This is a genomic window from Nonomuraea sp. NPDC004702, assembly GCF_053601695.1.
Window position 1 is genome coordinate 112,163 of sequence record NZ_JBSGCE010000019.1, and the last position, 53,138, is coordinate 165,300.

The following is a 53,138-nucleotide window of genomic DNA, read 5'->3' on the forward strand; positions in this document are numbered from 1 at the left end:
CGACGCGCTGCTCCAGCAGCGTGCGCACGTAGTGGTCCTGCTGGTCGGCGCGCTCGTCGGCGTTGCCCATGACGACCGTGAAGCCCTCGCGCCTGGCCTCGTCCTCGACGCTCCTGGCCAGCTCGGTGAAGAACGGGTTCAGGACGTCGCCGATGATCAGGCCGATCGTCCTGGTCGCGGTGGTGCGCAGGGAGCGGGCGACGGCGTTCGGCACGTAGTTGAGCGCGCTCATCGCGTCGTAAACTCGGCGCCGGGTCTCCTCGTTGACCGAGGGGTTGTCGTTGAGCACGCGGGAGACCGTGGCGACGGAGACACCGGCCTGCGCGGCGACGTCCTTGATCCTTGCCATCGTTCCTCCGTGTAATCGATTACACGGCAGCTTATGAAATCGATTACATGATTGGCAAAGTGAAATGGCTCACACCCCCGGGGGAGAGGGTGTGAGCCGGTTTCGGTGGCTAGGGCCTTCCGGACCTGCCCGGGACCTGCCCGGACCGCGCCCGGACCGCCGGGCCCGGGCCCGTCAGACCTTGCTGATGCGGACCGCGTCGGCGATGACGAGGCCCGTGCCGGCCGTCCACCGGCTGACGCCGACGACGTTGTAGGTGCCGGCGTTCAGCGAGAAGGTGCCGATGCTGCGCCAGCCTCCGCCGCCGGAGCGCTGGTCCACGAAGACGGTCTGGTTGCCGCCCGAGGCCGCCACGATGTACGGCGCCGAGCTGTTGTAGCCCGGATCCGACGGGTACCAGACCTCGACCTTGTACGTGCCCGCGCTGGGGATCGCGGCCTGGTACCAGGCGGGGTCGCTGGCCGCGACCGGGTCGGAGAAGCGGTAGTCGGCGCCGTAACGCTGGCTGGAGTAGGCGGAGGTGCCCCAGTTGGCGCTGGCGGTGAACTGGCCGGAGGTGGCGTTGTCCACCGTGGTGGACCACGAGGGCGTGCCGCCGCCGGTCACGTAGTTCATGTACGTGGTCCAGTTCCAGTACGGCCCCGGATCGGTGTGGTCGGCCCCGGGAACCTCGTTGTGCCCGATGATGTGGGCGCGGTCCTTCGGGATGCCGTACTTGTCGCAGATGGCCTTGGTCAGGGCCGCCGACGCGCGGTACATGGCGTCGGTGAACCACGAGGACTCGCTGACGTAGCCCTCGTGCTCGATGCCGATCGACCTGGTGTTGTACGTCCAGTTGCCGGCGTGCCAGGCGATGTCCTTCTCGCGCACCATCTGGGTGATGGCGCCGTTGGACGACTTCACGACGTAGTGCGCCGACACCTGTGCGGCCGAGTTCTGGAACCAGGAGATCGTCCCGGCGTACGAGCCCTGCGTCACGTGGATGACCACGCGGTCGATCGCGTAGCTCGACGGCCGGCTGGAGGCGGTGTAGTTGCTGGAGCTGGCCGGGACCCAGGCGGCCGGCCCGTAGTCGGTGCTGAGCACGCCGACGTCGCCCTGGGCGCTCAGGTCGCGGGCCTTGGCGTAGTCGCCGCGGTCGGCGGTGACCTCCTGGGGCTTGACCGTCACGCCGCGGGCCGTGATGCCGAGGCCGAGCTGCTCGTAGACCGAGTCGGCGTACAGCCGGGCGATCTCCGGCGAGGAGGCGTTGCCGTACTTGGCGACGGCCTGGTACCAGCGGCCGGCGTCCTTGCGGCCGGCGTCGTCGAGGCCGAGCTCGTCGGCGTAGGAGCGGAGCAGGGCGGCGCCGCCGAGGATGTTGGCGGCGTTGTCGGAGCGCAGCTTCTCGACCGGCAGGCTGGTGAGCTGGGCGGCCTTCTCCAGCGCGTGGGTGGTGGGGTTGCTGACCAGGTGCATCAGGCCGTAGCCGCCACTGGCGCTGGGCTTGCCCTGGTGGTCGTCGAGGTGGGTCTCGGCGTAGGCGAGTGCGACCAGCAGATCGCGGGGTACGTCGCTGGCCGAGGCGGCCTTGGCGAACGCGGCAGGCAGCGCGGGCTCCCGGGCGGCCTGGGCGGCGGGCTGGCCCGCGGTGATCAGGGCGACGGTCAGGGCGGAGGTGGCGAGGGCAGCTAATCGCGTGCGGGCGAGAATCATGGGGGTGCTCCTCGTTGGGGGGTGACGGGTGGAACGCGGGCGCGGGTCCGCGGCCCCGCGTTTGGCCGCCGAATGCGGCCCAAGGTATGTCACCCCTGACACAATGTCGATAATTGACATTACAGACGTGTTAGGTGAAACTTTCCGCCCGCCGACCGGAGGGTGGCCGGAAAGTTGGGCCCCTGAAAACTATTGCGCTCCGCGATCAGGGGACTGAAACTTCCTTTCGTGACCGCGCTCCTGCGTACCGTCCTGGCGGCGCTCACCGCCGCCGTCGTCACCGCTGTCGTCACCGCCGTGGCTCCCGTCCCCGCCTCCGCAGCCCCCACCTCCTCTTCCGCAGCGGCCGCCTGCGCGACCGATCCCGCGACGCCCAAGCGGCAGCTCCGGGCCATGTGGATCTCCTCGGTCGCCAACATCGACTGGCCGAGCCGTACCGGGCTCAGCGTCTCCGCCCAGCAGGCCGAGTTCCGGGCCTGGCTCGACCTGGCCGTCGCCAAGCGCATGAACGCCGTGATCGTGCAGGTCAGGCCGACGGCGGACGCGTTCTGGCCGTCGCCGTACGAGCCGTGGTCGCAATGGCTGACCGGCACCCAGGGGACGAACCCCGGCTACGACCCGCTGGCGTTCATGGTCGGCGAGGCCCACGCGCGGAACCTGGAGTTCCACGCCTGGTTCAACCCGTACCGGGTCGCCAACAACGACGACCCGACCAAGCTGATCTCCACGCACCCCGCGCGGCAGCACCCCGACTGGCGCTTCGCCTACGGCGGGAAGCTCTACTACAACCCGGGCATCCCGGCGGTCCGCGACTTCATCGAGGACGCGATCATGGACGCCGTCACCCGCTACGACGTGGACGGCGTGCACCTCGACGACTACTTCTACCCCTATCCCGTCAGCGGCCAGGCCATCCCGGACTCGGCCGCCTACGCCCAGTACGGCGGCGCGTTCCCGAACATCGCCGACTGGCGGCGGGACAACGTCAACCTGCTCGTCCGCGAGCTCGGCCAGCGCATCCACACCGCCAAGTCGTGGGTGTCGTTCGGGATCAGCCCGTTCGGGATCTGGCGCAACTCCTCGACCGACCCGCTCGGCTCGCGCACCTCCGGCCTCCAGTCCTACGACGCGATCTACGCCGACAGCCGGCAGTGGGTCAAGCAGGGCTGGATCGACTACCTGGCGCCGCAGATCTACTGGCACATCGGGTTCTCGACGGCCGCCTACGAGGTGCTCACCGCGTGGTGGTCGGACGTCGTGCGCGGCACCGGCGTGCAGCTCGTCGTGGGGCAGGCCGCGTACCGGGCCGGCGCCGCGGGCCAGGAGGCCGCCTGGCAGGACCCGGCCGAGCTGAGCGACCACCTGTACGACAACAGGAAACATCCCGAGATCGCCGGTGACGTGTACTTCAGCGCCAAGGACATCAAGGCCGACCGGATCGGGGCGATCACCAAGCTGGTCGCCGACCACTACGCCAAGCCCGCCCTGCTGCCCGCCAGGGGCTCAGGGGCCGCGCCCGCCGCGCCCGCGATCACCGCGGCCACCGCGGGCTCGAACGGCGTCCAGCTCACCTGGACCGGCTCCGGCACGGCGTACGCGGTCTACCGCGTGGCCGGCACCCCGCCCTCGGCCGATCCGTGCTTCTTCGCCGACGCCCGCAACCTGATCGGCACGACCAGGCAGAAGTCCTACACCGACCCCGGCGGCGGGGCGTCCACCTACTACGTGACCGCGCTGAGCAGGACCCACCAGGAGAGCGCGCCGAGCGAGGGCCGGTCGGCGGGCGGCACGGGCGGCTTCAGCGTCGTGATCGACAACGCCGACGCCGGCTTCACGGCCTCCTCCTCCTGGGGCACCTCCAGCTACTCCACCCAGGCCAACGGCGCCGACTACCGCTTCGCCGACCCGGTCGCGGCCAGCGACCCGGCCTGGTTCCGGGCGGCGATCCCGAGCGCGGGCAGCTACCGGGTGGAGGTCTGGTACCCGGCCAACGCGGGCTACAACGGCTCCGCGCCGCACATCGTGGCGGCCTCGGGCGGCAACCAGACGGTCAACGTCGACCAGCGCACCGGCGGCGGGGCGTGGCGGGTGCTGGGGACGTACACGCTGGCGGCCGGGACGTACAACGTGGTCGGGGTGAGCCGGTGGACCTCGGCGACCGGCTACGTGATCGCCGACGCCGTGCGCATCACCAAGGTCTGACCCGTCAGGAGCGGGCCTTCGCCCAGGCGGGGCTGTCGATGAAGTGGTTGTCGAAGCGGTCCTGCGAGGCCAGCAGCTCTTCGAGCGTGGCCTCGCCGGTCTTCAGCCGGGCCAGCAGGCGGAAGTACTCGAACCGCTCGACGCCCGGCGTGATGACGATCAGCAGGTCGGCCTCGGCGCCCGGGGCCGCGGCGAAGGCGTGGGCCACGTGGGGCGGGACGACGGCGACGTCGCCCTGCTCCAGGGTGATCACCTCGTCGCCGGCCAGCACCTGCGCCCGGCCGTCGAGGACGTAGAACATTTCGGAGGCGGTGGTGTGGGTGTGCGGCACGGCGCCGTCGGCGCCCGCGCCGAGCGTGATGCGCACGGTGCTCAGGGCGCCGCCGGTGGCGCTGGAGTCGAGGAGCATGCGGCCGGTGCTGGGCGGGCCGCCGACGACCTCGGCGTCGACGGAGCGGATGACGGCGGTGCTGCGGGGGTCGATGAGCGACATGGTGCTATCCGTTCTCGGAGAGGGCGCCGCGGAGTGCTGTCTCCACGAGGCGTTCGGCGTAGGCGCGGCCGACGGGCAGGCCGGTGATCAGGACGCGGTAGTACAGGGCCCCGGCGAGCTGGTCGAACAGGGCCTCCACGTCGAGGTCGGCGCGTAGCTGGCCGCGGTCCCTGGCCCGTTCGAGCAGGGCGCGGGCCAGGGTGTTGCGGCGGGCGTACATCTGCCGCTCCAGCTCGCCGACGTCGGCGTGGCGGGCGGCGGCGGCCACGAGCTCGGCCACCGTGCCCGCCGACCCGTCGTCGTCGCCGGGCGCGCGGCCCGCCGCGCGCATCCGGTTGAGCCCGGCCGCGATCTTCTCCAGGTACGCGGGCAGATCGCGGCGGATGTCGCCGGTGTCGGTGATCTCGTCGTGGTCCTGGAGCCGGTTGACGACGGCCAGGGCCAGGTGGTCCTTGGTCGGCCAGCGGCGGTAGAGCGTGGTCTTGGCGATGCCGGCCCGCTCGGCGACCTCGTCGGGGGACAGGCCGGCGTAGCCGCGCGCGAGCAGCAGCTCGGTGGCGGCCCTGAGCACACCCTCGTCGACGTCACTCCTGCGCGGCCGTCCCACCATGCCCTGCCTCCTTTTCGCTACCTGAGTAGCGTAATCCCGGAGGGCGACATTTCGCAACCCGAGTATCGAAACTCCCCTACCGGCGCAGCAACGCCCACACGACCCGCTCCCCGGCGTCGCCTCGATGGGTGCCCCACAGTCCGCGGCTGAGCTCGTGCACCACGCGGAGCCCGCGCCCCGACTCCTCCGTGTCCGCGGGTGTGCGGGGGCGCGGAACCAGCCCGTTCAGCCCTGGATCGGTCACGGCCAGCCGCCAGAACCCGCGCTCCGGAGTGAGACGCATCCCCACCCAGTGCGCCGCCGCGTGCTGCAAGGCGTTGGCAATCAGCTCCGTGGCGACCAGTCGCAGATCGTCCAGGGCCTCGTGGTCCGGCCGTAGCCATGTCCTCAACTCGGCACGTGCCAGGCGGGGCAGCATCGCCGGATCGTCGAGCTCGTCGACCATCCACACCCTGACGCCCGCGTACGGGGGGTTCGGAGACCCGTGAGCTCTCGATGAAGGGACGGTCATTTCGCCCTCGCGTAAATGAGTGGATTGTCGCGTTGATCCGTCTTGAGAATTGTCATGAAAACCCCAGGCGTGCCACAACACTGTCGCCCTCGTGTCATGGGCTTGTTCGATGCGGAACTTTGACATTCAGTTTGCCCACGGAGATGCTTTAGTCGGAGCAGAATCCCGCTCACAATCGAGACCCAAAAGGCTCCAGAACGTGGGGCATTCTGTCAACTGTTGTCAAGTGTCCGCCGAGCCGAAGGAGTCGAGCGGGTGAGGGGCCACCATGTCGAACGACCTTGATCCACGGCTGACTCCCGTGCAGCGCTTCGGCAAGGAGCTGGCGCGAACCCGCAGAGAGCACGACCTCACGCAAGTCGTGTTAGGCAGACGCCTCGGCTGCTCCTCCTCCCTGATCGCGCACATCGAGAAGGGGGACCGTACGCCGAAGCCCGATTTCGCCGCAGGCTGTGATCAGGTGTTCGCGACCGGCGACCGCTTCGCCCGCCTGTGCCGCAGCATCACGTCTCCCTCCGGCCCTGGCTGGTACCTGAGATGGACGGACGAGATCGAGCCGGCGGCGACCGTGCTCAGAAGCTGGGATCCGCTTCTGATCCCTGGCCTGCTCCAGACCGAGGACTACGCGCGGGCGGTCTTCCGCGGCGACCTGGCGGGCACCTCCGAGCAGGACGTGGACGATGGCGTCAACGCCCGTATGCGCCGCCAGCTGATCCTTGACGCCGACACACCGCCCACTCTGTGGATCCTTCTCGACGAGATGGTCCTGCGCCGCCCTCTTGGCACCCGGCAGGTGATGGCCGCGCAGCTCGACCACCTGGTCGAAATCGCCAACCGGCCGTACGCGACTGTGCAGCTGGTGCCCTTCGAAACGCCCTGTACCGCCGGCCTGCTGTCAAGCTTCATCATCGCGGAGCTGCCCGACGCCCCCACGGCCGTCTCTGTGGATTCCGCGGGCCGAGGCGAGGTCTCAGCGAGTTACGAGGTCGTTGCGCCTATCTGGAAGAGATATGACAGGATACGGGCAGAGGCATACCGTCCCGGACAGTCGCTGGAAATGATTGAGGAAGCCCGAGACCGATGGAAACTCCAGACCTGATCCACGCGGACCTCTCGCAGGCGGTATGGAGAAAGAGTTCCCGTAGCGGTGGTAATGGCGGGAACTGTGTCGAGGTCGCGACGAATATCCCCGGAATCATCGCCGTCCGTGACAGCAAGGACAGAAGCGGCCCCGTACTCCGTTTTGCTCCTGCCGAATGGCGCGCATTTCTCGACGGAGTGAGAGACGGTGAGTTCGACCACTGAATCGTGCCATGGGAGGCCCTGTGATGAGTGACGCGAGCGGTCTCCGTACGGGCGTATGGGTCAAGGCGACGGCGTCGGGGGGAAACGGCGGGAGCTGTGTCGAGGTGATGCGGCAACCGGATGACGGCGTTCTCGTCAGGGACACCAAGGACCGGGGTGAAGGCCCGGTTCTGGCCTTCACCCGGGACGAATGGCTCGCCTTCCTCGACGGTGCCGCCAAGGGGGAGTTCGACCTGTCCTGAGCGCCGGGAGGGTGTCCAGGACGGCGTTGACCATCGGATGCCTCGGCGCCTGCGAGGTGCCACCCTCCTGGACAGCCGGCCCGATCACGCCGTGCCAGTTCAGTGTGAGCGCTTATTGTGCGATGGGAGGCCCTGTCCGGCATGGCGTATCCCGTGGACAGGAGCCGCGAGATCATCCGTGAGGTGATGGAGAGCTATGAGTGAGGCGAGCGGTCTCCGTACGGGCGAATGGACCAAGGCCACGGCGTCGGGCGACAACGGCGGGAGCTGTGTCGAGGTGATGCGGCGGGCGGATGACAGCGTTCTCGTCAGGGACACCAAGGACCGGGGTGAAGGCCCGGTTCTGGCCTTCACCCGGGACGAATGGCTTGCCTTCCTCGACGGGGCCGCCAAGGGGGAGTTCGACCTGTCCTGAGCCCGTCAGGAGGCGTACATCACCGACAGGAAGCGGAGCAGGAGGGCTTCCCTGGTCTCGGCCGGGAGGGCGTCCAGGACGGCGTTGACCACCGCCATGCCCGGCTGGCCCGCGCCCGGACGCAGGTCCACGCCCACCGAGGCGGCCAGTTCGGCGAAGGTCGCGTCGTCCAGGGCGTCCAGGTCCAGGTCGGCGATCAGCTCGACCAGGCCGTCAGGGACCACGGCGGGGCCGCGCAGCCGGGCCGCCTCCGCCGCGTCGGCGATCACCCTGAGCATCGCCTCCACGCCGTTCAGCGTCACGCCGGTGACCGTGACGTGCAGGTTCGCGGGGATCCCTGCGTAGGAGAGCTGCGGTTGCAGGAACCAGCCGCGCTCGCGGGCCGCGTCGGCCAGCACGAACACGTCGAGGTCGTCCCCGGCGAAGGCCACCAGCGACGACTCGGGCGCGCCCAGGACCCGCAGGCCGGGGATCGCGGCGATGCCCTCCCTGAGCCGGGTCGCCGCCTTGAGGGTGGCGCGGCCGAGCTCCACGTAGCCCTCCCGGCCGAGCGCCTGGAGCGTGGCCCACGCGCCGCCGAGCGGCCCGGCCGACCTGGAGCTCTGCACGGTGGCGTTGATGATCGTGTAACCCGGCCAGGCGGCCGAGGCGAAGTACGCCTTGCGCCGCGTCGCCGGGTCGGCGAACAGCACCACCGAGGCGCCCTTCGGCGCGTAGCCGAACTTGTGCAGGTCGCAGGAGAGCGAGGTGACCCCCGGCACCGACAGGTCGAACGGCGGCACGTCGGCCCCCGCCTCCCGCAGCCACGGCAGCAGCCAGCCGCCCACGCACGCGTCCACGTGGCAGGCCACGCCCGCCTCGGCCGCAACGGCGGCGACCTCCGCGACCGGGTCGATCACGCCCTGCGGGTACGACGGCGCCGAGACCACCACCAGGACCGTGTCCTCGTCGATCGCCGCCGCGACGTCCGCCACCCGCACCTTGTACGTCTCCAGGTCCACCGGCACGGCCTTGACCCGCAGGCCCAGGTAGTGGGCCGCCTTGTGGAAGGCCGGATGGGCGGTCACCGGCAGCACGAGGTTGGCGCCGGGCCGCCCGGCCGCGTCCCTGGCCGCCTTGACCGCCAGCATGATCGACTCGGTGCCGCCGCTGGTGAAGACGCCGTGGCCGCCGCCGAGCAGGTCGGCGACCGCGCCCACGACCTGCTTCTCCATCTCGACGATGCTCGGGAACGCCGTCGGGTCCAGGCAGTTGACCTCCAGCATCTCGGCGTACGCGCGGGCCGCCGCCTCGTGCACCTCGGGCCGGCCGGTGTCGTAGACGTACGCGGTCACCTGCCCGCCCCGCACCGGCAGGTCGTGCTGCTTCATCCTGGCCACCTCGGACAGCAGGTCCTCGGCGGTTCTTCCGGACAGGGGGAGGGTCACACGTTCTCCTTGGCGGGGGCGACGGCGGGGTCGAGGGCGAGCCGGCCGTAGCGGACGACGAACGGCAGGCTGATCAGCATGAGCAGGGCGGGCAGCGCGGTGAAGCCGAGCAGCAGCCCGGTCAGCGCGCCGGCCGGCTGGGCGACGGGCGACTCCACGGGCGCGGAGACGAACCCCGACAGCGCCAGGACCAGCGCGAACAGGCCGGGGCCGAGCGCGAGCCCGGCGGTCTCGCCGGCCGTCCACAGGCCGGTGAACGCGCCGGCCTGGGCGTGGCCGGTACGGGCGGCGTCGGCGTGCACGGTGTCGGGCAGCAGCGACAACGGCAGCAGTTGCAGCGCGGCGTAGCAGACCCCCGCCAGCGCGGTCAGCGCCAGCGTGGCGGCCAGGCTGCCTGCCGCGATGGCGGGGACCAGGGCGAGCGCCACGACGGCGAACCCGGCGGAGGAGGCCAGGTAGCAGCGCACGGTCCCGTACGCGCGGGCCAGCCGGGCCCAGGCCGGCACGGCGAGCATGCTCGGGCCCACCAGGCAGACGAACATCACCGAGGTCAGCCCGTAGTCGCCCAGCCGGTACGAGGCCACGTACGGGGCGCCCGCCAGCATCACCGCCACCCCGAGCGCCTGCGTGACGAACGCCGCCAGCAGCGCGAAGAACGGCCGGTTGCCCCGGGCCAGCCGGAAGGCCGCCGCCGGGCCGAGCTGCCGGGGCCCCGGACGCGACGACACCCACCGCGTGCCCAGCGTGGCGGCCACCAGGGCGGCGGCCATGACCAGGCCGATCGCGACGCCCATGACCGCGTACCCCGGCCGGCCGCCGCCCGCCAGGTCCACCACGGCGGGGGCCAGGCCGCCCGCGACCAGGATGCCGACGGTCAGGCAGACCACCCGCCACGACATGATCCTGGTCCGCTCGGCCGGGCTCGCCGACATCTCGGCCGGCAGCGCCACGTACGGCACCTGGAAACTCGCGAAGGCGGTCGCGGCCAGCAGGAACGCCACCCCGGACCACGCGGCCCCGCCGACGCCGCCCGCGACGCCGCCGGGCACGGCGAACATCAGCGCGAACGCCACCGGCAGCGTGGCCGCGCCGACCGCCAGCAGCCGCGTCCGGCGGCCGGTGCGCACGGCCTCGCGGTCGCTGGCGGCGCCGACGAGCGGGTTGAGCAGCACGTCCCAGATCTTCGGCGCGACCAGGACGGCGCCCGCGACGGCGGCGGGCACGCCGAGCATGTCGGTCAGGTAGTAGAGCAGCAGCAGGCCGGGGACGGCGGAGAACACGCCGGTGCCGACCGAGCCGACGCCGTAGCCGAGCAGCCGTCCGCGCCCGAGCCGGCCGATGTCCGCCGCGGTCATCGCGGGTCGCCGGGCAGGGGGTTTCCGGAGGCGCCAGGCAGAGGGCTGTCGGGGGTGTCGGGCAGAGGGCTTTCGGGGGTGTCGGGCAGGGCGGTTCGCGGGTCGCCTGGAAGGGTTCGCGGGTCGCCTGGAAGGGGTCGCGGGTCGCCGGGGAGGGCGAGGGTGCGGTGGAGGGTGAGGTGGAGGTGGGCGCGGAAGCGGCGCAGCGCGGCCCGGTCGCCCGCGCCCCTGCGGCGGCCGTCGGCGTCGAGCACGCCGCCCTTGGCGAAGCCGTGGATCGACCAGATGACCGTCCACATGGCGTACTCCAGGTCGACCGTGCCGTCGATCACGCCGGCCTCGACCGCCGGGCGCAGCGCGCCGGTGACGGCGGAGACCAGGGGCTGGACGTACTGGCGTTCCAGCTCGGTGATGTCGCTCGCGTCGGAGAGCCAGCGGTGCATCCACAGCGCGGGGATCTCCGGGTTGTCCGCGCAGAAGTCGAGGTAGTCGTCCACCAGGCGGTGGATGGAGGCGACCGGGTCGTCACCGGGCAGCTGGGCGAGCGCCTTGTCCAGCGCCGCCTTCTCCGCCCGGTGCGCACGTTCCATGACGGCCAGGTACAGCTCCCGCTTGCCGCCCACGTGGTAGTTGACGGTGGCGATGTTCATCCCCGCCGCGTCGGCGATCTGACGCGTCGAGGTGCCGTCGTAGCCGAGCGCGGCGAAGAGCTGGGTGGCCGCCTTGAGGATCACGGCCGGCTGTCCGCTGTCGGCAGGTCTCATACGACCGACCGTAGTTCCGTCCCGCCCCCTTGGTCAATCGCTTGATGGAGAGGGTTTACGGTCAGTCCGGAGCCCAGTACTTGACGAGGACCTTGTCCAGGTGCGCCACCACCGGCTTCCACGTGCGGGGCAGCGTGTACCGCGTGGCGTGGTGGCCCTTGTGGGTCAGCGTGTACTTGAGGAAGTCCGCGCCCTGCGGCGGGCGTTCGGACCGGCCGATCCTCAGCTCCTTCAGATAGCCGCGCAGCTGGCGGTGTTCCCTGGCCGTGAGGCATTTGGTCACCACCGGGCCGGTGCGGCGGCTGAGCCGGAAGCAGCCGTCGGTGTAGACCGTCACGCGGTTCAGCAGCCCCGCGAAGCCGCCCTCCTCGCGCAGGTCGACCAGCACCTTCCGCTGCGTGGTCACCGCCTCGGCGGGCAGCGCGGAGGCCGTGACGGCCAGCGCGAGCGCCGGCAGAAGCACGATTCGCCGAATCTTCATACCTCTATGACGTACGGGAGCCCCGAACGGCTCACTTCCCGAGCCCCGCGTCGCGGGCGCGGACGATGGCCTCGGCGCGGTCGGCGACGTGGAGCTTGGCGAAGATGTTGGAGACGTTGTTGCGCACGGTCTTCGGCGACAGGAACAGGGCCGAGGCGATCTGCGCGTTCGAGCGGCCGGCCGCCACCAGCGACAGGATCTCCCGCTCGCGCGGCGTGAGCTGCGGGAAGACCGGGTCGCCGGAGGCCGCGGCGGCCCCCTGGAAGAACTCGGCGACGCGCAGCGCCACCGCCGGGCCGAAGATCGCCTCGCCGTGCGCGACCGCGGTGATCGCTCGGACGATCTCGCCCTGGCCCGCGCCCTTGAGCAGGTAGCCGCGGGCCCCCGCGCGCATCGCGGCGAACAGCGTGGCGTCCTCCTCCGACATGGTCAGCACGACGACGGCGACGTGCGGGCTGTCGGCCACGATCCGCCTGGTGGCCTCGATGCCGTCGAGCCTCGGCATGCGGACGTCCATCACCACGACGTCCGGCTGGAGGTCGGCGGCGCGCTCGACCGCCTCGGGGCCGTCGGCGGCGGTGCCGGCCACCTCGATGCCCGGGATCGAGCCGAGCAGCAGCGCGAGCCCGTCGCGGTAGACCGGATGGTCGTCGGCCAGCAGGACCCTGATCGGCTCCTGGTCAGACATCGGCGGCCTCCACCCGCATCGGCTCCCGGCTAGACATCCGCCGCCTCCACCCGCATCGGCAGCCGGGCCAGGACCAGGGTGCCGCCGCCGGGCGGGCAGCTCACCTGGCAGTCGCCGCCCAGCTCGGCGGCGCGCTCGCGCAGCGAGAGCATGCCCACGCCCGCCGCCACGTCGGGGCCGATGCCCGAGCCGTCGTCGCGTACCGCCACCTCAAGCGCCCCCTCCCGCGCGGTGAGCGTGATGTCGCAGCGGGCCGCGCCCGCGTGCCTGGCCACGTTGGCCAGCGCTTCGGACACGATACGGTAGGCCGCCACCTCCACCGCCGCGGGCAGCGCGCCCTGCGCCCCCAGCGGGCCGTCGCCGGTGACGCGGACGTCCAGGGCGGCGGTGCGGAACCGGCCGGCCTGCTGCTCGATCGCGCGCAGCAGGCCCAGCTCGTCGAGCGCGGGCGGGCGCAGGTCGTGGACCAGCCTGCGCACGTCCGCCAGCACCCCGCCGACCTCGGCGGCCGTCTGCTCCAGGATGCGGTCGGCCTGCTCGGGCGCGCCGGCGGCCAGGTTGCGGGCCGCCTCGATGCGCAGCGCCACCGCGCCCAGGCTCGGGCCGAGCCCGTCGTGCAGGTCGCGCCGGAGCCTGCGGCGCTCCTCCTCGCGGGCCAGCACCAGCCGGGCGCGGATGCGCTGCAGGTCGGTGCTCAGCTCGACGGCCCGCGCCGCGGCGGCGGCCTGGCGGACGAGGTCGCCGAGCAGCCGCTGGTCCCGCTCGGTCAGATCGGTACGACACAGCACCAGCCGCCCCACGGTCTCGCCCCGGTAGGCCACCGGCAGCGACACCGACGGCCCGCGCGGCGACCCGTGCTCCACCACGGAACGTTCGCCGCCCGGCCGCTCGATCTCCACCCGCACGTAGGCCAGCCGGAACGCCTCCGCCAGCGTCGTGGCCACCGCGAGCAGCTGCTCGTCCGGGTCCGTGGCCAGCTCCAGCCGCTCGGCCAGCGTCGAGACCGCGGCGTACGGGTCGTCCCTGGAGCCGCGCACCAGCCGGCGCACCGCCCGCCACAGCCAGGTGCGCAGCGGGGCGTACAGGACGGCGACGATCGCGATGGCGGCCAGGGCCGAGTCCCGTTCCCCGAGGACGCTGCCCACCAGCGTGAACACCACCACGTCCATGAGCACCACGAGCGCGGCGAGCAGGCCGTAGGCCACGGTGGCCGACAGCAGCCGGTCGATGTCGTACAGGCGGTACTTGGTCACCGCCACCACCACGGCCGCGGCGGTGAACGCGATGGCCAGCGTCAGCAGCACCGCCGGGATCTGCGGGGACAACGACAGCGGCAGCAGGAGCACGATCATGTCCACCAGCGCGGCCCACATCAGCCAGCGGATCTGGGCCCGCCGCTCGGCGTCGGCGACCACGTACCTGCGCACCATCGACGCGAACGGCACCACCAGGCTCACCAGGACGGACGCGTACGCCAGCGCCAGCGCCGGCTCCCAGAACCCGTACGGCAGGTCCACGGACAGGAAGTCGAGGCCCAGCCGCGCGATCTCCGGCGGCATCGCCCGGTCGTGGTAGCGCTCCATCACCGCCGTCGGCGCGGTCACCAGCAGGGCCGTGAGCAGTCCGGTCAGCACGAGGCTCGTCACCGACAACGCCCGCCACACCCGCCCCGGCGGCAGCCGGCCGTCCGGGAACAGCAGGATCAGCAGCGGCAGCCCGAGCAGCAGCGACGCCCCGAACCGCGAGTAGGACCAGTACGCCGCCGCGGCCCCCGGCAGGCCGGGCGAGACGTAGGTGGCGTACGTCGCCCAGCTTCCGGTGAGCCCGTCCAGCAACCACAGCAGCCCGAACACCGCCAGGACCCAGGCCACCGGATGCCGCGGCAGCCGGCGCAGCAGCAGCGCGCCCGGGACGAGCTGCGCGAGCCCGGTCAGCGCGGCCGGCCACCCGGGCTCCAGCTCCGACGTCGGCGGCAACCGCACGTCCCCGGCGGCGACGTCCAGCGCCACGGTGGCGACCGCGATCCCGGCCCCGGCCACGGCCACCCCGGCGGCCCACCACCCGCGCGCCGCGGCGGGGGACGTCGCTGCCGCTGGAAGGGCGGAAGGTCCGGTTTGTGTCACGGGACGTATTACACCCGACGCCGTGTCCTCATGTCCCGGGACAGGAGTCCCGTCGGAGGCGGGACCGGCGGCTCTGCCGGCCCGGGGCGGCCCGCCGGAAGCCTGGAGGCACGACATCCCCGCAAGATCCCCGCAAGATCCCCGCAAGGAGAAAGGACCTCCCGTGGACGGCAAGATCACCACCACCCCGGCCAGGGCCCGCACCGACGTGCCCGCCACCCCGCCCTCATCCGCAGGCCCCGCCATCGCCCCGGCCGCCGTCCGCAGGCTCGGCCTCGCCCTCAGCGCCGGCACGCTCGCCTGGACCGCCAGCATCTTCGTCTACGGCACGCAGGCCCAGGGGTTCGGCGAGCGGGTCGGCGACCTGACCGGGCTGCTCTTCCAGCTCGGCCTCTTCGCCCTGCTCGCCGTGCAGATCCGGACCCGCGCGACGGGCACGTCCGGCTTCGCCAGGATGATGCTCAAGGTCGAGCTGGTGCTGCTCGGGCTGGCCGGTGTCTGGTCCCTGCTGCACGGCGTCCTGCCCGACGACCTCCAGGACGGGACGGTGATGCAGGTGCTCGACGTGTTCTGGCCGGTGTCCATGCTGGGCATGATGGCCATCGGCATCAAGATCGCCTTCGCCGGGCGCTGGCGCGGGGCGCTGCGGTGGTGGCCGCTCGTCGCCGAGAGCTGGGCCGTGGTGACGGTGCCGGCGTACATCGTGTTCGGCGAGTCGATCTCGAACTGGATCGGCGGCTTCCACCTGATCGTCGGGTACGCCACCCTCGGCGCGCTGCTCGCGCTGCGTCCGAGCCTGACCTCCTAGGCCGGCGGCGTGAGCGGCAGGACGGCGGTCACCTCGGTGCCGCCGCCCGCCCGGGGGCCGATCGCGCAGGTGCCGCCGATCTCGGCCGCCCGCTCGCGCATCGACGTCAGGCCCACGCCCGGCGACGGCTCGTCGGGCAGGCCGGTGCCGTCGTCGGCGACCGACACCCGCAGCTCCCCGGCCTCCCGCCGTAACGTGACCAGCACCGACGTGGCCTGGGCGTGGCGGCGCACGTTCGTCAGCGCCTCCTGCGCGATCCGGTACGCGGCCGTCTCCACCGCCGCCGGCAACCCGTCGAGCAGCCCTTCGGAACCGTCGGCGGACGCGGGCACGGTGACCTCGACCCGGGGGCCCGGGGCCTGGCCGAAGGCGCGCAGGGCGCCGGCCAGGCCCAGCTCGTCCAGCACCGGCGGGCGCAGGCCGTCCACCAGCTCGCGCACCGACATCAGCGTGCCGGTCATCTCCTCGCGCACCCGGACCAGCAGCTCCTCCACCGACTCGGGGTCGCGCTCCAGCCGCCGCCGAGCCTCGTCCAGGGTCATCGTCACGCTGGTCAGCGTGGGGCCGAGCCCGTCGTGCAGCTCCCTGCCCAGCCGGCGCCGCTCCTCGTCGCGGGTGGCGCTGATCCGCTCGTGGGAGTCCCGCAGGTCGGTGCTCAGCCGTACGGCGTGCGCCAGCTCGGCCAGGTGCTTGGCCATGACGTCCAGCGGCTCGCGACCCGGCCGCGCCCCGGCGATCCGCAGCCGCCCGACCGGCTCGCCGTGCCAGGTCAGCTCGACGGACCGCGATCGGGCGCCCAGCTCGCCGTCCACGAACGACAGCGCGGGCTCGCCCGGCACCTCCACGCCCACCCCCCGGGCGACCAGCGACGTGCGCACGACGGAGATCGCCTCGGCCAGCGCCCCCGCCGGGTCCCCGGCCCGCTGCACGGTACGGCTGAGCAGGTCGGCCGCCCGGTACGGGTCGCGTTCCACGTTGAACAGCCGGTCCACCGAGCGCTGGAGGCGCAGGCGCACGGGATGGAAGGCCGCGCCGGTGACCATCGCGGAGGCGAGCCCCGCCGCCGCGCCGTAGCCGTCCGCCAGGCTGTTGGACGCCCAGATGAGCGCCGAGTACGTGAGGCCGGCCCCGACCGCGAGCGTGCCGTACACCAGCGTGCGGTTGAGGATGAGCCGGATGCCGTAGAGCTGGTGGCGCAGCACGGCGGCGATGATCGCGATGGGGATGCCCGCGGCCAGGAAGACCCGTACGGCGATGATGAAGGTGTCCTGGTTGCCCGCGCTGGCGATCCAGTAGACGACGAAGATCACCATGGCGTGGAAGTACCAGGTGATCTGGCGGCGCACCTCGGGCGTCGCCGCCCGGTACCTGAAGCCCAGCGAGACCACGCCGAGCAGGCACAGCAGGATCATCGGGGGCCCGATCCACGACTCCACGACCTCGGGGACCCTGCCCAGCGCCGCCACCCCGAACGGGTTGCCCACCGGCACCCCGAGCTCGAACGACGGGTCGGGGGACAGGCCGAGCAGCAGCGAGTGCCCGGCCATGAGCACCAGGTTGCCGTAGAGCACCGGCCGCCAGCGCCTCGACGGCAGCCGTCCGTCCGGGAAGAGCAGCGGCATGATCCCTGTGAACGTGGGCACCGGCAGCAGCCACAACCAGATGGCCGGCCAGGCGACGTAGGGCAGGAGCGGGCCGGGCGCGTGGAAGTACATCCAGCCGGTCAGCGCGAACAGCAGCGAGTACGCCGACCAGACGACGCCCGTCGCCCACATGAGCCAGGGGACCAGCAGCCGGGGCCGCCGGCTGATCAGGAACGCGCCGGCGGGCGGGAACATCAGCCCGATCGGGTCGAGCCCCTGCGTCTCGGCCAGCCCGCCGAGCTGCGCCGCCAGCACCGCCGCCGTCACCACGGCCGCGAGCGAGGCCCCGGCAGCCGTCCACACCACCGCCAGCACGAGCCGCCACCGCCGCACCCGCGTGCCGCCGGGCCCGTCCGCGCCGGGACCGTCCGTGCCGGGACCGGGACCGGGACCGGGATCGTCGTGGTCGTCAGGGGTCATCGTGGCTCCTTGACCGGCAGTTCCGCGACGACCTCGGTGCCGCCGCCGGGGCGGACGTCCAGCCGGCAGACGCCGCCCACCTCCTCGGCCCGCCCGCGCATCAGGGCGGCCCCCTGGCGGCGCTGCTCGGGCAGCCCGATCCCGTCGTCGGACACCGTCAGCCGGAGCCCGTCGCGCCGCTCCACCCTGATCAGGGCGGTGGTGGCGCGGGCGTGCCGGCGCACGTTCGCCACCGCCTCATGGGCGATCTTGTACGCCGCCACCTCCACCGCGGCCGGCAGGTCGGCCAGCGAGCCCGAGACCACCACGTCCACCCTCGGGCCGGGCGCGTCGGCGAGCAGCCGTAAGGCGCCCTCCAGGCCGAGCTCGTCCAGCCCGGCGCCGTCGAGCGCGGGCGGACGCAGGCCGTACACCAGGTCGCGGACGTCCACGATGGCCTCGGTCATCTGCCTGCGTGCCATGCTGAGCAGGGGCTCGACCGAGCCAGGGTCGCTGGCCAGGCTGAGCCGGGCCTGGTCGACGCTCATCGCCAGGTTCGTCAGCGCCGGTCCGAGTCCGTCGTGCAGGTTGCGGCGGAGTTCGCGGCGTTCCTCCTCGCGGGTGACCATCATGCGCTCGCGCGAGCGTTGCAGGTCGGCGCTGAGCCGTACGGCGTGGGCCACCTCGGCGAGCTGCCTGGCCAGCATGTCCAGCAGCGCCCGGTCGCGCGGCTCGCCGCTGACCGACAGCCAGCCCATCGACTTGCCGTGCCAGACCAGGCGTTCGACCGAGGGGGCCGGGCCCATCTCGCCCGCGACGACGCTGCGCACCCGTCCGCCGGGCAGGACGACCTCCACCGCGACGCCGGGCGCCCCCAGGGCCAGCCGGACGGCGTGGGCCGCCGACGCCAGGGCCTCGGCCGGCCCCCTGGCCTCCTGCACGCTCCGGCTCACCCGGTCGGCCAGCCGGTACGGGTCGCGCTCCCACCGGAACAGCCGGTCCGCGGCGCTCTGCAGGCGCAGCCGTACGGGCTGGAACAGCGCGCCCGCGGCCAGCGCGGCGATCAGGTCGGACCACGAGCCGAGCAGGGCGTCGAGCGCGCCGACCCCGAAGTAGACGGCGCCGACCACGGCGGTCAGCGCGAGGTAGACCAGGGCGCGGTTGAGCAGGAGGAGGGTCCGCTCGCGTCCGCGCAGCCCGGACAGGACCGCTGCCTTGACGAGCAGCGGTCTGACCGCTCTGAGCAGCACCCGCCGGGCTTTTTTCGCCATATGTCGGGCACATCATAAGTGGCGGAACCGCTATCGCAGAGAGTCCACCGGCTGCATCTTCGCCGCCCGCAGCGCCGGATAGAGCCCCGCCAGCAACCCCACCACCGCCCCGGCCGCCGGCGCGGCCAGCGCGAGCCGCGCGTCGAGGAGCGGCGTCCACTCCCTGGCGGCCGAGACGGCGACCACGGCGACCACGCCGAGGCTCGTGCCGATCACGCCGCCGGCCAGCCCGACCAGCGTCGACTCCAGCAGGAACTGGGCGGCCACGTGCCGCCGCGCCGCGCCGAGCGCCCGGCGCAGCCCGATCTCGGGCACCCGTTCCAGCACCGTGACGAGCGTGACGTTGGCGATGCCGACCGCGCCCACGACGAGCGAGACCAGGCCGAGGATCAGGAACAGCGCGTTGACGTCGTCCTGGGCGGCGTCGCGGGCCCGGGTGGGGCCGGGCGGCGCGACCACCTGGAGCAGGTCCTCGTTGCCGGGGCTGAGCGCGACCGGCGTCTGGCCCGCGACCAGCGCGGTGGCGCCCAGGCCGGTGTTGACCAGCACCCTGGTGACCGTCCGCAGCCCGAACCGGGCCCCGGCGGTCGGCGGCACGAACACGGCCGCGCCCAGGTCGCGCTCCCGGCGCAGCCCGCCGAGCACGCCGATCACCGTGTACGCGTGGCTGCCGATGAAGACCGCGGGCGCCCCGTCGAGCCGGGTGATCCCGAGCAGCCTGGCCGCCTGGTCGCCGAGCACCGCCACCCGGTCGCCGCGCCGGACGTGCCCGGCGTCGTAGAACCTGCCGCGCAGCATCGTGCCGCGCAGGGCTCCGGGAAGGCCGGTGGTCGCGGCGACCACGGGCAGCGACTGCGTGGTGATGCGCGCCGGATCGACGATGTCGTTGGAGCGCACGGACAGGTTCGCGGTGTCCTCGCTCTCCGACAGCGCGGCGGCCGACTCCACGCCGCGCAGCCTGGTCAGCCGGTCGACCGCGTCCCAGGTCACCAGGGGGGCGCCCGGCATGCCGGGCACCTCGACGGTGATGGCCGTGGCCACCAGCGCGTCGAAGTGGCCCACGACCTGGTTGCCCGCGGTGGCGGCCACGCCGAGCGTCACGACGAGGGTGGTGATGCCGAGCACGGTGCCGAGCGTGGTGAGCGCCGTGCGCAGCGGCCGGGCCAGCAGGCCGGCGACGGCCTCGCCGGCCAGGTCGCGCAGGTCCATCACTCCTCCACCAGCACGCCGTCGGTGATCCGCACCCGCCGCTCGGCGCGCGCGCCGACCTCCTGCTCGTGCGTGATGACGACGATGGTCAGGCCCTGCCGCCGCAGCTCGTCGAACAGGTCGAGCACCGCCTCGGTGTTGCGGCTGTCGAGGTTGCCCGTCGGCTCGTCGCACAGCAGCAGCGACGGGGAGCCCATGAGGGCCCTGGCGATGGCCGTGCGCTGACGTTCGCCCCCGGACAGCCGGCCGGGCGCGAACCCCGTACGGTGTCCGAGGCCGACGCGGTCGAGCGCCGCCAGGGCCCGCTCCCGCCTGCCCTTGCGCGGCCGCCGGGTGTAGAGCTCGGCGAGCATCACGTTCTCCACCACAGTGCGGTGGGCGAGCAGGTGGAAGGACTGGAAGACGAAGCCGATCCGGTCGCCGCGCAACCTGGTCCTGACGCCGTCGGGGAGCGTGGTGGTCTCGGCGCCGTCGAGGCGGTAGCTGCCGGAGTCCGGCCGGTCGAGCAGGCCGAGCACGTTCAGCAAGGTGGACTTCCCGGACCCGGACGGGCCCATGACGGCCACGTGGTCGCCGCGGCCCACCCGCAGCGAGACGCCGTCGAGCGCGCGGACCGGCGGCTGCGCGGCGTACAGCCGGCACACGCCCGTCAGCTCGATGACCGGCTCGGCCCGCCGCTCAGGCATCGCCGACCACCACCCGGTCGCCCTCCTTGAGCGCGCCGGTGACCTCGACGTTCCCGTCGGCCGACAGGCCGGTGCGGACCTCGACGTCCCTCGTCCTGTCGGTGGCGTACTCGACCCGGACCCGGGCCCTGCCGTCGGCCGAGGTGATCACGGCCGCCACGGGCACCACCAGGACGGGGTCCTTCGTCGCCCCCACGGTGATCCGCGCCGTCACCGCGGTCCCGGCCTTGAGCCCCCTGGCCGGGCCCGGCGTGATCAGGACGGGCTGCGCCCCGCCTTCGGCCGCCGCGGAGCCCGGCACCCTCGCCTTGTCGCCCACGGCGGTCAGCCGGGCCGGGTACGACCGGCCGGTGTCCAGCTCGACGGTCGCGGGCATGCCCGCCCGCAGCAGCTCCGACTCCGCCGCCTCGACCGACGCCGTGACCGCGAACGACGAGCTCGTCACGGTGGCGACCTCCCCCTCGACGCGCTGCCCCGCCTTCACCGACACCTTGCGCACGCGGGCCGGCAGCTTCGGCAGGAACACCACCTCGCCGGGCGGGATCGAGACCCCGTACGTGCGGGAGTACTCGGCCAGCATCTCCTCGGCCGCCGCCACGTCCGCGCGGGCGCCGGTCACCTTGAGCCGGGCGGGGGAGAGCTGCCTGGCCTGGCGCAGCGCCTGCTCGGCGGTCGCCAGCGTCTCCTGGGCGGTGCGCACGGCCGCGCGCAGCTGCTCGACCCGGGCCGCGCGGGCCTGCTCGGCCTCCTTGACGATCAGGTCGCGGGCCTCCTGGGCGGCCGACAGGTCGGCGCGGGCGTTGGCCACCCGCAGCTCCAGCAGCCGCGTGTCGGCGGGCGAGGCCGTGGGCTGGGGAGCGGCCGTGGCGGCGGGCGCGGGCGCGGGCGTGCCGGTGGGGGCCGCAGTGGGGGCAGCGGTGGCGGCATTGGTGGGGGCATTGGTGGGGGCATCGGTGGCGGCCGCCGTGGGCGCGCTCGTGGGGCGGGTGCGGGCGGCGGCGAGGGCCTGCTCGGCCTCCAGCAGCCGCTCCTCGGCCGCCCGCACCGCCGAGTCGGCGGCCGACAGCCGGGCCTCGTCGGCCGGCGGCAGCTCCTGGGACCGGGCCTCGGCCAGGGCGCGGCGGGCCGCCGTGAGCCCGGTCCTGGCGTTCTTCAGCCTGAGCTTGAGCGGCAGCACGTCACGTCCCCGGTCGAGCGCCTGCTGCTCGGCCGCCAGGGTCTCCTTGGCGGTCCGTACGGCCTTGCGCAGCGTCTCGTAGGTCTGCCGGTCGGCGAGGGTGGGCCGCTGGGCCTGGTACCCCTTGGCCGCGTAGAGCCGGGTGAGCGCGGCGACCGTGGCCCGGTCGAAGACGCCGGTGGACGGCGCGCGGTGCCCCAGCCTGCGCAGCGCCCGCTGCAGCTGGGTGACGTCGTCGCCCTCGCTGCCCGGCGTGATCGTGCGGTGCATCGGCACCGAGCCGCGCAGGACGAACACCGGCCGGCCGTTGACCTCCATCAGCACCCCGCCCTCGGCGATGCGGCCGGGACGCGGCGCCCTGGTGGCCCGCTGCAGCTCGGACGCGCCGCCGACGGCCCCGGCCAGGCCGACCGGCAGCGGCGAGCCGTATTCGAGGGTGCCGTTGACCACGACGGTGCTGACCAGCCTGCGCCGCTCGACGGCGGCGGTGACCAGGGACGGTGTGGGCGCGGCGCGCCTGCTCGCCTCGTCGGCCGGCGAGCGCAGCCGGGTGCTCACCGCCCACCCGGCCAGGGCGACGAGCACGACCCCGGCGAGCACGACGGCCGCAAGCCTGCGTGGGGATCTCATGAGGACGTCAGAACGCGAACCGGTCGTTGATCTTCCGCTGGACGGCGGTCTCCTTCGGCGTGTAGGCCGCGTAGAAGTCCTTGCCGCACTCCAGGTCGTCCAGCGCCGCCTTGACCTCCTGGACCAGGTACGGCCGGGCGGCGTCGGGGGTGAGCGCCGGCATGTGGAACTGCTCGGTGTCCTTGGTCATCTTCGGGGCTTCGGGGAGGTTCTTCTGCTGCTGGCGGCCCAGCTTGTCCTGCCGGCGCATGAACTCCCGCTCCCCGCGCTGGTTGAGCGCCGACGGCTTGGCGTCGGCCACCGAGTAGCCCTTGCCCTTGAGGCAGGCGGCCATGGGGCCGGCCAGCTCCACCAGCTCGGGGTCACCGTCCAGTTCGGTGGCCTTCGCCCGCCTGTGGGCGATGGCCATCTGGGAGAAGTAGTCGATGTTCGACTTCAGTGTGAGGCCGAGGACCTGCTTGGCGGCCGTGACGACGCAGGCGTCCTTGGCCTTGTGGTAGGCGGTGAGCTGGGCGGTGGAGAGGTCTGCCTGGATCTTCATGTTGGGGTCCGGGTCGTTCTTGCCGCCGGGGCCTTCCAGCTCCCCGGGGTAGACCTGCAGGGCGAAAACGCCGAATCCGTATTTGGCGCGATATTTCTTCATCGCCTGGTAGTCGCCGGAGTTGCGCTTGCGCTCGTCCTCGCTCTTGTCCTCGGGCTTCACGTACGGCATGTACGTGAAGCCCTTCTGCTTCATGCAGTCGGCCTTGGCCGCCTCGAACTGGTGCTTCTTGTCCTTGGCGGCGGCGGCCTGCGACGGCTGGGCGGTCTCGGCGCCGCCGGTCGGCTCGGCGGCGCCCCCGCAGCCGCAGAGCACGGCCGCCGAGAGCGACATGGCGATGGCCAGGCGGGATCTCTTGAGCATGGCGGAGACCATACTCCGTTTAACGAAGTATGGTCAATCCAGGCAATGCCGCCGCTGGCGGAAGGGCGCGAAGGCGGCCCCCACGACCAGCAGCGCGAGCACCCCCCAGTAGGCCAGGTGCTGCCGGGTCAGGGCGTCGGAGTGCAGCACCAGCTCGCCCGACGCCGTCGCCAGGTAGATCGCCGCCGCCAGCGTCCACCGGTGGTCGCGGGCCAGGTAGGCGCTCCCCGCCGCCAGCCCGAACGCCGCCGCCTCCACGACCAGCCTGCTCAGGCTGAGCGGGAACCTCGTGGAGTCCTCCATCCACTCGGGGCCCGCCCAGCTCGCCGCGACGACCGCCGCCCACCACCACCACGACCTCGTGCGCGGCGCCCGCCGCAGCACGAGCAGGCCGGCCAGCGCCACCGCGTAGGTGCCCGCCACCAGGTAGGGGTCGCTGTCCATGAACAACGGCCGGACCTGGAGGAACGTCGGATAGACCGGTAACAGCGTCGTGTCGAACGGCTGCCACCACCCGCCGGCCAGCGCCACCGCCTTGGCCCCGGTGAGCAGCGTCAGCGCCGCCGCCGTGCGCAGCCGTCCGCGAGCGGTCGCCAGCAGCGTGAGCGCCGACAGCAGCGTCCAGAGCGGCAGCGTGCCGGCGTAGGGCAGCAGGGCGGCCAGGTTCGCCGCCGCGATGGCGGTGACGGCGAGGTGCACGCCGTCCTGCCAGGGGCTGCCGCTCGCCAGGTGGACGATCCGGCTGCGCACCCCGCCCCTGAGCAGCCCCCACGCCTCGCGCGGCACCGGGACGCGCCGCCCCGGCGCGGCCGATTCGAGCAGCACGTCGAGCAGCTCGTCACCATGGGCCGCGCGGTAGGTCCTGGGATAGGCGAGCAGGAGCCTGCGGTAACGCCGTTCGAGCGCGGACGCGGCTCGCGCGGACCCGACGGCCGTCATCCGGCCGACGGCCGCAGGACGAGCGAGGCGGCCGCCTGCATGCGTCTCGCCTCCGCCTCCACCAGCGCCTGGCCCTCGTCGGTGATCCGGAAGTAGCGCCGGTTGCGCCCGTTCACCGTCTCCTCGCGGTCGACGGTGATGACGCCGCGCTCGTTGAGGCGTTCCAGGATGCCGTAGAGCGTGCCGACGGAGGGCTGCACCCGGCCGCCGGACAGCTCCTTGACCGACTTGCTGATCGCGTGGCCGTGCAGCGGGCCGGCGCGCAGCGCGGCGAGCACGAAGTACATCGGCTCGCTGACTTCTGAGGTTCCCCTGGGCATGGGGGAGACAGTATTCCGTTCAACGGAGTGTGGGCAACGCGGGCGGACCCCCGCAAGGGCCGCCCGCGTCGCGCGTCACCGGCAGCGGTCGCCGTTGAGGCGGAAGACCTCCGGGGCCGGGTTGGGGCCCGAGGCGTGCGTGCCGACGAAGCCGAACGTCACGGACCCGCCGGGCCTGATCCGGCCGTTGTAGCCGAGGCTCCGCGCCGTCACCACCGCCCCGGACTGGGCGAGCTCGGCCCCCCAGCCCTCCTTGATCCGCTGGCCGCCGGGGAACGACCACCTCAGGGTCCAGCCGTTCACGCTCTCCCGGCCGGTGTTCTCGATCACGATCTGGCTGGTGAAGCCGCCGGGCCACGAGCCGTGCGCCGAGTAGCGCACCCGGCAGGCGGACCGCTCGCCCTTGTCCGCCAGGAACGCCGAGACCCACGCCAGCGGCGAGTTCCAGTTGATGGTCAGCTCGTTGGTGGACCAGGACTCGATGTCGTCGACGTAGCAGAACTGCGGCTTGCAGCCGCGCAGCAGCCGCTGGGCGACCGGGTCCTGGATGGCGGAGTTGGGGCCGCCGGCCAGCGAGCCGCGCGGCGGGTGGGGCAGTGCGTGGTCGAGCTGGTGGGCGTACCAGCGGCTGTGCTGGTTCTGGGCGGAGACCTCGCCGTAGCCGGTGACGTAGGAGATGTTGAGCGCGTTGCGGCCGAGCAGGTAGTCCATGCCCTCCCGGACGGCGGCCCGGTACTTCTCCTCGCCGGTCAGGTCGTAGGCGGTGGCCATGACGACCAGGTTGTTGAGGACCAGGTTGTTGGAGCCCCAGTCGAAGTCCGCCGGCGCGTACGGCAGCCCGTACGGGTGCGCCCGCTGCACCGCCAGGTACTTGTCGGCCCCCTCGACGACCGACTGCCGCACCTTGTCCCGGCCCGGCAGCGCGTTGGGCACGGTCGCCAGGCCCAGCCGGCCGAGCTGGGCGGTGTTGCCCCAGTCGAAGCCGCGCTCGCGCCAGATGTCGCCGGTGTGGTGCGGCGAGGCCAGCACGAAGTCCGCGAACTCCTTCTCGCCCGTCGTGAGGTAGAGCTCGGCCGCCGCCCAGTAGAACTCGTCGGTCACGTCGGCGTCGTCGTAGGCGCCGCCGCCCACGCCGTCGGCGGGGCTGGCGTACCGGGCCGGGTTCGCCTTCGCCGCCGTCCACGCCTTGCGCGCCGCCTTGAGGTTCCGCGCCGCGAACGCCGCGTCGTAGGGCGCGAACAGCCGGGCCGCCTGCGCCGCCGTCGCGGCCAGGTTGAGCGTCGCGGCCGTGGACGGCGGGTGCAGCTCGCGCTTCTGCGGGTCGAGGTGCGGCAGCAGCGGCAGGCCGGTCCAGTTCTGGTCGTGCACCTTGTGGTGGGCCATCCCCGCGTACGGTTCGCCGTCCGGCACCTGCATGCTCAGGATGAACTCCTGCTCCCAGCGGGCCTCGTCCAGCACGTCCGGGACGCCGTTGCCGCTCTCGGGGATCTTGAGCTGGCCGTCGGTGAAGGCGGCCCGGTCGCGCTCGTAGGCCGCCATCAGCTGGTGCACCGCGATGCCGCCGTTGACGACGTACTTGCCGTGGTCGCCGGCGTCGTACCAGCCGCCCTTGACGTTCAGGGTGTAGTCGCAGCCGCCCGCCTGGCAGGGCACGTCCGTGTCGCCCTGGTTGGGGGACGTGCCCGCGTGGCCGGCCGGGCGTCCGTAGCCGGGGCGCAGGCTGTCGAGGATCTCGATGCCGCTGCGCTGGGTGTAGTAGAACTTCAGCGCGTCCGTGGGGAGGGAGTCGTACACGTCCGCGCCGATGTCGAACGGCCTGCTGGTCTCGCCGTCGGCGGTCAGCGTGTAGCCCTGGCCGGGCTTGGCGTAGGCGCCGAAGTCGATGATGTGCACGTTCTGGCCGGAGCTGGCGTCCATGCCCTTGGGGACGGTACGTCCGTTCGCGACCCTTTCCTGCGCGGCGTTCCGCAGCTCCCAGTCCAGAGGTGTGGTGGCCTCGGTGACCAGGGTGGCCTTCTTGGGGCCCGAGGGCAGGTAGCCGACCATGTTCACGCGGACGCGCGGGCCCGTGTCCGGCTCGTAGACCTCGGGCTCGGCGCCGCCCTTGAGCGACACGTCGTCCATGCAGAACCTCCAGGGCTCGGCGCTGCCGCCCAGCTGGAACGCCACCTGGGCGTTCGGCAGCGAGACCGGGGCGGTGAAGGTGTAGGAGTAGTCGTCGCCCGAGACGCTCAGCTCCGGGGCGGCCGACAGGTACTGCGTCCACGGGTCCACGGGGAGCTGGATCAGGGCCTTGCCGACCTTGGCGGGGGTGGCGGAGGCCGAGAACCTGTAGGCGTAGGTGTCGCCGGCGACCAGCGGGACGCCGTCCTGGCCGATGATGACGTCCCAGGGGTTGGCGGTGCCGCCGGGGACGTCGGCGCACAGCCTGCCGCCGTCGATGGTCAGGGTGGTGTTGCCGGTGCTCCACCAGGGGGCGGTGCCGGCGTCGAAGGTGCCGTTCACGATCTGCTCGGGTCCCTCGTCGGCGGCGCGGGCGGACGCGGCGGGGGACAGGGCGACCATGGTGAGGAGGGCCAGCAGCGCGGCCCGGCATCGGGTCATGGAGGTCCTTCGGGGGGTTGGGAGCGCTCCCAATGGAGCGAACCCGATCCTCCTTGCCCACCGCCGCCCCGTCAACGGCTGCACCCGATCAGTCCCGAACACCCTGAAACTTTCACGGCCGGGGCCGCTTCACCTGCCGGGGGATCGTGACAGCCCTGCCTCACGGGCCGGATCGTGACAGCTCCGCCTGTCACGGGCCGGGGAGCGTGACAGGCCGGATGTCAGGTGGTGGAGGAGGTCGGTGGCCCTGCGGTGGTCGTAGGCGGTGGCCAGGCGGTCGGCGGCGGCCACCGCCTGTTCGGCGGCCCGGACGGCGGCCCGTCTCCTGCCCGCGGCGGCCAGCGCCAGGGCGCGCGCCCACCCGATCCTGGCCGCGGCGCCGGGGTTGCGGGCCAGGTAGCGGGTCAGGTGGGCGTGGAGGCGGCGGGCGGTCGCGCGGTCCACGTGGTCGCGTACGTGCCACAGCAGCTCCGCCAGCCCCGACCAGCACTCCAGCATGCCGGGCTGCGCCGACGGCAACCCGTCCGCCATCACGAGCGCCCGAACCAGCGCCCCCCGCACCTCAGCGACGGCAACCGCCACCAGAACCCCCGAGGCCGCCCCACCCTCCGGGACCTGCGCGGCCGTCGCCCCTTCCGGTGCCGCCGCGCTCACCGGTGCCGCTGCGGTCATCGCCGGCTGGTGGGGAAGGGTGGTGAGGCGGGTGGTGGCGGTCAGGAGGCGTAGGGACTGGATGGTGTGCAGGGACGGGCTGTCATGGAGGCCGAGCCGGGCGGCGAGGGCGCGCCGCCGTGCCACGGACGCGCGGGCCGCCGCCAGCACCTCCGCGATCCGCTCGGCGGGCACGTCGTCGAGCCGCAGCAGCGCCTCCGCGCGGCCCGCCAGGCACCAGTGGCGGCCGATGTCGTCCCCGCCGACGCGTCCGACCGACAGCTCCTCGGTCTCGGCGAACAGCTCCGCCGCCTCGGCGAACTTCCCCTCCCACAGGGCGGTCTCGGCCAGCATGCCCGCGCAGTTCTCCGCCATCCGGGGGTCCAGCGTCCGGGCCCGTCCCTCGGCGAACGAGCGGCGGGCCGCCCCGAACGCGCCCGAGTGGAGCTGGTCCAGCCCGCGCGCGAGTCGTGCCCGGCTGGCCGCCTCCGTCGGGTGGGGGACGCCGTCCAGTGCCCGGTCGGCGAGTCCGCCGTAGCGGGCGGCGAGTCCGTGGCGGCCCGCGATCCGGGCGATCGTCGCGAAGTTCGCGTACGCCTCGGCCCGCAGGGCGGGGTCCGGCGCGCGTTCGGCGGCGTTGAGCTGGCGGAGCGAGGCCACCAGCATCGTCGGCAGGTCCTGCTGGTGGTAGGCGAGCCGGGCCAGCAACGTGAGCGCCTGGGCGGCCTCCGCGCCGGCCGCGTCCGTCCGCCGCGGCGGCGCCAGGCGATGGACGACCTGCCGCACGGCGGCAGCCGGCACACCCACGACGGCCCCGGCCGGGCCGGTGGGGAGTGGTTCGCCGAGGGTGGTCAGTGCGGCTCTGGCCAGGTGGGCCGCCTCCCCCTCCCGGGCCAGCTGGTACGCGCTGACCCCCGCCATCCGCGACCACCGCGCCCGCAGGCACGGCACGTCCACGCCGCTCTCCAGCCGCCGCCCCACGACGGCCGCCGACTCCTCGTACAGGCGTAACCGCAGGCACAACGTCCAGTAGTGGTCGAGGAAGGCGGGGTCGCCCGAGGCGGCCCAGGCCGTCCTGATGTTGTCCAGGTCGGCGCCGAGCACCCGGACGGCCTCGGTGTCCGACGCGTCCTGCAGCGCCGTGGCGTGCCGGTCGAGCAGGCGGGCGAAGCAGGCGGCGTGCCGCCTCCGCACCGCGTCGCGGGTGGCCGGGTCCTCGGCCAGGCGGGCGGCGGCGAACTGCTGGACGAGCGGGTGGACCGCGTACCGTCCGGCCGGGGTGAGGTGCAGCATGCTCTGGTCGACCAGGCGGACCAGCACCCGCGGGGTCGTGCCGGCGACCTCCAACGCGTGCGGCAGCGTACAGCCGCCGCCGAACACCGACAGCGCCGCCAGCGCCGCCCGCTCCGGCGGCCCGAGCAGGCTCCAGGACGTCTCGAAGACCGTCCTCATGCACGCGTGCCGCGGACGGACGGCGGGACCGCCGGCCGTGAGGAGCTCCAGGTCCACGCCGAGCCGCCGGGCCAGCTCCGCGCACGGGACGGCGCGCAGCAGCCCGGCCGCCAGCTCGATGGCCAGAGGGAAGCCACAGGTGGCGGCGCAGATCGCGGCCACCATGGCGGCTTCGGCGTCGGGGTCGAAGGACGGCTGCGCCTGCACCGCCCTGGCCGCGAACAGCGCCTCGGCGGCCGGCCCCGGCAGCCCCGCCACCTCGACGGCCACCTGGCCGGGCAGGTCGGGACGCCGCCGGCTGGTCGCCAGGACCCGTACGCCGGGCGCGGCGCGCAGGATCTCGCCCACGACCGCGTCGAAGCCGGGAAGGTGCTCCAGGTTGTCCAGGACGAGGAGGAGCCGGCGTCCGGCGAGGGCGGACAGCAGGAGGTCGAGGGCGGGACGCGGCGGCGAGAGGTCCACGCCGAGGCGGCGGGCCAGCGTGGTGACCGCGGCCTCGGGACGTACGCCCACGAACGAGACGAACGCCACCTCCCGGCCGTCACGAACGGCGGCGGCCGCGACGGCCAGCCGGGTCTTGCCGACCCCTCCGGGCCCGACCAGCGTCACCAGCCGCCGCCCCGCCACCAGCGCGCGCACCCGCCGGACCTCGTCCGCGCGCCCGACCAGCGCGGAACCGGGAACGGGCAGGGCCGCCCGCCCAGCCCCGGCCGGGCGGGCGGGGCCGGGGCCGGCCGTCGCGGCGGTGGTGCGGCGGGGGAGCAGGTCGCGGCGCAGGGCCTGGGTCTCCGGGGCGGGGGCGACGCCCAGTTCGGCGGCCAGCCGGTGGCGCAGGTCGTCGTAGCAGGCCAGCGCCGCCGCCCGGTTCCCCGCCCCGGCCAGGGACGCCATCAGCAGCCGGTGCGCCTCCTCGTCGAACGGGTCCAGCGCCGCCACGATCCGCGCCAGCCGCACCACCTGCGCGGAACCGTCGGCCCCGGCCTGCGTGAGCAGGTCGCGCAGCAGCGCGCGCACCCGGCCGCGCTCCTCCGCCAGCCAGCCCGCGAAGGCGGGGGCCTCGACGCAGACGCCGTCCAGGAACTCCCCGCGCCACAGGCGCAGCGCCTGCTGGACCGTCGAGGCCGCCATGAGCTGCCGGTGGTCCACGAAGCAGCCGTCCCGGTCGCCGAGGAAGCGGACGTGGTCGCGGGTGATGTCGAGCCAGCCGCCCACCTCCCTGCGCAGCTCCGACAGGGCCAGCCGCAGGCTGCCGCGCGCGTTGGCGTCCGGGCGCTCGCCCCACAGCAGCGCGGCCAGCTCCGGCCGCGACCGCGGCCCGGTCGTGGTGGCGAGGTAGCACAGCAGCGCCCTGGACTTGGCCGCACGCAGGCCCACCGGCGCGCCCCCGACGGCCAGGTCGGGCGGCCCGAGCAGCAGCAGGGTCAGCGACTCTCCCATGGCGGACGACAGTAGGCGCGCCCGCCCGGACAGACCGCGCCAAAAGCCACAGACAGCGCGTGTTCCGCGCCACTGACCTGTGCTCTCACGATGTGCTCACGACGCCGTCCGCACTCTGGGACCGGCTTCGCGAGAGCCGCGAGGCACGGACCGAAGGACACGACAGCATGCACGCTCACCGACTGATCGCCACGCTCGCCCTGGCCGCCGGCGTCGCCGCCCCCACGGCCCTGACCGCGGGCCCGGCCACCGCCACGGCCACCGCCACGACCGCCGCCACCACCGCTTCCTGCGTCATCACCCTGTACGACATCGACGCCAACAACGTGGCCGAACGCGACGGCAAGGACGAGCTCCGCTTCAAGGTCGACGGGAACCTGTTCCCCAGGTTCAGCGCGAACTACTTCTCGATGAAGACCGGCGGCGACGGCGACCCGGCCGACTTCGAGTACCCGTCCACGCTCCTGGTGGGCAGCGAGGACGTCAAGTTCGACCTGCGCGAGGTCACCCCGCCGATCGTGGGCGAGGGCGACAGCCTGGGCAAGGCCACCGCGCGCGGCTCGGTCTGCGCGGGCCTGGCCGTCGGCGCGGACACGACCGAGACGACCATCGTCGAGGGCACCGACGAGACGGACTACACCTACACCGTCCGGCTCAAGCTGACCAGGCAGTGACCCCAGGCGGCCTGACCTGCGCAGGGCCCCGCCGCACGCCGGCGGGGCCTTCACTGACGCCGGATGTTCTGGGAGGGTTTCGAACGTGGTCCCTGCCCTCACCCTGGCCGGGTGCGTCGCGCACGAGTTGCTCGAACGCCAGACCGCCAAGCTGGCCAGGCAGCTCGTCCGCGGCTTCGCCGAGGAGATCCCGCTCTACCGGCGGCTGCCGAGGGAGGAGCTCGACGGCGAGATCACCGTCATCACCGAGCACAACCTGCGGCTGATCGCCCGCATGTTCCGCGACCGCCGCCCGCCCACCAGGGCCGAGCTGGCCCCGCTGCGCTCGTCGGCGGCCCGCCGGGCCCAGGAGGGCGTGCCGCTGGAGGCCCTGCTGGCCGCCTACCACCTGGGCGCGCGCAAGGTGTGGGAGCACCTGTTCGCCGCGGCCACGCCCGCCGACTTCGAGGACGTGCTGGCGGCCAACCGCCTGATCCTGCTCTACACGGAGTCGGTGACGGCCGCCGTGTGCACCGCGTACCTGGAGGAGCGCGAGGGGATGCTCAGCCACGAGCAGCACGCGCTGCACGCCGCCGTTTCCGCGCTGCTGGGCGGCGACCGGGCGGCTCTGGCCGGGGTCCGGCTGGCCCCGCGCTACCTGGTGCTGGCGCTCGCCGTGGGCCGGCATCCCGACGAGGAGAGCGACGAGCCGGGCGGGTCGATCGCGGGCCGCCGCAAGCTCCACCGGATCAGGACGGCGCTCCAGCGGGGCGCGGCCGAGCCGGTGCTGTCGGTGCTGGACACGACAGGCGGCCTGGTGTTCGTGCCGATCACCGGCGAGGACCCCGACTGGTACGAGGTCGGCGAGACGGCCGCCGCGATGGCCAAGGCGGCCGGGGTGCCGGTGTGGGCGGCGGCCGAGATCGCCGCGCCGCCCGGGGTGCCGGAGGCGGTCAAGCTGGCCGAGGAGGTCCTGGAGGTGGTGCGGGTCTTCGAGCAGCCGCCGGGCGCCTACCGGCTGGCCGACGTGCTGCTGGAGTACCAGCTCACCCGGCCGAGCCAGGCCACCGCCGTGCTCGCCGGGCTGCTCGACCCGCTGCTCGACAACCCCGACCTGCTCAGGACGCTCACGGTCTACCTGGACACCGGCCTCGACCGCCGCCGTACGGCCGAGCTGCTGCACGTGCACCCCAACACGGTCGACTACCGCCTGCGCAGGGCCGTCAGCCTGACCGGCCTCGACCCCGTGGACCCGGCCCACCTGCAACGCATCGGCGCCGCCCTGGCCGCCAGACGCCAGCACCGCAAGTGACCGGGAGCCGCCCCCGGGCGGGGACGGCTCCCGTCGCGCGATTCGGAGCGTTCAGACCCCGGACACCGCGGCGGTCACCACGGTGGCGAAGTTGCGCATCCCGAGACCGTTGGGGTGGAACGGGGCGGCGGGCGAGGCCGGCACGTACGGCTCGATCCAGCGCACGCCGGGAGCCTTGCACGGGTCGTGGCCCACGCTCGGCGTCTGCAGGTCGACGAACGACACGCCCGCGGCGGCGGCCTGCTCGGCCAGCATCTGGTTGAAGTACTGGAGCGTGGCGCGGATGTAGTTGGCGTCGGCCTTGATGATCGGGACGGTCGGGTAGCAGCCGTTCGGCGGGGCGTAGGTGGCGTAGCCGACCATGAAGATCCGGGCACGCGGGGCGCGGGCGCGGATGTCGGTCACCAGCGTGGTCAGCTTGGGCCGCAGCGCGTCGGTCTTGACCCGCCAGGAGTCCTGGCCGTTGACGACGTAGTCGTCGTTGCAGGCGTCGCCGATGGGCGGGGGCAGCAGGTTGAGGCAGTCCTCGATGAAGCCGGTCAGGCCGACGTCGTTGGCGCCGATCTGCACCGTGACCAGGGTGGTGTCCGAGCTGAGCGCGTCGAGCTGGGGCGCGACGCTGCCGAGGTCGGTGCCCTGGGAGTTGTACATGTCGCGGGTCTTGGCGCCGGAGCAGGTGACGTCCCTGAAGGTGGCGGCGCCGATGGCCTGGGCGGTCAGATGGGCGTAGTTGTGGTCGGAACGCCAGCACCCGAGGTCGGGCACGACCTGGTTGGGCACCAGGGGACCCGACGCGGCGGAGTCGCCGAGCGCCACGTACACCTCGCCCTGGGCGGCGTGTGCGGGCGGCACGACGCCGAGCGCCAGGGCGGTCGCGGAGAGCAGGACGAGCAACCGTCGGACCATGGAGGACTCCTTCGGCGGAGGGTGGGGGGTGCGATGGCCGTGCCGGTCAGCGGCTCCGGTGACGGAGGCCGGGCCGGTCAGCGGCCCCGGTGGGGTGAAGCCGTGCTGGTCAGCGGCGGAAGGGCCCGGTCACCTCGTACGTGATCCCCCCGGTCCCGGCGGTCTCGCCGCTGGTGCCGCGCTGGGAGGAGAAGTAGAGCCGGGTGCCGTCGGGGGAGAAGGCGGGGCCGGTGATCTCCGACCTGGCCTGGCCGTCCAGGCGCATGACGGGGGCGACCACGCCGTCGGGGGTGATGATGTTGATCTCCATGTTGCCGCCGTCCTCGGCCACGTACAGGTCGCCGGACGGGCGGCCGGTGATGTTGTCGACGCCGTCGAGGGTGCCGCCGCCCTCGTAGATCGCGGTGACCGTCTGCCGGGCGGTGTCGTAGGCCCAGACCTTGCGGTCGCCCTTGGCGGTGAAGTAGCAGATCCCGGCGGCGTAGTGGCAGCCCTCGCCGCCGCTGAAGTGCCGGGCCGCGGAGACCTGGTGCCTGGTCTGGGTGTCGAAGACGCCGGGCGTCGCGTCGGGCACGGGCCGCCACTCGACGCTGTCGCCGCCGAGCCCGCAGAGCACGTCGAGCCGGCCGCTGGACAGGTCGCCCCAGGTGGTGGGGGTGAAGCGGTAGAAGCAGCCGTCACCCTCGTCCTCGGTCAGGTAGACGACCTTGTGGTCGGGGTCGCAGGCCGCGGCCTCGTGCTTGAACTTGCCCATCGCGGGGCGCTGCTGGGCGGAGCGGTTACCGTACGGGTCGGTCTCGTAGACCTTGCCGCGGAAGATCTCCTCGCAGGACAGCCAGGTGCCCCACGGGGTCGCGCCGCCCGCGCAGTTGAGGTTCGTGCCGCTCAGGATCCGGTACGCCCGGTCGATCGAGCCGTCGGCCCTGAACCTGATCGCCGAGGTCCCGCCCACGAGCGGCACCTCGGAGTTGGACACGTAGATCCAGCCGGAGCCGTCGGCGAAGCACGCGCCGCCGTCAGGAGCGGGGTGCCACAGCGTGCCGCCGACGACCCGGCCCGACCTGGCCACCACCCGGCCGGTGAAACCGGCGGGCAGCGCCATGCCGTTGGCGTCCGGGGCGCCGAGCGGCCCGTACGGGCTCACGCCCGCGCCCGCCGCGGAGGCGACGGCGTCGTGCCACATCGCCCCGGAGAACGCGACCGCCGCGGAGACGGTCCTGATGAACGTACGACGGCGCATCATCACTCCACGTGGCTCGCGTCGTTCGAGGTCGTTTGAATTCGCAGACATGACGATGAGCCCTGCTCGTCCTTCTGTGAACTGGACAGGGCGGTAAATCCGGACGGTCAAATCTGTGACGCCTCACAAATCTGGGCGGCATTCCGCGAAGCCGATTGACGGCGGCCCCGGCGCGATCCACCATGGCCCGAACCCCCGGCCTCGATCAGCCCCCGAGGTGCCCGTGCGCGTGCTTCCCCGTCTCCTCACCGTCCTCGCCCTGGCCTGCGCGTCGCTCGCGGCCCCGACGGCGTCACCGGCGTCGGCGGTGCCGGAACCGTCCGGCTGCGACCCGATCGATCCGGCGGCCTGCCTGCTGCCGTTCCCGAACGACTGGTTCACCGTCGCCGACCGGGACACCGACACGGGCCGCCGGGTGGCCTTCGCGGCCGGGTCCATGCCGGTCTCGGTCGCCGGCGTGCCGATCGCGCCCGCCGAGTGGAACAGGAACGACGGCTTCTCGCCGGGCTCGATGCTGCTGGCCAGGGTGCCGGGGCTCGACCTGGCCAGGACGGGCGCCGCGCCCATCACCGACATCGGCAGGTCGCTGGACCGGGACGCGCCCGTCGTGCTGCTGGACACCGTGACGGGGGAGCGGTGGCCGTACTGGGCCGAGTTCGACGCGAACGCGCCGGCCGACCGCCAGGCCCTGATCGTCCGCCCGGCCCGCAACCTGAGCGAGGGCCACCGGTACGCCGTCGCCCTGCGCGACCTCCGCGACGCCGCCGGCGCCCCGATCCCGCCGAGCCCCGCCTTCGCCGCGGTCGCCGGGCCGCCCCTGCCGCCGGACCACGAGCTGCACGACCGTCAGCGCCGCCTCCAGCCCGCGCTGTCCGCGCTGCGCCGCGCCGGCATCGGCACCCGCGGCCTCTACCTGGCCTGGGACTTCACCGTCGCCAGTGCGCGCGGCCTGGCCGGCCCGGCGCTGGCCATGCGCGACGACGCCCTGCGCACGCTGGGCGGCCGCGCGCCCGCCTTCGAGGTCACCTCGGTCACCGACCTCACCCCCGAGCAGGACGCCCAGATCGCCCGCCGGGTCGAGGGCACCTTCCGCGTGCCGAGCTACCTCGACCGGCCCGGCGGCCCGCCCGGGTCGGCGCTCAACCGCGGCCCCGACGGCCTGCCGGCCCGCCTGCCCGGCAACGAGCAGGTGGCGCCCTTCCGCTGCGAGATCCCCCGCGTCGCCTTCGACCGCCCCGCCCGGCCCTCCCTGTACGGCCACGGCCTGCTCGGCAGGCACTCCGAGGTGGGCGCGTCGAACGTGAAGACCATGGCGCAGGAGCACGGCTTCCTCTTCTGCGCCACCAAGTGGATCGGCATGGCCGACGAGGACATCCCGAACGTCGTCTCCGTCTTCACCGACATCTCCCGGTTCGGCACGGTCCCCGACCGCACGGTGCAGGGGTTCCTGAACTTCATGTTCCTGGGCCGCGCCATGACCGCCCCCGACGGCTTCGCCGCGCACCCCGCCTTCCGCACCGCCGGCGGCCGCCCGCTGATCGACCCGCGCCACGGCCTGGTGTACGACGGCAACAGCCAGGGCGGCATCCTGGGCGGCGCGCTGGTCGCGCTGTCGACGGACATCGAGCGCGGCGTGCTCGGCGTGACCGGCATGAACTACAGCACCCTGTTCAACCGCAGCGCCGACGCCGCCCCCTTCCAGGCCGCCTTCGACCGGGCCTACCCCGACAAGCTGGACCAGCAGCTCATCCTGGCGCTCATGCAGATGTTGTGGGACCGCGGCGAGGCCGACGGCTACGCCGCCCACCTGACCGACCGCCCCTACCCGGGGACGCCGCGGCACCGGGTGCTCATGCACGTGGCCTTCGGCGACCACCAGGTGGCCACGGTCACCGCCGAGGTCGAGGCCCGCACCGTCGGCGCCCGGCTGCTGACCCCGGCCCTCGCCCCGGGACGCAGCCCGGACGTCGTGCCGTTCTGGGGCATCCGCGGCATCCGCGGCCGGGCCCATCCCGGCTCGGCCCTGGTGATGTGGGACAGCGGCGCCCCCGCGCCGCCGCTCACCAACACCCCGCCTACGCAGGGCGAGGACCCGCACGAGAAGCCGCGCAGGACCCCGGCCGCCCAGCTGCAGAAGTCGGTGTTCCTCAAGACCGGCGTGGTCGCCGACGTCTGCGAGGGGCCCTGCGTCACCCGGTGACGCCGGGCCGCCACATGGGCCAGAACAGCGCGCCGTCGGGCAGTGCGAACGGCTCCTCGGCCTGGTAGCCGTGCCTGGCGTACAGGTCGCGGCTGCGGGCGCTGCTGGCCTCCAGGTAGGCGGGGGCGCCGTCCAGCAGGGCGTGGTGGCGGCTCAGCAGCGCCGAGCCGAGCCCCCGGCCCTGGTGGTCCGGGTGCACGGCCAGGAACGCCAGGTGGTGGTACGGCGGCTCCGGGTGGTGCCGTTCGAACAGCTCGTCCAGCACCCGGAAGCGGTCGGCCCACCTGCCGGTGGCGGCGGCCAGGCGGCGGTCGTAGTCGGGCGGCTCGGGCAGCGGCGCGTCGGCGGTGTGCGTCAGCCAGACCGCGACCGCGCGGCCCTCGTCGAGCAGGTCCACCTCGCCGTGCTCGATGGCGTGCGAGACCAGGATCAGGAAGTCGGCCACCATGATCTCGTGCCGCCCGGCCGGCTCGGGCACCAGGTACGACACCGCGGGCAGCCGCGCGAACGCGGTCGCGATCAGCTCGGCGACCGCGCCGGCGTCCCCGGCCGTCGCCCGGCGGACGTCGTGCGCCGCCACGTCCTGTGCGCGCCTCAACGGACGGCCTCCGGCGTGGCGGCGGCCTTGGCGCCCATGCCCACCAGCGAGTACACGCTCGGCTGTCCCGTGCGCAGGACCAGCGCCCAGCCCACGCCGAACAGGGCGGCCACCGCGTACACGACCGGCAGGATCCAGGCGAGCGGATCGCCCTCGGGCACCCCGAGCAGCGTCGGGAAGTTGTCCAGCGCGAGCCAGACCATCACCGCCAGCGCCAGCGCGGCGGGCACGGGGGCCAGGAACCGCCGCGCGAGGTTCTCGCCGCTCGGTTGCCGGGCGAAGAAGGCGACGATCGCGATCGAGGTCACGAACACCAGCAGCAGCACCCCGAACCCGCCGAACGAGCCGCCGTAGAAGAAGAGCTGCACCAGCGGGTCGAGCCCCAGGACCGCGTAGACCACGATGACGACCAGCCCGAGCACGGTCTGCGCGATCGAGCCCGACCGGGGCGCGCCGCTGCGCGGCCGGGTGCGGCCGAAGAAGGCGGGCAGCACCCGCTCGCGGCCGAGCGCGAAGAAGTACCGGGCGGTGGTGTTGTGGAAGGAGATCATGGCGGCGAACACGCTGGTGACGAAGAGCACCCGGGCGATGTCCACGACCGCGCCGCCGAGGTGCTGGTTCGCGATGATGAAGATCGTCTCGGCCTGGTCGCGGCGCGCGGCGGCGACGATGTCCGCCGGTCCCGTGGCGACCGTCATCGCCCACGACGACAGCGCGTACAGCCCCGCGATGATCGCCACCGACGCGTACGTGGCCAGCGGCACGGTACGCCGCGGATCCCGGCTCTCCTCCGAGAACACCACCGACGACTCGAACCCGACGAACCCGAGCGTCGCGATGACCAGCAGCGCCCCCACCCCCGGCACGAACAGCGCCGCGGGCGACAGCGTCTCGGCAGAGAACCCCGACCGCGCCGGGTTGACCAGGTCCGCCAGGTCGAACAGCAGGATGACCGCCACCTCGGCGGTGAGCAGGACGGCCAGCAGCCGCCCGTTGACGTCCACCCGCATCAGCCCGAGCACGCCCACCAGCGCCCAGGCGACCAGCGAGATGGCCCACCAGGGCGGCGCGCCGCCGAACCAGCGTTCGAGCAGCGGGGTGGCCGCCGCGCCGAAGGCGCCGTACAGGCCGACCTGGAGGGCGTTGTAGGCGATCAGCGCCACCCAGGCCGCCGCGATGCCCGCCGGACGGCCGAGGCCCCGGCTGATGTAGGTGTAGAACGCGCCGGCGTTGGCCATGTGACGGGCCATGGCCACGTACCCGACCGCGAACACCGCCAGCACCGCGCCCACGACCAGGAACGCGATCGGCAACCCGGTGATGCCGGTGACGGCGTAGCCGGTGGTGATCACACCGGCGACGACGGTGAGCGGCGCGGCGGCCGACAGGACGAAGTAGACGACCGAGGGCGCGCCGAGCCGGTCGGCGGCCAGGGCGCCGGCGATCGGGTCGGGCGCGGCGCCGGATCTCGCGGAGGGCATCGCGTTCCTTTCTGGGGGGGCAGGTGCGGTGTGGTCGGGTCGGCGGCCCGGGGCTCACGTCCGGTAGGTCAGGACGGCGTCGCCGACGGCCGCGCTCACCTGGCGGCCGAGGTCGCTGAGCGGCTGGGGCATCGCGGCCAGCACCGTGGTCAGGTACTGGTGGGCGCCGCGCCGGTCGGCCGGGTCCTCGACGACGACGTCGGTCAGGTCGCAGGCCTCGGCCAGCGCCGCCAGCGCCATGTCGTGCGGGGTCAGCGGCTGCCACTTCACCAGCGCGAGCCGCAGCCGGGCGGAGGGCCACATGGCCCGGTTGAAGTCCGTGGAGAAATAGCGGAATTGTTTACGCTTGAGCAGCCTCGGGGATTCGCGGTCGAGCAGACCATTACCCATCAACCGGCTGGTTACTTCGGTGACCGAGCGTTGTGCGAGGTAGGCCAGCCAGGTCCGCACATCGGTGTGCTGCGGGGAATTGCCTATTTCGGTCAGCACCTTTCCGGTCAGCTCGTCCGGGACCCGGCGTCGGTCGACCACCCGCAGCCGGACCCCCTCGACGGTGATCCGCTGCTCCAGCACCAGCTCCGCGAGCAGCGCCCCGGCCAGGCCGAGCGCCACGCCCGGGACGTGCAGCCGAGGCTTGCCCGAGCCCGTCGCGTCCCAGCAGACGAAGAAGAAATCATCGGCAAGCAAAAATCGGCCCGCTCACTATAGGAATTGGTGGATGACCGGTTCAGGAAGCAGCGTGTAGCCGCCAGCGGCAATTTGTACCAAAAACCCGCATCTCCGGGCTAGACCCTATTTATCGGGAAATAAAAAACACCGGCTTCATGGAGAAGCCGGTGCCGCCCGATCTGGCCCGTCAACCGATGGTCGCCGGGGTCTCGGATCGTCAGTTCGCGCAGTCCTGCTTGTCGAGGGCCAGGCCCATCTCGTAGATCTTGCCGCCGCGGAGCAGGAAGTAGTAGTGCGCCTTGGCGTTGCCCGGCACGGCGACGTACGGGAAGCCGCTCGCGGCCGTCCGCAGCTTGTTCGCGTACGCGCGCTTGAGCTGGGCGTTGGTCGAGCCGATGCCGATGCCCTGCGGCGTCCTGGCGCCCTTCGGGGCGAAGATGATCGCCACGCCCTGCTTCTTGGAGATGAAGAGGCCGACCGCGTCGCGGCCGGTCCGCTGGGCCTTGAGGTCCCAGCCGGAGCAGGTGGGGGAGTCGAGGCCGGGCTTGTGGACGATCTTCCCGGTGGCCTGGGCGGCCTTGGCGCTCATGCCCAGCGTGACCCCGCCGTATCCCTGGGGGCCGAAGGCGGGGGCGGCGAGCGCGGGGGAGGCGATCCCGGCCAGCGCGACGCCCGTCGCGAGGGTCGCCGCCGCGATGATGTGCTTCGTCGTCATGCAGGGTTTGACTGCGCGCCCGGCGCACAAGTTCGCCCGGTTCGCGGGCGGCTGCGGGCTGACGTGTCCGTTACGCGGTTGAGGGATGGTCTTGTCCCGGGCCCGGGTACTGGTGCCGGTGATCACAGCCCAGGAGGCACCAGAGATGACGGATGTTCCTATCGTTGTCGGCATAAATCGTACTCAGGATGGTTCTGTTGCTGTCGCTGTGGGCGAGTCGGGCATGTACAGCCTGCAGAAGGAGCGCATCACCCGGCGCAGGCACCACTGGGGCCGTCTGGGCGACCTGCCGGACCTGTACCTGCCCGAGATGCCGCTGCTCAAGGAGCCCGTGGACCTCGTGGTCGAGGGATACGCCGCCGACACCGAGATCGAGCACAAGGACGCCTACGAGGAGGAGCTGCGCGAGACGCTGAGCCTCAAGGAGGACGCCCGGGTCGTCCTGGTCTCCCACCATCTCAGCCACCTCTACAGCGCGTTCCCGCCCTCGCCGTTCGACCGGGCGGCGGGCCTGGTGATCGGCGCGCAGGGCAGCCGGGTCAGGGACTTCACCGAGCCGGTCCGGCTGCCGAAGGGCACCCGCGACGACATGCTGGAGGTCGCCTCGTTCTACCGCTGCGAGCGCGGCGGCCCGGTCGAGTGCCTGGCCAAGCAGCTCTGGGACGGCGACTGGGCCCGCCCGACCGGCCTCGGCTGCTTCTACACCCTGCTGACCAGGCTGCTGTGGCCCGAGGGCGAGGGCAACGAGGCCAAGGTCATGGGCCTGGCCCCGTTCGGCGACGCGTACGTCTACGGCCTGCCCGACCTCGACGTACGCGGCCACGAGGTGTTCATCCCCGAGGAGTGGATCGAGACCTTCGCCCAGCGGGACGCCTACGTCTACGAGCCCGGCGGCGAGCGCTTCTCGCGGGCGGCGGACCTGGCCGCGGCCGGCCAGCGGGTCTTCGAGAACGCCCTGGCCCAGGTGGTCGCCTGGCTGCACGGGCAGACCGGCCTGGACCGGCTGGTCTACGCCGGCGGCGCCGCGCTCAACGCCACGGCCAACGGCCGGATCGTCCGCGAGTCGCCGTTCCGCGAGGTGTTCATCCCGCCGAGCCCGCACGACGGCGGCACCGCCGTGGGCTGCGCCCTGTACGGGCTCATCGAATGCCTCGGCGTCGAGAGCCGCTTCCGCTGGACCGACGACTTCCTCGGCCCCGACCCGGACGAGACCGAGATCACCGCCGCGGTGCGGAGCCTGCCGGACGGCCTGGTGGCCGAGCAGCCGGCGGACCTCGTCGGCGCGACCGTGTCGCTGCTGGAGAGCGGCCGGGTCGTCGGCCTGCACCAGGGCCGCAGCGAGTCGGGCCCGAGCGCGCTCGGCAACCGCAGCGTGCTCGCCGACCCGGCCAGGCCGGACGTGCAGGACTACGTCAACTTCGAGGTCAAGGGCCGCGAGTGGTTCCGCCCGCTGGCCGCGCTGGTGCTGGCCGAGCACGCCGAGCGCCTCTTCGGCGTCGACCGCCCGGCCCCGTTCCTGCAGTGCGTCGTGGACGTGCGCCCCGAGCACCGCGCGAGCCTGCCGGGCGTGACCCACGTGGACGGCACGGCGCGGATCCAGACCGTGGAGGAGCATGCCACGCCGTTCCTGCACGCCCTGCTGACCGGGTGGCACGCGGCCACGGGCTCCCCGGTGTTGGTCAACGCCTCGCTCAACGGCCCCGGCGAGCCGCTGACCGAGACGCCCGAGCAGTCGATCGGCACCCTGCTCTCGACGAACCTGCACGCCCTGGTCATGCCGCCGTACCTGATCCGCAAGCGCGAGGAGCCGCCGGTGCCCGGCCTGAACTGGGACCGCGACTAGCATGCGCGTTCACCCAGCCGTCCCCGTGCTGCTGACCGCCCTGGCCGCGCTGTCGGCGGCCTGCGGCGGCGGCCCCGTGCGCACCACCCAGGGGGTGGTCGTGACCTCCGCCGCGCCGTCGCAGAGCACGCGGAACGCGCTGGCCGGGAAGGTCGTCGTGCTCGATCCCGGGCACAACGGCGGCAACGCCTCCCATCCCAAGGAGATCAGCCGCCCGGTCGACATCATCACCGGACGCAAACCCTGCAACACCACCGGCACCCAGACCGCCGCCGGCTACACCGAGCACGCCTTCACCTGGGACGTCGCGAACCGCCTGAAGCCGCTGCTCGAAGACATGGGCGCCAAGGTGGTGCTGACCAGGCCGGACGACACCGGCGTCGGCCCCTGCATCAACGAGCGGGCGGCCATCGGCAACAAGGCGCGGGCGGACGCCGTCCTGTCCATCCACGCCGACGGCGCGCCGCCGGCGGGCCACGGCTTCCACGTGATCCTGCCGGGCCTGGTGGCCGGGCACAACGACGCGATCATCCAGCCGTCCAGGAAGCTCGGCGTGGCCGTGCGGAACGCCTTCCGCGACGGCACCGGCCTGCCGTACGCCACCTACACCGGCGAGCAGGGCCTGCAGACCCGCACCGACCTGGGCGGGCTCAACCTGTCCACCCGCCCGGCGGTGTTCATCGAGTGCGGCAACATGGCCAACCCGGGCGACGCCGCCAAGATGTCCGACGGGGAGTTCCGCGGGGAGATGGCCGGCTCGCTGGCCGCCGGGCTTAAGCAGTTCCTGACCGGTTAGGCCCCGTAGGCGCGCAGGAAGACCTCGACCGCGGCGTCGGCGAGCCGGTCGAGCTCGGCCTCGGTGTGGTGCTCGCCGCCGCCCGCGAACATGACCCTGTTGACCGGGATCCACAGCAGCAGGCCGACGAAGTGGTCGGCGGCCAGCCGCGGGTCGTCCATGGGCCGCAGGCCGTGCCCGGCCAGGCGGCCGAAGGCCGTGGACATGCTCTCCAGCGAACGCTCGAAGCCCTGCTCGTACCAGGTGCGGCCGAGGTCGGGGAAGCGGTCGGCCTCGGCGATGATCAGCCGTCGCAGCCGCAGCACGTCGGGCTGCATGATCGAGGCCAGGAACTCGCGGGCCAGCTTGCGCAGCCCCTTCTCCAGGTCGTCGTTGCCCTCCAGCGACTCGGTGATCAGCTTGGCCAGGCCCTCGATCTGCGCCGTGGTGTCGAGGATGATCGTGGTGAAGAGCTGTTCCTTGTCGCTGAAATGCTTGTAGACGGTCTGTTTCGAGACCGCGGCGATCGAGGCGACCTCGTCCATGCTCGCGCCCACGTAGCCGTTGCGCAGGAACACCGCGCGCGCCGCGTCCAGGATCTGCCTGCGCTTGCGGGCCGTCCGGCCGTCCTCGTCGGTCACCGTCACGCCACCTTTTCGATCATGAGTTCGCATAGTACTGGACAGTTCCGTACTCGTGTGAGTACTGTACCGTCCAGTTCCCGAAACGAACAGGAGTGACGACCTCATGAGCGACCTTCAGCAGCAGGTGCAGCAGACCGCCGACAAGCTGGTCGAGTCAGGCGCCGAGCGCGGGTTGCAGGTGGCCGTCTACCGCGACGGCGTGCAGATCGTGGACGTGGTGGCGGGCGTGGCCGACCCGGAGACCGGCCGGCCGGTCACCTCCGACACCCCGTTCTACAACTTCTCCATCGGCAAGGGCGCGACCTCCACGGTCGCCCACATGCTGGCCGAGCGCGGCCTGTACGACTACGACACCCCGGTCGCCGACCTGTGGCCGGAGTTCGCCGGGAACGGCAAGGGCGGCGTGACCGTCCGCCACGTGCTGACCCACACGGCCGGCGTGCCCGGCGTGCCGCTCGACACCACGCCCGAGGACGTCTGCGACTGGGACAAGATGGTCGCCGCCCTGGAGAACGCCGAGCTGTGGTGGGAGCCGGGCACGAAGATGGGCTACCACGCCTACACCTTCGGCTTCCTCGTCGGCGAGATCGTCCGCAGGGCCACCGGCAAGCGCATCTCGCAGGTGCTGCTGGAGGAGGTCTCCGGCCCGCTGGGCGTGGCCCGCGAGCTCTACTTCGGCATGCCGCCGGAGGAGCAGCACCGCCTGGCCCGCCTGGAGGACGAGCCGATGGACCCGTCGGCGTTCGGGGACATGCCGGCCGACCTGCCGATGTTCAGGGCCGGGCCGATGGAGCTGATGCCCAACGCCGCCCTCGGCAGCAGGCCCGACTACCTGACCGCCGACATCCCGGCCGGCGGCAAGACCTCGGCCAGGGCGATCGCGCGCATGTACGCCGCCCTGCTCGGCGAGGTGGACGGCGTGCGGCTGATCTCGCCGGAGCGGCTGCGCGAGGCGACCACGGTGGCCTACAGCGGCCCGGACGAGGTCTTCGGCATGCCCTCGACGTGGGGGCTCGGCTTCACCATCGGGCTTCCCGGCGGCTCGCCGCAGGAGAGCGCGACGGCGTTCGGCATCGGCGGGGCGGGCGGCAGCTACGCGTGGGCCGACACCGCGACCGGCACCGCCGTCGCCCTCACCAAGAACCGCCTCACCAACGACTTCGCCGCGGTCGGCGAACTGGCCGCCCTGGTCGCCCGGGCCTGACCGCCGGGCGCGGGGGCGTCGCCGCCTCCGCCGGGGCTCAGCCGTCGCGGCACAGGGGGCGGCCGCCGACCACGCAGGCGATGCCGTCGAGGTCGCAGCTCAGCAGGGTGCCGTCCATGCCGAGCACGAGCACGAGATCGCTCCTCGACCGGTGGGCCAGCATGATCCGGCCGACGACACCGTTGTCCAAGACCACGGTCGGGCGGCTCGCAGCGCTGTCCATGTCCTGGCGACTCCTCTCGGGTTCACAACAGGCCACGCGCGCCGGACCCGTCCCCACCAGGATGCACAGCCGCCGCCTCCGGCGCATCGGTCATCCGGCTCTACTTTCGTACGGATCCTGCGTTGTCGCCCTCCCGCCATGCTCGCAGAGGGCGGGGTGCGAGACTGACAACGGCAGGCGACGTGCAAGGAGGCCGGCGTGCGGACGTGGTTGACCGAGCGGTTCGGGCTGACGGTGCCCCTGGTGGGCGCGCCCATGGCCGGAGTGGGCGCGGGCCGGCTGGCCGCCGCCGTCTCCGCGGCCGGCGCGCTCGGCGTGATCGGGGTGTCCGCCGCCGCCCCCGCCTCCTGGATCGAGGCCGAGGCCGCCGTCGCCGCCGGGAGCGGGCGGCCGTACGGGATCGGGCTCATGGCCTGGGCGCTGCCCGGCAACCCGGCCCAGTTCGAGGCCGTGCTCGCGGCCCGGCCGCGGCTCGTCTCCGTGAGCTTCGGGCCGTACCAGCGGTACGTGGAGGAGCTGCGGCAGGCCGGCATCACGGTCGTCACGCAGGCGGGCACCACCGACGAGGCCCGCGCCGCCGAGCAGGCCGGCGTCGACGCGGTCGTGGCGCGCGGGGCCGAGGCGGGCGGCCACGGCCGGGCCGACGTCGGCACGCTGCCGCTGCTCCAGAGCGTGCTCGACGCCGTCCGCGTCCCGGTGCTGGCGGCGGGCGGCATCGCCACCGCGCGCGGGCTGGCCGCCGTGCTGGCGGCGGGGGCCGAGGGCGCGTGGGCCGGCACGGCGTTCATGGGCTGCGCGGAGACGGCCCTGCCGGAGACGGCGGCGGCCCGCGTGCTGGCCGCGGCCGAGACCGACACCGCCTACGGCCGCGTCTTCGACGTGGCCCAGCGCCTCGACTGGCCGGCCGAGTACGGCGGCCGGGCCCTGCGCAACACGTTCTTCGACCGCTGGGCCGGTCACGAGGAGGAGCTGGCGGCCGACGAGGAGGCCGCGGCGCGGATCGCCGCCGCCCGCCGCGACGGCGACTTCGACACCGCCTGCATCTACGCGGGCCAGGCCGTCGGGATGGTCCGCGAACGGCGCACGGCCGCCGACGTGGTGGCCGGCTTCGCCGAGGCGGACGCCCTGCTGCGCCGCTTCGCCCGGCCCGGCGGATGACGCCGCTCCTGGCCTGATGCATCCTCTTGTGCCATGACACATCAGACGCTCCCCCCAGCGCCCCCGGCACCCGCCGCGCCCTCCGTCGCCACGGCGCCGGGGACCGCGTCCGCCAGGGGCAGCGTGCTGGAGGTGATGGAGAAGATCGGCACGGTCGTCGTGCCGATCGCCGTCGCCGTGTACGCCCTGCTCTACCTGGGCTTCGAGAGCGTCTACGACACCTTCGGCATCACCCCTGAGCAGGCCGGGCTCACCCAGGCGAGCATCTTCGGCCACCTGGTGGCGACGCTCGTGCTGCTCTTCCTGACCCTGCTGCCGCTGCTCGGCCTGGTCGTGGGCGCCTGGTGGCTGCTCGACCGGATCACCCGCGGGGCCGCCGGACGCGTCCTCGACCGGGGGCGGGAACAGCCGTGGCTGGCCGCCGCGGTGGGCGCGGCGCTGTCGGGCGTCGCGTACTGGGGGCTGCTCGGCATCCTCGACGTCACCGGCACGCCGGTGCTGATCACGGTCGTGGTGGTCGGGCTGTTCTGCCTGCTGGTGCCGTACCGGTTGCTGCGGGCGCGGCCCACCGGACGGGCCGCGATGCGCGTGCTGACCGGCGCGCTGGTCGGGGTGGGCCTGGGGTTCGTGCTCGTCGGCTGGATGACGCAGGGGGCCGAGGCGGTGCACGACCGCGGCGAGGCCAACCTCGTGCTCCAGCTCACCGGGTTCTCCAACCAGTGGGCCGAGGTGCGCGACGACTCCGGCAAGCTCCTGTCGAAGGGGCAGCGCTGGCTGGTGCTCGGCCAGGACTCCGGCGCGTACGTGTTCTACGACTGCGCCACGGCCGGCACGATCCGCCGTCCGATCGACGCGACGGTGCTGAGCAGGATCGAGCTCGACCCCGAGTTCGGCGACCCCCGCCCCTGCGGTTACGCGGCCGAATAGAACACGTTCCGGTAAGTTACCGATTAGTATGGCCACCGAACAGTGGCAGGCGAGGAAATGGGTCACCATGTCTGAGCTAGAACGTGTTCCGCCCGGCGTGGATCCGAACGTGCCGAGCGCCGCCCGGGTGTACGACTACCTGCTCGGCGGCAAGGACAACGTCGCCGTCGACCGCGCGGTCGCCGAGCGGCTGCTGGCCGTCGCGCCCGACGCCCGAGCCGTCGCCAGGGCCAACCGCCGCTTCCAGATCGAGGCCGTGCGCCACGTCGCCCGCCAGGGCGTGCGCCAGTTCATCGACCTCGGCACCGGCATCCCGACCTCGCCCAGCATCCACGAGACCGTCCGCGAGGTGAGCCCCGCCTGCCGGGTGGTCTACGTGGACCACGACCCGATGGTCCGCCTGCACGCCCAGGTGCTGCTCGCCGACCAGCCCGGCGTCGCCGGCATCCAGGGCGACCTGCGCCGGCCCGCCGACATACTCGCCGACCCGCACGTCACCGGCCTCATCGACTTCGACCAGCCGGTCTGCGTGCTGATGGTCGGCGTACTGCACTTCGTCATGGACGCCGAGGACCCGTCCGGCATCGTCGCCGCCTTCAGGAAGCCCATGGCGCCCGGCAGCCATCTGGTGCTGTCCCACGCGATGGCCGAGAGCTCTCCCGAGGCCATCGCCCAGCTCCGCCTGGCCACCGCCGGCTCGCCCGCCCAGGGCGCGTTCCGCAGCCACGGCGAGGTGCTGCGGCTGTTCGACGGGTTCGAGCTGATCGGGCCCGGCCTGGTGCCCGTCCAGGACTGGCGGCTCACCGACGACGACCGCCTCCCGCCGCCGGACGGCACGCCCCGGCTCCGGCTCGACGCGGGCGTGGGCCGGGTGCCCGTTCAGTAGTCCTTCAGCGCGATGTTGGTGGCGAACTTGTCGGTCACCTTCATCATCAGGCCGAGCAGAAAGCCGAACTTGAAGGTCCAGTTCCGCATGCGGATCCCGGTGGGGGAGCCGGGCGCCAGGAACGTGCCCGCGTTGTTGCCGCTCCTCGTGACCTTGGAGTAGCGGCGCATCTGGCGTTCGTACTCGGCGAAGGCCACGCGGTGGTCGCCGCCCGCCGCGGCCAGCTCCTCGGCCAGCACGTACGCCCCCACCAGCGCCAGCCCGCTGCCGAACCCGCCCAGCGTGCTGCCGTACGCCGCGTCGCCCAGCAGCGCCACCCGGCCATGGACGTACCGGTCGATGCTCACCCGGCTGATCGAGTCGAGGTAGACGTCCTTGGAGCCGCGCACCGCGTCGAGGACCTGCGGGGTGCGCCAGCCCATGCCGGCGTAGGCCCGCTCCAGGATCGCCTTCTGCTGCTCGACGTCGTAACGGTCGTAGTCGAGCCGCTTCGAGGCGAAGACGAAGAACGCCGGCGCCTTCGGCCCGCCGACCGCGACCATCCTGCCGGGCTCGTTGTACATCTGCCCGTGCGGCCCGAAGTCGCTGTCCAGCTCCACCAGCGCGTAGTAGTGGCCGAGGAAGTCCACGCACTCGGACTCGGGGCCGAAGGCCAGCCTGCGGACGTTGGAGTGGATGCCGTCCGCGCCCACGACCAGGTCGAACGTGCGGGGGGCCGAGCGTTCGAAGGTGACGTGCACGCCGCCCGCAGCCTCGGTGAGCGAGGTGATGGAGTCGCCGAAGACGTACTCGCAGGTTGACGCGGTGCGCTCGTACAGCAGGCGGGCCAGGTCGCCGCGGCGGATCTCGATGTCGCCGCCGGTGAACTCGCCGGGCATGACCCCGAGCGTGCGGCCGTCGGCGTCCACGAAGTACTGGTCTGTGCCGCCGGTCTGGAGGCGGCGCACGTCGTCCAGGATGCCCATGCGGGTCAGGACGGTGTGGTGGGTCTCGCCCTTGAAGTCCACCGCCTGGCCGCCCTCGCGGAGGGCCGGCGCCTTCTCCACGACGGTGACGTTGCAGCCGTGGCGGGCCAGGCAGTGGGCCAGCGCGGGGCCGCCGATGCTGGCGCCGGAGATGAGTACGCGGGTGTTGTGCAGGTTGTCTCTCATGCCGGCAAGCCTCGCCGGGAGCGCTGACAGCCCGGCGACGACCGGCTGACAGTCCCGGGCGCGGCCGTCCCGGACTGTCAGGGGGCTTTTCATGGTGCCGTCCCGGACCGGCGTCTCGGGCTGTCAGGTGAGGATCGTGGACCGGGCCTCGTCCCTGGTCATCGCGGCGCCGCGGGCGTACAGGGCGGCGAAGCGCTCCGGGCCGAGCGCGGCCGTGGCGGCGGCGGCCGTCGCGGCCACGTCGTGGTCGCCGGTCACCGCCGTCCCGCGCAGCGCCACCCCCACGCCGAGCAGCAGCGCCGCCCGTTCCGGCGGGTCGTCGAGCAGGGCGGCCCCGGCCAGGCCCTCGACGGCGTCGGCCAGGTCGCTGTCGACCGGCGAGCGCAGCGCGACGGCCACCGCCTCCCGGTGCCGGGCCACGGCCTCGGCCGCCTCGCCCCTGGCCTGGGCCAGCCGGGCCAGCGCCGTGAGCACCTGCGGATCCGTGCTGCCGGCCAGCGGGGAGCCCGGAGCGGTGGCGGCCAGCGCGTCCCGCAGCCGTTCGGCGGCCTCGCCGAGATCCCCCTCGATCCTGGCCAGGTCGCCCAGCCGCACGTGCACGGCCGCCGTCAGCTCGGGCCGCCCCAGCTCGCGGGCCAGCTCACGGGCGCGCAGGCAGTCGGCCCTGGCCGCGACCAGGTCGCCCGCGCGCAGCCGGGCGTCGGCTCGCCGGCACAGCACGTCCACCAGCTCGTCCAGCGCCCCGAGCTCGTCGAGCAGTTCGAGCGCCTGCGCCCACAGCTCCGTCGCCCGCGCCCACTCGCCGCGCCAGCCCGCGATGACCGCCAGCCAGTCGAGCCCCTGCGCCTTCCCCCACCGCTCGCCCAGCGCGCCGAACTCCGCCAGCACGATCTCCAGCTCCCGCTCGGCCGCCACGATGCCGCCGTTCAGCAGCATGAGCAGCGCTTCGCCGAGCCGGCCGAGCGCCCGGCTCCACGGGTCGCCGCCGAGCTCGCGCTGCCGCGGCCGTTCCACGTCGCGCTCGGGCGGCCCCGCGGTCATGCCCCACAGTGCGGCGGCGAACGGATGCCGTACCGGCCGGTCCGGGTCCGTCGTGATCTCGGCGGCCCGCCTCCAGTGCGGCGACCCGGTGCCGGGGGCGGCGTGCAGGACGGCGAGCACGTACTCGTCGGTCAGGCCCGCCGGCGGCTCGGGGCCGAGCACGTCGAGCAGCCGCCGGGCCGGCTGGACGGCCTGGCCGCGCCGCCCGCTCAGATACCAGTACATGGCCAGGGCGGCGATCAGCCGCAGCGCGGCCGGCGGGTCGTGCTCGACGCTCCAGCGCAGCGCGGCCTGGAGATCGGCGTCGTCGGCCCCCAGGCGGGCCAGCCATTCGAGCTGCTCGGCACGGTAGAGGTGGGGTTCGGCGCGCTGGGCGTGCGCCAGGTGCCAGGCGGCGTGCGCGGCGCGCATCCGCTCCTCCTCGCCCGCCTCGGCCAGCCGCTCGGCGCAGAACAGCCGGACGGTGTCGAGCATGCGGTAGCGGTCGCCGGCGGTCTCCACCAGCGACTTGTCCACCAGATCGGCGAGCAGCACGGCGCTGTCCTCGCCGCACACCCGCTCGACCGCCTCCAGCCGGGCCCCGCCGGAGAACACCGAGAACCGCCTGGCCAGCACCTGCTCCTCGGCGTCCAGGAGGTCCCAGCTCCACTCCACCACCGCGTGCAGCGTCCGGTGCCGGGCGGCGGCCGTGCGGTCGCCGCGCGAGAGCAGCCGGAACCGGCCGTGCTCGGCCAGCCGCGCGGCGATCTCCGCCACGGGGAACGTGCGCACCCGGGCCGCGGCCAGCTCGATGGCCAGCGGCAGGCCGTCCAGCGCCGCGCAGATGCGCAGCGTCGCGTCGAGGTCCAGCTCCAGCCCCGGCCGTACGGCGGCGGCCCGGTCGGCGAACAGCCTGACCGCCGGGTAGGCGAGCGCCTCCCTGGCGGGGGTGCCCGGGGGCGGGGTGCCCAGCGGCGGCAGCGGCACCAGGTGCTCGCCGGTGATGCCCAGCGGCTCCCTGCTGGTGGCCAGGACGCGCACGCCGGGACAGCCGGCCAGGAGGCGGCGGGCCAGCGTGGCGGCCTCGGCGACGACGTGCTCGCAGTTGTCCAGGATGAGCAGCAGGTCCTGCTCGGCGAGGGCGGCGACCAGGCGCTCGGCGGGGTCGGCCAGGCCGGGGACGCCAGGGCTGAGCGCCGACTCGCGCAGCCCGAGCGCGTTCAGCACCAGCAGCGGCACCTGTCCCTCCCCGGCCGCGGGCGACAGGTCGGCGAAGCACGCCTGCCGCTCCTGGCTGCGGGTGGCGGCCTCGACGGCCAGGCGGGTCTTGCCGGTGCCGCCGGGGCCGGTGATCGTGACCAGGCGCGCCCCGCGCAGCGCGGCCAGGCGCGCCAGCTCCTCCTCGCGGCCGACGAACGTGGTGAGCTGCGGCGGCGGCGCGGACCGCGTGGCGTGCGCGCGCCGCTGCTCGCCGCGCAGGATCGCCAGGTGCAGCGCCGCCAGCTCGGGCGAGGGGTCGGCGCCCAGCTCGTCGGCGAGCAGCCGCCGCGCCTCGTCGTAGACGGCCAGCGCCTCGGCTTGCCGTCCGGCCGCGTGCAGGGCGCGCATCAGCAGGGCGCGCGGGCGTTCCCGCAGGGGGTGGGCGGCGACCAGCTCGCGCAGCCCCGCCGCGGGCTCGGCCTCGGGCAGGTGCAGGTCGGCCTCGTACAGGTCCTCCCGGGCCGCGAGGCGCAGCTCCTCCAGCCGGTCGGCCTGCCCGGGCGCGTAGGCGGCCTCGCGCACGTCCGCGAGCGCCGGGCCGCGCCACAGGTCCAGGCACTCCCGCAGGACGGCCGCCGCCGCCGCGTGCCGGCCCGCCGCGAGCAGCCGCCGGCCGTCGCGGGCCAGCCGCTCGAAGCGGTGGGCGTCGACGTCCTCGGGCGGGACCGCCAGCCGGTAGCCGGCGCCGTGGAACTCGATCAGGTCGGCGGGCAGGTTGCGGCGCAGCCGGGAGATCTGCGCCTGCACGGCGTTGGCCGCGCCGGCCGGCGGGCTCTCGCCGTACTGGGCGTCGATGAGCCGGTCGACGCCGACCGTCCGGCCCGCCTCCAGCAGCAGCAGGACGAGCAGGGCACGCGGTCGGGGACCGCCCACGGCGATCGGGTCGCCGCCGGCCGATCGCACCTCCAACGGGCCCAGGATGCCGAACTGCACGTGCCTGATTGTCCAGCATCGTGGCTGTTATCCGCACGTGGATGGGTGTGACCAGCGGTAACAGAAATGTCGGTATGCCTACCGATGAACATACGTATTTTCGCGCCATCAACAAGCGCTTAACGTCTGGCGGCAACAAGGCGAAACGGTCCGCTTGCTGTATCCGTCACCCTTTATCACCCCCCACATCCCCTCACGCCCCGCGACCCAGGTCACCCCTGACCGCTCGGCGGCCCGCGCGCGCCCAAAGGCGGCAACGGCCGGAGGGAGCCCGCCGAAAGGAGCACCACAGCGTGAAACGCAAAGCCTTACTCGCGGCGGTCGCCGGCCTGGCCACGGCCGCGACCTTGACGCTTCAGGCGTCACCCGCGAGTGCCGCCCCGCCCGGAGCCACCCCTGCCCAACAAGGCTCCAGCAGCAGCCGAGCGGCGGCAGACCCCGCCTCGCTCGCCGCGGCGGTCGCCGACAGGGCGGTCTCCAGCCAGCTCGACAACCTCAGCAGAGGCCCCGACGAGGCCTACAGCCGCGTCCGGGTCACCCCCGGCGCCGG

At 73.4% G+C, this 53,138-nt stretch carries 46 protein-coding genes and 1 pseudogene (1 of these 47 cut by a window edge); 16 read left to right on the forward strand and 31 right to left on the reverse strand.

Annotated features, from left to right (window positions below; all coding sequences use genetic code 11):
- Both ACWEJ6_RS24210 and ACWEJ6_RS24215 read right to left on the reverse strand, forming a co-directional pair.
- A protein-coding gene (locus ACWEJ6_RS24210; RefSeq protein ID WP_352358770.1) for a LacI family DNA-binding transcriptional regulator crosses the window boundary here: on the reverse strand, nucleotides 1-349 show its 5' end (the start). It extends 659 nt beyond the left edge of the window; the window shows 349 of its 1,008 coding nt (coding positions 1-349); its start codon is at nucleotides 347-349; the stop codon falls past the left edge of the window.
- A gap of 174 nt (nucleotides 350-523) precedes the next feature.
- On the reverse strand, nucleotides 524-2,044 hold the full coding sequence (locus tag ACWEJ6_RS24215) for a golvesin C-terminal-like domain-containing protein (protein WP_452426309.1): 1,521 nt from the start codon (nucleotides 2,042-2,044) through the stop codon (nucleotides 524-526).
- A 228-nt stretch (nucleotides 2,045-2,272) separates the two neighbouring features.
- On the opposite strand from ACWEJ6_RS24215, the gene ACWEJ6_RS24220 reads away from it, so the two are divergent.
- On the forward strand, nucleotides 2,273-4,246 hold the full coding sequence (locus tag ACWEJ6_RS24220) for a family 10 glycosylhydrolase (RefSeq protein ID WP_452426311.1): 1,974 nt from the start codon (nucleotides 2,273-2,275) through the stop codon (nucleotides 4,244-4,246).
- A 4-nt stretch (nucleotides 4,247-4,250) separates the two neighbouring features.
- Here ACWEJ6_RS24220 and ACWEJ6_RS24225 read toward each other — a convergent pair whose 3' ends face one another.
- The 3 genes from ACWEJ6_RS24225 to ACWEJ6_RS24235 all read right to left on the reverse strand — a co-directional run bounded on the left by ACWEJ6_RS24225 (nucleotide 4,251) and on the right by ACWEJ6_RS24235 (nucleotide 5,794).
- Complete coding sequence (locus ACWEJ6_RS24225) at nucleotides 4,251-4,739, reverse strand: cupin domain-containing protein (protein WP_452426313.1); 489 nt, start codon at nucleotides 4,737-4,739, stop codon at nucleotides 4,251-4,253.
- 4 nt (nucleotides 4,740-4,743) lie between these two features.
- A complete protein-coding gene (locus ACWEJ6_RS24230; protein WP_358291749.1) occupies nucleotides 4,744-5,349 on the reverse strand; it encodes a TetR/AcrR family transcriptional regulator in 606 nt (201 codons plus the stop codon).
- 76 nt (nucleotides 5,350-5,425) lie between these two features.
- A complete protein-coding gene (locus ACWEJ6_RS24235) occupies nucleotides 5,426-5,794 on the reverse strand; it encodes an ATP-binding protein (protein WP_452426315.1) in 369 nt (122 codons plus the stop codon).
- Between the two features lie 334 nt (nucleotides 5,795-6,128).
- On the opposite strand from ACWEJ6_RS24235, the gene ACWEJ6_RS24240 reads away from it, so the two are divergent.
- The 4 genes from ACWEJ6_RS24240 (at nucleotide 6,129) to ACWEJ6_RS24255 (ending at nucleotide 7,822) form a co-directional block, all read left to right on the forward strand.
- A complete protein-coding gene (locus ACWEJ6_RS24240; protein ID WP_452426317.1) occupies nucleotides 6,129-6,959 on the forward strand; it encodes a helix-turn-helix domain-containing protein in 831 nt (276 codons plus the stop codon).
- Nucleotides 6,941-7,165, forward strand: coding sequence for a DUF397 domain-containing protein (locus ACWEJ6_RS24245; RefSeq protein WP_452426319.1), 225 nt, complete (start codon nucleotides 6,941-6,943; stop codon nucleotides 7,163-7,165). The genes ACWEJ6_RS24240 and ACWEJ6_RS24245 overlap by 19 nt, the downstream gene beginning before the upstream one ends.
- Before the next feature lie 23 nt (nucleotides 7,166-7,188).
- Nucleotides 7,189-7,407: a DUF397 domain-containing protein gene (locus tag ACWEJ6_RS24250; protein ID WP_452426321.1), complete on the forward strand. Its 219-nt coding sequence runs from the start codon at nucleotides 7,189-7,191 to the stop codon at nucleotides 7,405-7,407.
- Between the two features lie 196 nt (nucleotides 7,408-7,603).
- Nucleotides 7,604-7,822: a DUF397 domain-containing protein gene (locus tag ACWEJ6_RS24255; protein WP_452426323.1), complete on the forward strand. Its 219-nt coding sequence runs from the start codon at nucleotides 7,604-7,606 to the stop codon at nucleotides 7,820-7,822.
- 5 nt (nucleotides 7,823-7,827) lie between these two features.
- On the opposite strand, the gene ACWEJ6_RS24260 is transcribed toward ACWEJ6_RS24255, so the two are convergent.
- The 6 genes from ACWEJ6_RS24260 to ACWEJ6_RS24285 all read right to left on the reverse strand — a co-directional run bounded on the left by ACWEJ6_RS24260 (nucleotide 7,828) and on the right by ACWEJ6_RS24285 (nucleotide 14,660).
- A complete protein-coding gene (locus ACWEJ6_RS24260; protein ID WP_452426325.1) occupies nucleotides 7,828-9,249 on the reverse strand; it encodes a pyridoxal phosphate-dependent decarboxylase family protein in 1,422 nt (473 codons plus the stop codon).
- Entirely contained in the window at nucleotides 9,246-10,604 is a 1,359-nt protein-coding gene (locus tag ACWEJ6_RS24265; RefSeq protein WP_452426327.1) for an MFS transporter, read from the reverse strand. The genes ACWEJ6_RS24260 and ACWEJ6_RS24265 overlap by 4 nt, the downstream gene beginning before the upstream one ends.
- Nucleotides 10,601-11,368: a TetR/AcrR family transcriptional regulator gene (locus tag ACWEJ6_RS24270; protein ID WP_452426329.1), complete on the reverse strand. Its 768-nt coding sequence runs from the start codon at nucleotides 11,366-11,368 to the stop codon at nucleotides 10,601-10,603. The genes ACWEJ6_RS24265 and ACWEJ6_RS24270 overlap by 4 nt, the downstream gene beginning before the upstream one ends.
- A 61-nt stretch (nucleotides 11,369-11,429) precedes the next feature.
- Nucleotides 11,430-11,849, reverse strand: a complete 420-nt coding sequence (locus tag ACWEJ6_RS24275; protein WP_452426331.1) for a hypothetical protein — start codon at nucleotides 11,847-11,849, stop codon at nucleotides 11,430-11,432.
- 31 nt (nucleotides 11,850-11,880) lie between these two features.
- Complete coding sequence (locus ACWEJ6_RS24280; protein WP_452426333.1) at nucleotides 11,881-12,537, reverse strand: response regulator; 657 nt, start codon at nucleotides 12,535-12,537, stop codon at nucleotides 11,881-11,883.
- Nucleotides 12,538-12,566: 29 nt separating this feature from the next.
- On the reverse strand, nucleotides 12,567-14,660 hold the full coding sequence (locus ACWEJ6_RS24285) for a histidine kinase (protein WP_452426335.1): 2,094 nt from the start codon (nucleotides 14,658-14,660) through the stop codon (nucleotides 12,567-12,569).
- Between the two features lie 163 nt (nucleotides 14,661-14,823).
- On the opposite strand from ACWEJ6_RS24285, the gene ACWEJ6_RS24290 reads away from it, so the two are divergent.
- A complete protein-coding gene (locus ACWEJ6_RS24290; protein ID WP_452426338.1) occupies nucleotides 14,824-15,468 on the forward strand; it encodes a hypothetical protein in 645 nt (214 codons plus the stop codon).
- On the opposite strand, the gene ACWEJ6_RS24295 is transcribed toward ACWEJ6_RS24290, so the two are convergent.
- The 10 genes from ACWEJ6_RS24295 to ACWEJ6_RS24340 all read right to left on the reverse strand — a co-directional run bounded on the left by ACWEJ6_RS24295 (nucleotide 15,465) and on the right by ACWEJ6_RS24340 (nucleotide 30,790).
- Nucleotides 15,465-17,531: a sensor histidine kinase gene (locus ACWEJ6_RS24295; RefSeq protein WP_452426340.1), complete on the reverse strand. Its 2,067-nt coding sequence runs from the start codon at nucleotides 17,529-17,531 to the stop codon at nucleotides 15,465-15,467. The two genes, ACWEJ6_RS24290 and ACWEJ6_RS24295, sit on opposite strands and share 4 nt — an antisense overlap.
- Nucleotides 17,528-18,781, reverse strand: coding sequence for a sensor histidine kinase (locus tag ACWEJ6_RS24300; RefSeq protein ID WP_452426342.1), 1,254 nt, complete (start codon nucleotides 18,779-18,781; stop codon nucleotides 17,528-17,530). Before ACWEJ6_RS24300 ends, ACWEJ6_RS24295 begins: the two co-directional genes overlap by 4 nt.
- A gap of 30 nt (nucleotides 18,782-18,811) precedes the next feature.
- A complete protein-coding gene (locus tag ACWEJ6_RS24305) occupies nucleotides 18,812-19,990 on the reverse strand; it encodes an ABC transporter permease (RefSeq protein ID WP_452426344.1) in 1,179 nt (392 codons plus the stop codon).
- A complete protein-coding gene (locus ACWEJ6_RS24310; RefSeq protein ID WP_449915359.1) occupies nucleotides 19,990-20,676 on the reverse strand; it encodes an ABC transporter ATP-binding protein in 687 nt (228 codons plus the stop codon). The genes ACWEJ6_RS24305 and ACWEJ6_RS24310 overlap by 1 nt, the downstream gene beginning before the upstream one ends.
- On the reverse strand, nucleotides 20,669-22,483 hold the full coding sequence (locus tag ACWEJ6_RS24315) for a peptidoglycan-binding protein (RefSeq protein WP_452426346.1): 1,815 nt from the start codon (nucleotides 22,481-22,483) through the stop codon (nucleotides 20,669-20,671). Before ACWEJ6_RS24315 ends, ACWEJ6_RS24310 begins: the two co-directional genes overlap by 8 nt.
- 7 nt (nucleotides 22,484-22,490) lie before the next feature.
- Nucleotides 22,491-23,387, reverse strand: a complete 897-nt coding sequence (locus tag ACWEJ6_RS24320) for a hypothetical protein (protein WP_452426348.1) — start codon at nucleotides 23,385-23,387, stop codon at nucleotides 22,491-22,493.
- A 33-nt stretch (nucleotides 23,388-23,420) separates the two neighbouring features.
- Entirely contained in the window at nucleotides 23,421-24,326 is a 906-nt protein-coding gene (locus tag ACWEJ6_RS24325) for a hypothetical protein (RefSeq protein ID WP_452426350.1), read from the reverse strand.
- Entirely contained in the window at nucleotides 24,323-24,646 is a 324-nt protein-coding gene (locus ACWEJ6_RS24330; protein ID WP_189651648.1) for a PadR family transcriptional regulator, read from the reverse strand. The genes ACWEJ6_RS24325 and ACWEJ6_RS24330 overlap by 4 nt, the downstream gene beginning before the upstream one ends.
- Nucleotides 24,647-24,721: 75 nt before the next feature.
- Nucleotides 24,722-27,250: a glycoside hydrolase family 9 protein gene (locus ACWEJ6_RS24335; protein ID WP_452426353.1), complete on the reverse strand. Its 2,529-nt coding sequence runs from the start codon at nucleotides 27,248-27,250 to the stop codon at nucleotides 24,722-24,724.
- A gap of 129 nt (nucleotides 27,251-27,379) precedes the next feature.
- On the reverse strand, nucleotides 27,380-30,790 hold the full coding sequence (locus ACWEJ6_RS24340) for an ATP-binding protein (protein ID WP_452426355.1): 3,411 nt from the start codon (nucleotides 30,788-30,790) through the stop codon (nucleotides 27,380-27,382).
- 167 nt (nucleotides 30,791-30,957) lie between these two features.
- Here ACWEJ6_RS24340 and ACWEJ6_RS24345 point away from each other — a divergent pair, with 167 nt between their 5' ends.
- Nucleotides 30,958-31,464, forward strand: coding sequence for a hypothetical protein (locus tag ACWEJ6_RS24345; protein WP_452426357.1), 507 nt, complete (start codon nucleotides 30,958-30,960; stop codon nucleotides 31,462-31,464).
- Between the two features lie 85 nt (nucleotides 31,465-31,549).
- Nucleotides 31,550-32,755: a PucR family transcriptional regulator gene (locus ACWEJ6_RS24350; RefSeq protein WP_387671333.1), complete on the forward strand. Its 1,206-nt coding sequence runs from the start codon at nucleotides 31,550-31,552 to the stop codon at nucleotides 32,753-32,755.
- Between the two features lie 51 nt (nucleotides 32,756-32,806).
- On the opposite strand, the gene ACWEJ6_RS24355 is transcribed toward ACWEJ6_RS24350, so the two are convergent.
- Both ACWEJ6_RS24355 and ACWEJ6_RS24360 read right to left on the reverse strand, forming a co-directional pair.
- Nucleotides 32,807-33,661: an SGNH/GDSL hydrolase family protein gene (locus ACWEJ6_RS24355; protein WP_358291787.1), complete on the reverse strand. Its 855-nt coding sequence runs from the start codon at nucleotides 33,659-33,661 to the stop codon at nucleotides 32,807-32,809.
- Nucleotides 33,662-33,770: 109 nt separating this feature from the next.
- Nucleotides 33,771-34,901 (reverse strand): alkaline phosphatase PhoX, encoded by a 1,131-nt coding sequence (locus tag ACWEJ6_RS24360; RefSeq protein WP_452426385.1) that lies wholly within the window; start codon nucleotides 34,899-34,901, stop codon nucleotides 33,771-33,773.
- A gap of 229 nt (nucleotides 34,902-35,130) precedes the next feature.
- On the opposite strand from ACWEJ6_RS24360, the gene ACWEJ6_RS24365 reads away from it, so the two are divergent.
- Nucleotides 35,131-37,101 carry a hypothetical protein gene (locus ACWEJ6_RS24365; protein ID WP_452426360.1) on the forward strand — a complete coding sequence of 657 codons (1,971 nt, stop codon included), beginning with the start codon at nucleotides 35,131-35,133 and terminating at the stop codon, nucleotides 37,099-37,101.
- Here ACWEJ6_RS24365 and ACWEJ6_RS24370 read toward each other — a convergent pair.
- The 4 genes from ACWEJ6_RS24370 to ACWEJ6_RS24385 all read right to left on the reverse strand — a co-directional run bounded on the left by ACWEJ6_RS24370 (nucleotide 37,091) and on the right by ACWEJ6_RS24385 (nucleotide 40,564).
- On the reverse strand, nucleotides 37,091-37,699 hold the full coding sequence (locus ACWEJ6_RS24370) for a GNAT family N-acetyltransferase (RefSeq protein WP_452426362.1): 609 nt from the start codon (nucleotides 37,697-37,699) through the stop codon (nucleotides 37,091-37,093). The genes ACWEJ6_RS24365 and ACWEJ6_RS24370 overlap by 11 nt on opposite strands.
- Nucleotides 37,696-39,180, reverse strand: coding sequence for an APC family permease (locus ACWEJ6_RS24375; RefSeq protein WP_452426364.1), 1,485 nt, complete (start codon nucleotides 39,178-39,180; stop codon nucleotides 37,696-37,698). The genes ACWEJ6_RS24370 and ACWEJ6_RS24375 overlap by 4 nt, the downstream gene beginning before the upstream one ends.
- A 54-nt stretch (nucleotides 39,181-39,234) precedes the next feature.
- A complete protein-coding gene (locus ACWEJ6_RS24380) occupies nucleotides 39,235-39,867 on the reverse strand; it encodes a GOLPH3/VPS74 family protein (protein ID WP_358291795.1) in 633 nt (210 codons plus the stop codon).
- A 199-nt stretch (nucleotides 39,868-40,066) separates the two neighbouring features.
- Nucleotides 40,067-40,564: a hypothetical protein gene (locus ACWEJ6_RS24385; RefSeq protein ID WP_452426366.1), complete on the reverse strand. Its 498-nt coding sequence runs from the start codon at nucleotides 40,562-40,564 to the stop codon at nucleotides 40,067-40,069.
- A 223-nt stretch (nucleotides 40,565-40,787) separates the two neighbouring features.
- Here ACWEJ6_RS24385 and ACWEJ6_RS24390 point away from each other — a divergent pair, with 223 nt between their 5' ends.
- Nucleotides 40,788-42,407, forward strand: coding sequence for a carbamoyltransferase C-terminal domain-containing protein (locus tag ACWEJ6_RS24390; protein ID WP_452426368.1), 1,620 nt, complete (start codon nucleotides 40,788-40,790; stop codon nucleotides 42,405-42,407).
- A gap of 1 nt (nucleotide 42,408) precedes the next feature.
- On the forward strand, nucleotides 42,409-43,203 hold the full coding sequence (locus ACWEJ6_RS24395) for an N-acetylmuramoyl-L-alanine amidase (RefSeq protein ID WP_452426370.1): 795 nt from the start codon (nucleotides 42,409-42,411) through the stop codon (nucleotides 43,201-43,203).
- Here ACWEJ6_RS24395 and ACWEJ6_RS24400 read toward each other — a convergent pair.
- The gene (locus ACWEJ6_RS24400) at nucleotides 43,200-43,823 is read right to left on the reverse strand and encodes a TetR/AcrR family transcriptional regulator (RefSeq protein ID WP_387671321.1); all 624 of its coding nucleotides are present in this window, start codon (nucleotides 43,821-43,823) and stop codon (nucleotides 43,200-43,202) included. The two genes, ACWEJ6_RS24395 and ACWEJ6_RS24400, sit on opposite strands and share 4 nt — an antisense overlap.
- Nucleotides 43,824-43,929: 106 nt before the next feature.
- On the opposite strand from ACWEJ6_RS24400, the gene ACWEJ6_RS24405 reads away from it, so the two are divergent.
- A complete protein-coding gene (locus ACWEJ6_RS24405) occupies nucleotides 43,930-45,030 on the forward strand; it encodes a serine hydrolase domain-containing protein (RefSeq protein WP_452426373.1) in 1,101 nt (366 codons plus the stop codon).
- Between the two features lie 37 nt (nucleotides 45,031-45,067).
- On the opposite strand, the gene ACWEJ6_RS24410 is transcribed toward ACWEJ6_RS24405, so the two are convergent.
- Nucleotides 45,068-45,253, reverse strand: coding sequence for a hypothetical protein (locus tag ACWEJ6_RS24410; protein WP_352320620.1), 186 nt, complete (start codon nucleotides 45,251-45,253; stop codon nucleotides 45,068-45,070).
- 198 nt (nucleotides 45,254-45,451) lie between these two features.
- Between ACWEJ6_RS24410 and ACWEJ6_RS24415 the strand changes: the two genes are divergently transcribed.
- The 3 genes from ACWEJ6_RS24415 to ACWEJ6_RS24425 all read left to right on the forward strand — a co-directional run bounded on the left by ACWEJ6_RS24415 (nucleotide 45,452) and on the right by ACWEJ6_RS24425 (nucleotide 48,224).
- Nucleotides 45,452-46,411 (forward strand): NAD(P)H-dependent flavin oxidoreductase, encoded by a 960-nt coding sequence (locus tag ACWEJ6_RS24415; protein ID WP_452426375.1) that lies wholly within the window; start codon nucleotides 45,452-45,454, stop codon nucleotides 46,409-46,411.
- Between the two features lie 33 nt (nucleotides 46,412-46,444).
- Nucleotides 46,445-47,338 (forward strand): hypothetical protein, encoded by an 894-nt coding sequence (locus ACWEJ6_RS24420; protein ID WP_452426377.1) that lies wholly within the window; start codon nucleotides 46,445-46,447, stop codon nucleotides 47,336-47,338.
- 67 nt (nucleotides 47,339-47,405) lie between these two features.
- The gene (locus ACWEJ6_RS24425) at nucleotides 47,406-48,224 is read left to right on the forward strand and encodes an SAM-dependent methyltransferase (protein WP_452426379.1); all 819 of its coding nucleotides are present in this window, start codon (nucleotides 47,406-47,408) and stop codon (nucleotides 48,222-48,224) included.
- Here ACWEJ6_RS24425 and ACWEJ6_RS24430 read toward each other — a convergent pair.
- Complete coding sequence (locus ACWEJ6_RS24430) at nucleotides 48,218-49,375, reverse strand: FAD-dependent monooxygenase (protein ID WP_452426381.1); 1,158 nt, start codon at nucleotides 49,373-49,375, stop codon at nucleotides 48,218-48,220. The two genes, ACWEJ6_RS24425 and ACWEJ6_RS24430, sit on opposite strands and share 7 nt — an antisense overlap.
- Before the next feature lie 123 nt (nucleotides 49,376-49,498).
- Nucleotides 49,499-52,588 (reverse strand): BTAD domain-containing putative transcriptional regulator, encoded by a 3,090-nt coding sequence (locus ACWEJ6_RS24435; RefSeq protein WP_452426383.1) that lies wholly within the window; start codon nucleotides 52,586-52,588, stop codon nucleotides 49,499-49,501.
- Between the two features lie 293 nt (nucleotides 52,589-52,881).
- On the opposite strand from ACWEJ6_RS24435, the pseudogene ACWEJ6_RS24440 reads away from it, so the two are divergent.
- Nucleotides 52,882-53,138, forward strand: a pseudogene (locus ACWEJ6_RS24440) (hypothetical protein); the annotation flags it as partial.

Bases quoted from the DNA above. Each gene is read 5' to 3' on its own strand.
- ACWEJ6_RS24215 (WP_452426309.1), bottom strand. From the start codon at position 2,044: ATGATTCTCGCCCGCACGCGATTAGCTGCCCTCGCCACCTCCGCCCTG.
- ACWEJ6_RS24225 (WP_452426313.1), bottom strand. From the start codon at position 4,739: ATGTCGCTCATCGACCCCCGCAGCACCGCCGTCATCCGCTCCGTCGAC.
- ACWEJ6_RS24230 (WP_358291749.1), bottom strand. From the start codon at position 5,349: ATGGTGGGACGGCCGCGCAGGAGTGACGTCGACGAGGGTGTGCTCAGG.
- ACWEJ6_RS24235 (WP_452426315.1), bottom strand. From the start codon at position 5,794: ATGGTCGACGAGCTCGACGATCCGGCGATGCTGCCCCGCCTGGCACGT.
- ACWEJ6_RS24240 (WP_452426317.1), top strand. From the start codon at position 6,129: ATGTCGAACGACCTTGATCCACGGCTGACTCCCGTGCAGCGCTTCGGC.
- ACWEJ6_RS24245 (WP_452426319.1), top strand. From the start codon at position 6,941: ATGGAAACTCCAGACCTGATCCACGCGGACCTCTCGCAGGCGGTATGG.
- ACWEJ6_RS24250 (WP_452426321.1), top strand. From the start codon at position 7,189: ATGAGTGACGCGAGCGGTCTCCGTACGGGCGTATGGGTCAAGGCGACG.
- ACWEJ6_RS24255 (WP_452426323.1), top strand. From the start codon at position 7,604: ATGAGTGAGGCGAGCGGTCTCCGTACGGGCGAATGGACCAAGGCCACG.
- ACWEJ6_RS24265 (WP_452426327.1), bottom strand. From the start codon at position 10,604: ATGACCGCGGCGGACATCGGCCGGCTCGGGCGCGGACGGCTGCTCGGC.
- ACWEJ6_RS24270 (WP_452426329.1), bottom strand. From the start codon at position 11,368: ATGAGACCTGCCGACAGCGGACAGCCGGCCGTGATCCTCAAGGCGGCC.
- ACWEJ6_RS24275 (WP_452426331.1), bottom strand. From the start codon at position 11,849: ATGAAGATTCGGCGAATCGTGCTTCTGCCGGCGCTCGCGCTGGCCGTC.
- ACWEJ6_RS24280 (WP_452426333.1), bottom strand. From the start codon at position 12,537: ATGTCTGACCAGGAGCCGATCAGGGTCCTGCTGGCCGACGACCATCCG.
- ACWEJ6_RS24295 (WP_452426340.1), bottom strand. From the start codon at position 17,531: ATGACCCCTGACGACCACGACGATCCCGGTCCCGGTCCCGGTCCCGGC.
- ACWEJ6_RS24300 (WP_452426342.1), bottom strand. From the start codon at position 18,781: ATGGCGAAAAAAGCCCGGCGGGTGCTGCTCAGAGCGGTCAGACCGCTG.
- ACWEJ6_RS24305 (WP_452426344.1), bottom strand. From the start codon at position 19,990: ATGGACCTGCGCGACCTGGCCGGCGAGGCCGTCGCCGGCCTGCTGGCC.
- ACWEJ6_RS24310 (WP_449915359.1), bottom strand. From the start codon at position 20,676: ATGCCTGAGCGGCGGGCCGAGCCGGTCATCGAGCTGACGGGCGTGTGC.
- ACWEJ6_RS24315 (WP_452426346.1), bottom strand. From the start codon at position 22,483: ATGAGATCCCCACGCAGGCTTGCGGCCGTCGTGCTCGCCGGGGTCGTG.
- ACWEJ6_RS24320 (WP_452426348.1), bottom strand. From the start codon at position 23,387: ATGCTCAAGAGATCCCGCCTGGCCATCGCCATGTCGCTCTCGGCGGCC.
- ACWEJ6_RS24325 (WP_452426350.1), bottom strand. From the start codon at position 24,326: ATGACGGCCGTCGGGTCCGCGCGAGCCGCGTCCGCGCTCGAACGGCGT.
- ACWEJ6_RS24330 (WP_189651648.1), bottom strand. From the start codon at position 24,646: ATGCCCAGGGGAACCTCAGAAGTCAGCGAGCCGATGTACTTCGTGCTC.
- ACWEJ6_RS24335 (WP_452426353.1), bottom strand. From the start codon at position 27,250: ATGACCCGATGCCGGGCCGCGCTGCTGGCCCTCCTCACCATGGTCGCC.
- ACWEJ6_RS24340 (WP_452426355.1), bottom strand. From the start codon at position 30,790: ATGGGAGAGTCGCTGACCCTGCTGCTGCTCGGGCCGCCCGACCTGGCC.
- ACWEJ6_RS24345 (WP_452426357.1), top strand. From the start codon at position 30,958: ATGCACGCTCACCGACTGATCGCCACGCTCGCCCTGGCCGCCGGCGTC.
- ACWEJ6_RS24355 (WP_358291787.1), bottom strand. From the start codon at position 33,661: ATGGTCCGACGGTTGCTCGTCCTGCTCTCCGCGACCGCCCTGGCGCTC.
- ACWEJ6_RS24360 (WP_452426385.1), bottom strand. From the start codon at position 34,901: ATGCGCCGTCGTACGTTCATCAGGACCGTCTCCGCGGCGGTCGCGTTC.
- ACWEJ6_RS24375 (WP_452426364.1), bottom strand. From the start codon at position 39,180: ATGCCCTCCGCGAGATCCGGCGCCGCGCCCGACCCGATCGCCGGCGCC.
- ACWEJ6_RS24385 (WP_452426366.1), bottom strand. From the start codon at position 40,564: ATGACGACGAAGCACATCATCGCGGCGGCGACCCTCGCGACGGGCGTC.
- ACWEJ6_RS24390 (WP_452426368.1), top strand. From the start codon at position 40,788: ATGTACAGCCTGCAGAAGGAGCGCATCACCCGGCGCAGGCACCACTGG.
- ACWEJ6_RS24395 (WP_452426370.1), top strand. From the start codon at position 42,409: ATGCGCGTTCACCCAGCCGTCCCCGTGCTGCTGACCGCCCTGGCCGCG.
- ACWEJ6_RS24405 (WP_452426373.1), top strand. From the start codon at position 43,930: ATGAGCGACCTTCAGCAGCAGGTGCAGCAGACCGCCGACAAGCTGGTC.
- ACWEJ6_RS24410 (WP_352320620.1), bottom strand. From the start codon at position 45,253: ATGGACAGCGCTGCGAGCCGCCCGACCGTGGTCTTGGACAACGGTGTC.
- ACWEJ6_RS24420 (WP_452426377.1), top strand. From the start codon at position 46,445: ATGACACATCAGACGCTCCCCCCAGCGCCCCCGGCACCCGCCGCGCCC.
- ACWEJ6_RS24425 (WP_452426379.1), top strand. From the start codon at position 47,406: ATGTCTGAGCTAGAACGTGTTCCGCCCGGCGTGGATCCGAACGTGCCG.
- ACWEJ6_RS24430 (WP_452426381.1), bottom strand. From the start codon at position 49,375: ATGAGAGACAACCTGCACAACACCCGCGTACTCATCTCCGGCGCCAGC.